The following is a 57,671-nucleotide window of genomic DNA, read 5'->3' as shown; positions in this document are numbered from 1 at the left end:
ACGGGTCCGCCCCTCCGGCGTGCCCGGCCCAACGAGGTGCCGCAGTCGTCCGTACAGCGGTCACCGGAACGCGAGCCCCCGGGGTTCGGGGATACTGGACGGGCAGACCCAGAGGAAAGGCCACCACACGTGACTGAGATCGAGATCGGGCGCGGCAAGCGCGGCCGCCGGGCGTACGCGTTCGATGACATCGCCATCGTCCCCAGCCGCCGGACCCGGGACCCGAAGGAGGTCTCGATCGCCTGGCAGATCGACGCCTACCGCTTCGAGCTCCCGTTCCTGGCCGCTCCCATGGACTCGGTCGTCTCCCCGCAGACCGCCATCCGCATCGGCGAGCTCGGCGGCCTCGGCGTGCTGAACCTCGAAGGCCTGTGGACCCGGTACGAGGACCCGCAGCCGCTGCTCGACGAGATCGCGGAGCTGGACGAGGCGTCCGCCACCCGCCGTCTCCAGGAGATCTACTCCGCTCCCATCCAGGCGGACCTGATCCGGCAGCGGATCAAGGAGGTGCGCGACTCGGGCGTCGTCACCGCCGCCGCGCTCTCCCCGCAGCGCACGGCCGAGTTCTCCAAGGCCGTCGTCGACGCGGGCGTGGACATCTTCGTGATCCGCGGCACCACCGTGTCGGCGGAGCACGTCTCCGGCGCCGCCGAGCCGCTGAACCTCAAGCAGTTCATCTACGAGCTCGACGTCCCGGTCATCGTGGGCGGCTGCGCCACCTACACCGCGGCCCTGCACCTGATGCGCACCGGCGCGGCCGGTGTCCTGGTCGGCTTCGGCGGCGGCGCCGCGCACACCACGCGCAACGTGCTCGGCATCCAGGTCCCGATGGCCACCGCCGTCGCGGACGTGGCCGCGGCCCGCCGCGACTACATGGACGAGTCCGGCGGCCGCTACGTGCACGTCATCGCCGACGGCGGCGTGGGCTGGTCCGGCGACATCCCGAAGGCCGTCGCCTGTGGCGCCGACGCCGTGATGATGGGCTCCCCGCTGGCCCGTGCCACCGACGCGCCCGGCAAGGGCAACCACTGGGGCATGGAGGCCGTCCACGAGGACGTGCCGCGCGGCAAGAAGGTCGACCTCGGTACGGTCGGCACCACCGAGGAGATCCTCACCGGCCCGTCGCACACCCCGGACGGCTCGATGAACCTCTTCGGCGCGCTGCGCCGCTCGATGGCCACCACCGGCTACAGCGAGCTCAAGGAGTTCCAGCGGGTCGAGGTCACGATCGCGGACTCGCAGCACAGCCGCTGACCGTTCTCACGCACGCACGCCGGAGGGGGGGGGGGGCCCCCCCGGGGGGGGGGCCCCCCCCGCCCCCGCGCGGGGGGGGGGGGGGGCGGGGGGGGGGGGGGGGGGGGGGGGGGGGGGGGCGCCGGCCGGGCCCCCCCGCGGCCCGCCCGCCGCCCGCCCCCCGCGGGCCCCCCGGCCGGCGGCCGCCCGCCGCCGCCGGCCCCCCCCCCCCCCCCCCGCCGCGTCGCGGTCAGTTCTTGCCCTTCAGGCGGCGGTTGAGGCAGATGGTCCAGGGGATCAGGGAGATGCCCGCGACGATCAGCCACTTGAAGAGGAACCGGGCGTTGTCCGGGGCGATCTTCGAGTGTGCGTCGCCCATGGTGATGGCGAGGAGGAGCACCGAGGCGCCGGTGACGATCCCGGGGACGCCGAGCACCCACAGGAGGACGGTGAACCACGTGTCGGGTCGGGGCGGGGGCTGCGGGGCGGGGGTCCGCGGGGCGCCGGGGCGCGGGGTGCGGGGCGGCATCGCGAGGACCGCGGAGGGCGGGACGGCCGCGTCGAGCGGGGCCAGGTCGGCCGGGGCGATCCCGAACCTGGACGGGTCGATAGTGAGGGTGAACCCGTCGTGGCCGACCAGGTGGCGGCCTCCGTCCGGGTAGACCTGCATCAGCGAGCACTCGGCGTAGCGGACGGTGATCCGGCTCCGCGCCGTGGTCAGCGTGACCCCGTCGTCGGCGACGGTGAGGGTCGCGCCGGTCTCCGCCACGGCCGGGTACGCCCGCCCGGAGACGGCCTCCTCGGATCCGGTGGGCGCGGACGCCAGCCCCGCCCCGTCGTCCAGGCTCCCGCGGGGCGCCCGGACCAGGGCGCCGGCCCACAGGGCCCGCGCGGCCTCGTGCAGGGCGGCTACGGTGACCGCCTCGATCTCGGCCCGCTCCTCGGCGAGGGTGCGGTGGCGGCGGCGCAGCAGCAGGTCCATGGCCCGAGCGGGGAGCCGGGCCGCGGCGAGCCCGGGGGTGTCGAGCCGCGCGAGCGCGGATGCCCGTACGGCCTCCAGGGCGGAGGGCTCGATCCTGGTGTCCCGCAGCTTCGCGAGGGCGTCCACGAAGGCGCCGGCCATCGCGTCCTGGTGCTGCGGGAGCCCTTCGGCACGGGCGACGACGGTCGCGGAGTCGGCGTCGCGCGGGGAGTAGCCGGCCGTCACGGCGTAGGCGTACCCGTTCTCCTGACGCAGTTCCCGCAGCAGCTCCCTGCCGAGGACCTCCGTGAACAGGCGCGCGGCGGTGGAGCGCGGCAGTACGGAGGTCAGCACCACGGAGCCGTCGTCGCCGCCGAAGCGGGCGGGCAGGGCGGGCAGGGCCGAGGCGGCGGCGGGCACGGGGCGGAGGTCACCGGCGGGGAGGGTGAGGTCGAGGCCTTCGAGGCCTTCGAGGCCTTCGAGGCCTTCAGGGCCTTCGGGGACGGAGCCGGCGGTGATCCACAGGACGGCGTTCCCGGCCGTGAACCGGGTACGGGCCCAGTCGCGCACCTGCTCGCCGGTGAGGTGCGGGAGCCCGGTCGCGGCGTAGCCGGTGAGGCCGAAGCCGCGGGAACCGTAGCGCCACTGGGCGGAGCGGCCGGCGGGGCCGGGGGCCCGCTCGGCCGCCTCGGCGCGCAGGATCTCCTTCACGGTCTCCAGCCGCTGCGTCCGCAGGTCGCGCAGAGAGGCGCAGATGCCGTTCAGGTGGGCCACGACTTCGGCGGGGGTGCCGGTGATCTGGAAGCGGGTGAAGGTGGAGGCGGGCACGGGGGCGCCGTCGTCGGGCGGGTCGCCCGGCCCGAGGCGGTCCAGGGCGAGGCGCTCGACGAGGCGGGTGATGCCGCTGGTGGCGAGGGTCTCGTCGGCGCGGCCGACACGGAAGATCAGCCCGGCGGTGAGGGGGCCGGGGCGGGGGGCGAGGACGGTGCGGATGCCGTTCACCGTGGTGGTGACGGTGCCGTGCGCGTCCGCGCTCGTATCGGTGGCGGACCCGGACCCGGACCCGGACTCGTACTCGGGGCGCGTTTCGGTGGTCATCGTGACGTCCCTCAGCCCTTGGCCAGGGCGATCTCGCGGTGGCGGGCCGGCCCGGTGTTACGGGCTCGGCCGCCGGGGCGGGGGAGCGGCGGACTGCCTCAGTCGTTGAGCTTCCTGACGAGGCTGAACGCGACGACGCCGCTGACGGCGAGGAAGGCGTAGTCGACGATTTCGGCGCCTTGCTGCCAGGCGTCGTTGATGCCGCTGACGCCCAGGGTGTCGATGACGTCGCCCAGGCCGGTGTGGGCCGACTTGGCGACGAAGAGCGCGACGAAGAACAGCTGGCCGAGGTAGACGGAGCCGAGCGAGAACACGGCGGCGACCACGGGCAGGACAGGGTTGCGGCCACCGACCTTGGCGGCGGCGAAGCCGACGATCAGGCCGACGCCGACCGCGGCGTAGCTGAACTGCCGTTCCAGGGCGTTCATGATGCCGCCGTACGCCGCGGCGGCGGCCAGGGCGGCGACGAGCGCGGCGACGATGCCGAGGGCCACGTTGCCGGTGCGGGCCGGGGCCGGGGCCGGGGCCGGGGCCGGGGCCAGGAACGAGGCGCCGCTCTGGGCCGGGAAGCCGGCCGCGACCGGGGGCGCCGGTACGGCGTCGGGCGCGGGTGCGGGCGCGGGCGTCGCGGCGTCGGGCGCGGGCGGCTGGATCTGGCTCATGGAGAAATCCCCCCCAGGGATTTTCGGGCGCACGGGAAAATCGCATGTCTGTGCACGGGACGTATGCGCGAGATAAGTCGCCGCAGGCTAGCAGCCGCCTGAGACGTCGAAGGAGGGGATTTCGGCCGTCGCGGGCCTTGGTGGCGGCCGTGGTGGCGGCCGTGCTGGCGGTGGGCTACAGCCGGTGTGCGGCGCCCGGCGGGCTGGCGCCGCGGGTGTCCAGCAGCAACTGCGCCTTCACCGCCAGCCCTTGAAGGTCGTACGTGCGGTGGTGCTGGAGCAGGATCGTCAGATCGGCGTTGGCCGCGGCCTCGTACAGCGATTCGGCGCGGGGGACGGGCTGGTCCCTGACGCGCCATCCGCCGATGTACGGATCGTGGTAGCTGATCAGCGCCCCGAGGTCGAGGAGGCGGCTGGCGATCTCGCGGGCCGGGGAGCCCTCCTGGTCGGCGAGGTCCGGCTTGTACGTGACGCCCAGCAGGAGGACCCGGGCCCCGCGGGCGGACTTCCCGTGCTCGTTCAGCAGGGTGGCGCTGCGCTGGATGACGTACTGCGGCATCCGGTTGTTGATCTCCTGCGCCAGGCCGACCATCCGCAGCGGGTGGCCCGGGGTGCGGGTGGTGTGGGGGAGGTAGTTGGGGTCGAGGGGGACGCCGTGGCCGCCGACCCCGGGGCCGGGGCGGAAGGCCTGGAACCCGTACGGCTTGGTCTCGGCGCACCGGATCACGTCCCACAGGTCCACGCCGAGGTCGTGGCAGAGGACCGCCATCTCGTTCATGAGGGCGATGTTGACGTGCCGGTAGTTGGTTTCGAGGAGCTGTACGGTCTCGGCCTCGCGCAGGCCGCGGGCGCGGACCACCTTGTCGGTGAGGCGGGCGTAGAAGGCGTGCGCCGACTCGGTGCAGGCGGGAGTGAGGCCGCCGATGACCTTGGGGGTGTTGGAGATGCCGTGCGTGCGGTTGCCCGGGTCGAGGCGGCTGGGGGAGTAGGCCAGGTGGAAGTCCCGGCCGGCGCGCAGCCGGGAGCCCGATTCGAGGATCGGGCGAAGGTACTCCTCGGTGACGCCCGGATGGGCGGCCGATTCGAGGATCACGGTGGTGTGGGGGCGCAGCCGGGCGGCGAGCGTACGGCCCGCCTCGCCGACCGCGGAGAGGTCGAGTGCCCGGTCCGCGCCGAGCTGGGTGGGGGCGCAGATGACGGCGGTGCGGACCCGGCCGAGCTCTACGGGGTTGGTGGTGACCCGGAAGCCGGCCGCCGACATGCGGCGGATCTCGGCGGCGGTGAGGGTGGAGTCCGTCGCCGGACCGCTGTCGTAGCCGACCGTCTCGATCCCGGCGGCCACGGCTGCCTGGGCGAGCGGGAGACCGAGATGGCCGAGTCCGATGACGGCGAGATCTGCGGGCATGGGGGTGCCGTCCCTTCCCTTCCCTGACATGCATGAGGGGGCGGAGCGCGCAAGTCCTGTGGAGGAGGAGAGCTGGCGCAATGTCAGACTAGGCGTATATATGACAGATATGTCGCATTCCAGGGTGGTGGTCGCCGTCGTGTTATCCACGGGCGGTGGCTGATGTGGATGCGGACGGTCAGAATCGTGAACGGGCGATGTGAGCGGGATCACCCACAACGGGTGGGATGACCCCATCGGGCGGGCAGGGCGGCCCGAGCAACGGGAGGCAGGCGGCTGTGAGCACGACAGGGACAGGGACAGGGACAGGCACTGGCGCAGGGGTGCTGGGGCCGGCCCAGCGCGCCGAGGCGCTCGCCGCGATGGCCGAGCGGGAGCTGGACGTACTGGTGGTCGGCGCGGGCGTGGTGGGGGCCGGTACCGCCCTCGACGCCGTGACCCGGGGGCTGGCGACCGGGCTGGTGGAGGCGCGGGACTGGGCCTCGGGCACGTCCAGCCGCTCCAGCAAGCTCATCCACGGTGGGCTCAGATACCTGGAGATGCTCGACTTCGGCCTCGTGCGGGAGGCACTGAAGGAGCGCGGCCTGCTGCTGGGGCGCCTCGCCCCGCACCTGGTGAAGCCGGTGCCGTTCCTCTACCCCTTGCAGCACAAGGGCTGGGAGCGGTTCTACGCCGGCTCCGGGGTCGCCCTGTACGACGCCATGTCGCTCTCCAGCGGCCACGGGCGCGGGCTGCCGACGCACCGCCACCTCTCGCGCAGGCGCGCCCTGCGGATCGCCCCGGCGCTGCGCAAGGACGCGCTGGTCGGAGCCCTGCAGTACTACGACGCCCAGATGGACGACGCGCGGTACGTGGCGACGCTGGTGCGGACGGCCGCCGTGTACGGGGCGCAGTGCGCCAACCGGGCGAGGGTCGTCGGCTTCCTGCGCGAGGGCGAGCGGGTCGTCGGCGCGCGGGTGCAGGACGTGGAGGGCGGCGGGGAGTACGAGATCCGCGCGAAGCAGATCGTCAATGCGACGGGGGTGTGGACGGACGACACCCAGGCGTTGATCGGGGAGCGCGGGCAGTTCCACGTACGGGCGTCGAAGGGCATCCACCTGGTCGTCCCGAAGGACCGGATCCACTCCTCGACCGGGTTGATCCTGCGGACGGAGAAGTCCGTGCTGTTCGTCATCCCGTGGGGCCGGCACTGGATCGTGGGCACCACGGACACCGACTGGGACCTGGACAAGGCGCACCCGGCGGCGTCGAGCGCCGACATCGACTACCTGCTGGAGCACGTGAACTCGGTGCTGGCGGTGCCGCTCACCCGGGACGACGTCCAGGGGGTCTACGCCGGCCTGCGGCCGCTGCTGGCCGGGGAGTCGGACGCGACGAGCAAGCTCTCGCGCGAGCACACGGTGGCACATCCGGTGCCGGGGCTGGTGGTGGTCGCGGGCGGCAAGTACACGACGTACCGGGTGATGGCCAAGGACGCGGTGGACGAGGCCGTGCACGGCCTGGACCAGCGGGTCGCGGAATGCGTGACGGAGGACGTGCCGCTGGTCGGCGCGGAGGGGTACCGGGCGCTCTGGAACGGGCGGGCGCGGATCGCGGCGCGGACGGGGCTCCACGTGGTGCGGGTGGAGCACCTGTTGAACCGGTACGGATCGCTGACGGAGGAACTGCTGTCGCTGATCGCGGCGGACGCGTCGCTGGGGGAGCCGCTGACGGGCGCCGACGACTACCTCCGTGCCGAAGTGGTCTACGCGGCCTCGCACGAGGGCGCGCGCCACCTCGACGACGTGCTGACGCGGCGGACGCGGATCTCGATCGAGACGTTCGACCGGGGGACGAGATCGGCGCGGGAGTGCGCGGAGTTGATGGCTCCCGTACTGGGGTGGGACAAGCAGCAGATCGAGAAGGAAGTGGAGCACTACGAAAAGCGGGTACAGGCGGAGCGGGAATCGCAGCGTCAGCCGGACGACCAGACGGCGGACGCGGCGAGGCTGGGGGCGCCGGACATCGTCCCGTTGTAACTCCGCAATGTGGAGGGGGGAACCACGGACCCGGGGCTCCCGTCCGTTGCGGAGTAAGGGACAATGAGGGTTCTGCCGGGGCGGGTTACCGGGGAACCCGGCCACTGCCGGGACAACCGGAGCAGACGGCACGATCGCAGAGGGGACGCATGTCGAAGCCGGAGCACACCGAGTCGCCGGAGCCGTCTGTCGGGACGGGATCGCCGGTGTCTCCGGCAGCCGATCACGCGGACGAGAAGCCTCTGGGCCCGAAGCCCCCCGCCGCGAGGCGCGGCGGCACGGCCCGGGCCGGGACCAAGGCCGCGCCGGCGGCCGTGGAGACGGAGCCGGCGGAGCCGGCTGACCGGGCGGAGCCGAGCGAGTCGGCGGAGCCGCAGGACGCGAAGCCCGCTGCGGCGAAGCCGGAGTTGCGGAAGGCCGCGGCCGCGAAGGCACCCGTCGCGGCGGAGCCCGCGGACGCGAAGCCCGTGGCGGCGGAGCCTGCCGACGCGAAGCCCGTGGACGCGAAGCCCGTGGACGCGAAGCCCGCGGACGCGAAGCCTGCTGGTGCTGAGGTGGCGGCCGCGAAGGCGGAGCCCGAGGATGCCAAGCCCGCTGGTGGGGCCGGCGTTCCGATGGCGAAGCCGGCCGCGCTGAGCAAGGCCGACGAGGTGGCCGCGGCCGTCAAGGCGGCCGCGGTCAAGGCGGGGCAGGGCGCTCAGGACGAGGGGCGGCTGCTCGCGGGCCGCTACCGGCTCAGTGACGTCCTCGGCAAGGGCGGCATGGGCACGGTCTGGCGCGCCAAGGACGAGACCCTCGGCCGCACGGTCGCCGTCAAGGAACTCCGCTTCGGCACCGGCGTGGACGAGGACGAGAAGCGCCGCCTCATCACCCGCACCCTGCGCGAGGCCAAGGCCATCGCGCGGATCCGCAGCGGTGGAGCAGTGACCGTCTACGACGTCGTCGACGAGGACGGCCGGCCGTGGATCGTCATGGAGCTCATCGAGGGTCCCTCCCTCGCCGAGTTCATCCGGGAGAACGGTCCCCTCACCCCCCGCCGCGCCGCCGAAGTCGGCCTCGCCGTCCTCGACGTACTGCGCGCCGCGCACCGCCAGGGCATCCTGCACCGGGACGTGAAGCCCTCCAACGTGCTCCTCGCCGACCACGGCAACGGCCGCGTCATCCTCACCGACTTCGGCATCGCCCAGGTCGAGGGCGACCCGTCCGTCACCTCCACCGGCATGCTCGTCGGCGCGCCCTCGTACATCTCCCCCGAGCGAGCCCGCGGCCAGCGCCCCGGTCCGCCGGCCGACATGTGGTCGCTCGGCGGTCTGCTGTACGCCTCGGTCGAGGGGACGCCCCCGTACGACAAGGGCTCGGCCCTCGCCACCCTCACCGCCGTCATGACCGAGCCGGTCGACCCGCCGAAGAACGCCGGTCCGCTGACCGAGGTCATCTACGGACTCCTCGTCAAGGACCCCGCCCACCGGCTCGACGACGCCCGCGCGCGGGCGATGCTCACCGCCGTGATCGAAGCGCCCGAGGCACCGGCCCCCGTAGCGGCGCCGAGCGCCGAGGAAACCCGTCAGATATCGCTCGCCGAGGCCCAGGAGGCCGCGGAGAGGGCGAATGCCGAGAAGGCGGCGAAGGCCGCCGAGAAGGCCGAGAAGAAGGAGCGCGAGCGCCGGGAGCGGGAGCAGCGCGAGCGCGCCCGCGCGGCGCTGAAGTCGGCCCGCAAGGCGGCCGCGGTCGTCACCGCCACCGCCGCGACGGCCGCCGAGCCCCCGGCCCCGCGCCCCGCGCCCGTCCCGGCGCCGCTCACCGACGTCATGCCGCGCCGCACCATCGCGCTCGCGATAGCCGGCGTGGTCGTCGTGCTCGCGGTCATCGGGTCGCTCATCGCGTACGCCTTCAGCGGTGACGAGAAGGGCGGTGCGAAGAACGAGGGCAAGGGCGGCAAGCAGCCGGCCGCCTCCAGCCCGGCGACCGGATCGTCACCGGCGCCCACCCCCTCGCCGAAGTCCGGGCAGCCGGGCACCAGCGCCAACGGCGGTGCGGGCTCGCCGAGCCCGGACGCGGGGACCGGCGCTGGTACGGGGACGGGTACGGGGTCCGGTACCGGTACGACCAGCAGTGGTCAGGGGCAGGGGACGACGCCCGGGGGTGCCGGGGGCTCACTCCCGTCCGGGTACGCCATGGTGACGGAGCCGGGACTGCACTTCGCGATGGCGATGCCCCAGGGCTTCAAGCAGACCGACACGATCGGCAACAACGACGGCGCGATATACAGCCGCGACGGCGGTTTCCCGCGCATCCAGGTCGACTTCACCGACAAGCCGGGACAGGACGCCCGCGCCGCGTGGCTGGAGCTGGCCCCGGCCGTGGCGAAGAGCAGCCCGAACTACAAGCTGCTGCGCGTCGACGTGGTGGACTACCGGGGCTACCCGACCGTCGCGGACTGGGAGTTCGAGCGGGACCAGAAGGGCACGAGGGTCCGCGTGCTCGACCGCGGGTTCAGGATGGACGCGAAGCACGGCTACGCGATCATGATCAGCTGCGCCGCCGATCAGTGGGACGCCGCGGAGTGCGCGCAGATGCGTAAGACGGCGTTCGAGACGTTCCAGCCGCTGGGCTGACACGGGCCTCCGGGGTGTCCCGGGGTCTCTCAGGTGGGCCGGGCTGTCTCGGGGCGAGCCTTGTCAGGGCCGGGACGCGAGCGGCCCGGGCGACGTATCGTGGCAGCCGGGCCACGGGGACGGGTCCACAGCTCTCGGGGGAGGCGAAGTGGAGGACTACGCGGGCCGGATCCTGGCCGACCGCTACCGCCTGCCGGTGCCGCCGTCCGACGAGTACGAACTGATAGAGACCCGGGCCTTCGACACGCGCAGCGGCCAGGAAGTCCTCGTACGACAGGTGCCGTTGCCGGAGGTCGTGGACGCGGAGCTGCTGGACGGCGCGCGGGGCGGTCCGGCCGACGCGGGCGCGGTGCGGCGGGCCCGGGCTTCGGGCGAACTGCCCGCCGTGCGCAGGGCCATCGCGGCGGCGCAGGCGGCGGCGTCCGTGCCGGACCATCCCCGGCTGGACCAGGTCTTCGACGTGTTCGCGGAGGGCGGGTCGCTGTGGATAGTGAGCGAACTCGTACCGGCCAGACCGCTGGCGGCGCTGATCGCCGACGAACCGCTGAGCCCGTACCGGGCGGCGGAGGTGGCGGCGGACGTGCTGACCGCGCTGCGGGTGCTGCACGCGCACGGGTGGACCCACCGGAACATCACCATGCGGACGGTCCTGATCTGCGAGGACGGCCGGGTCGTCCTGACCGGGCTGGCGGCGGGGGCCGCGGAGGACGCGCTGTGCGGGTACGAGCCGGTCCCGTCGCCGGATTCCGAGGGCTTCGCCGGCACGGGCTCCCTCGCGGGGCCGACGGCTGACCCGGGGGGCGGCGGGTACGGCTCCGTGCCGGACGCCGCCGGTTCCGGGACCGGGGGCGGAGCGGCGGTTCCGGAGAGCGGCGGGAGGGCCGAGTACGCGCCCATCGTGGCTCCCGGGTACGACACCGGGCCGCGGTACAACGACCACATCAGCCCCGGGGCCGCCGGGGAGCGGCCCGACCCGAAGGCCGCGGCCCGGGCCGGGGCCATCGCCGCGTACCGAGCCGGTGCGCAGGCCGCGGCGCGGATCACCGAGCAGCGCAGGGCCGGTGCGCAGCCCGCACTGGAGGCCGGTTCGGAGGTCGACGCGGCGGCCACGGCGGCCACGGCGGCCGCGGCGGCCGCGGCGGAGCCGAGGCCGGAGGGGTCGAAGCTGCCGCGGGGGTACTCGTACCCGTACGGGGGCCCCGAGAGCGGGGCGGCCTGGCACGGTGCCACCCCGCGCAACCGGGCCCTGCCCCCCGCGGAAGCGGAGCCGCCGACCCCGCCGACCCCGCCGGTCCGTCCCGCGCTTCCCGCGCAACTCGCGCTTCCCCGGGGCTACCGCCAGGCGGAGGCCCCGGAGGGTGCCACCGATCCCGCGCACCCCGGTCCGCCCCGGCCGTCCGACGAGGCCCACGGGTACGGCAGCGCCCCGGCCACGGCTCCGGTCAGCGCCCCGGCCGGCGGCCAGGTGAAAGCCCCGGCACCGCAGGCCGGGGGATGGGGCAGCGGGCCCAGGAGCGGGCTCGATGCCGAGCGGGCCCGGCAGACGCGGATGGCCGTGGTCGGGGCCGTCACCGAGCGGTGGTCGCCCGAGCAGGCGCAGGCCGTGCACGGGCCGTGGCAGCTGGCCGCACCCGTCGGGCCGGCCACTGACCTCTGGGGGCTGGGCGCGCTGCTGTACCGGGCGGTGCAGGGCCACGCCCCGTACCCCGAGGACAGCGTCGCCGAGCTCGTGGAGATGGTCTGCGCCGAGCCGCCCGCCTTCGCCGAGGAGTGCGGCCCGCTGCGGCCCGTCGTGGAGTCCCTGCTGCGTCAGGACCCGACCGAGCGGCCCGACTTCGAGGAGCTCCGCGGCTGGCTGCGCTCCCTCGTGCGCTCCGCGCCCGAGCCCGAGGCCGGCTTCGCCATGCTGCTCCCGATGCCGGAGCCGGATCCCGCGAGGCTGCCCGTCGTACGGCGGCGGGCCGAGCTGCACGGCCGCCACCGCAGCGCCGAACACCCCCACAAGCCGCGTGCGCTGGGGCGTTCCCTGCTGCTCGGGATCCTCGTCCTGCTCGCCGGGGCCGTGGCCTACGCCATGTTCTTCATGCCCCGCTCCGCCGATCCGCAGGCGGGGCAGAAGGCCGCCGGGGTCAAACCCCCCGCCACCTCGGGGCAGAGCCCGGGGCGGACGCCGGGCCAGGGCCAGGGCCAGGGCCAGGGCCCGAGCCCGGGGACCGGTGCGCCCCGGCCCTCCGCCAGCCCGCCCGAGTCCAAGCCCGCAGCCCAGACCAACGCTCCCGCCCCGGCCGGGTACACCACCCAGCAGGACGCCGAGCACTTCGAGATCACCGTCCCGAACGGCTGGGAGCGGCGCGGAATCAACGAGTCCGGACAGGTGCGCTACATCGACGGGGACTTCGCCCTCACCATCGTCCCCGGCCGGGACAAGGTCGAGGGCAACCCGGACCCGGCCACGTACCAGAAGGACAAGGAGTCCGAGCTGGCTCCGTACCGCTCCTCCACCTGGTCCAGCGTCAGCGACATCCGCTCCACGAAGGTCGGCAACCAGCTCCGCGTCACCGGCCGGTACACGTGGATCGACGGCAACGGCCGCTCCGTCGTGGCCCGCAACTTCGTCGTCGCGCTCGGAGGTTCGTACCACATCGTCCTGGTCACGGGCCCGCTCGATCAGGAGGGCAAGGTTACGGAGGCCTTCGAGCAGGCGACGGCCAGTTACAAATCCGGAGGCTGAGGGGCTCCTGACGAGCCATTAGTACGGCGATTGCGTCACAGTGCGGCCGCACCACGGCCGAGAGGTTCCGGCAGCGACCGCACGCTCCGTAGTCTGACCGGAAGTGCACAGAGCGGCGGCGGAGATTCGTGGAACAGCAGACAGGCGCGGGCGCGTTGCTCGCGGGCCGGTACCGGCTCGTGGAGCCCATCGGCAGGGGCGGCATGGGCAAGGTCTGGCGTGCGCACGACGAGCTGCTGCACAGGACCGTCGCCGTCAAGGAACTGACGGCGGGCCTGTACGTCGCCCAGGCCGACCGGGAAGTCATGCACGCCCGGACGCAGAAGGAGGCCCGGGCCGCGGCCCGGATCCAGCATCCGGCCGTGGTCACCGTCCACGACGTGCTGGAACACGACGACCGGCCGTGGATCGTCATGGAGTACATCGACGGCCCCTCCCTCGCGGACTCGGCGAAGACGGCCGGGCGGATCGAGCCCCGGGAGGCGGCCCGGATCGGGCTGCACGTGCTGCGCGCCCTGCGGGCCGCGCACGCGGTCGGCGTACTGCACCGGGACGTGAAGCCCGGCAACGTCATGCTCGCCAAGGACGGGCGGGTGATGCTCACGGACTTCGGGATCGCCGCGATCGAGGGCGACTCCTCCATCACGCGCACCGGTGAACTCGTCGGCTCCATCGACTACCTGGCCCCCGAGCGGGTCACGGGCGGGCCCCCGGACCCGGCCTCCGACCTGTGGGCGCTCGGCGCGACGCTGTACACGGCGGTCGAGGCCCGTTCGCCGTTCCGCCGTACGTCGCCCATCTCCAGCCTCCAGGCCGTGGTGAACGACGAGCTGCCGGCCCCGACCCACGCGGGCCCGCTCGCCGCGGTCATCACGGCGCTGCTGCGCAAGGACCCGGCGCACCGGCCGTCGGCCGCCGATGTGGAGCAGATGCTGCTGGAGGCGATGGAGGGCCGCGAGCCGAAGGCGGCGCAGGCGTACGTGCCCACGCGCGCGGTCGGCTTCGAGGAGCTGGCCTCCGTCCGCAACGAGCCCGCGGACACGGCCGCGCTGCCCTCCGAGGCGCACCCGCCGGGGACCGGGCCGGGAGCCCAGGGCCACGGCCAGGGGCAGGGCCACGGCCAGGGGCAGAGCCACGGCCCGGGCCACGGCCAGACCCAGGTCCAGGGCGGGCCCGGCCCCGCCGTCGGCCGCCTCCGGCGTGCGGCGGTCGTCGCCCTGGTGGCCGCGCTGCTCGGCGGCGCGGGGGTCTTCGGGGTGCTGAAGTACACCGGAGGCACGAGCGCCGACGGAGCCGGCCCGGGCCCGGCCAAGAGCGCGGGCGCGTCCGGCAAGTCGTCCGGGGCCGACGACGCCAAGGGCCAGAAGGTAGCGGTCCCGCCGGCGGGCTGGCACAAGGCGGAGGACCCGGAGGGCTTCTCGCTCTTCGTCCCGGACGGCTGGACGCGGCGGATGGACGGCGGTCAGATCGACTACACGCCGGACGGCGGAAAGCACTTCATCCGGCTCGCCGTGAACCCGAAGCCGGAGTTCGACAACCCGTACATGCACCTGCTGGACCTGGAGAAGCAGCTGGCCAAGCGCTCCGACTACGTGCGCGTGACCCTGCACCAGAACACGTTCCGGGGGCAGGTCAAGTCCGGCCTGTGGGAGTTCGGCTGGACGGAGAAGACCGGCGCGTTCACCGGTCCCCGGCACGCGATCGAGCAGATGTACTACGGGCCGGACGGCACCGAGTACGCGATGTACATGTCGAGTCCGGCCGCCGACTGGCAGACGACCCGGGCGCAGTTCGACACCGTGCTCGAAGGCTGGCAGCCGGCGTCCGCGGGCTGAGTCCGCGGGCTGAGTCCGCCCGGGGCCGCGCGGCCCCGCTCGGCCCCCGGCCCCGCGTTTCCGCCATCCTGCCAGCGATCACTGGCGGAAATGGCAAAATCCGGTTACCGGCGGGTACCCAAAGCACCCCCGGGCGCAATACGCTCACCCGCATGACGGACACGCAGGCCCCGGCCCTCCGCAGCGCCCCGCAGCCCACCAACCCGGTCGCCCCCGCCCCGGCCGGCGCCCGCGGCGCCGCCGACGTGGTGACCCCCGAACTGGTCGCCCGGCTGACCCGGGGAGTGGCCGGCTCCGGCCGCACCGCCAACCACAGCCCCTTCACGGGCGACAAGCTCGCGGACCTCCCCGAGGCCACCCCCGAGGAGGTGGCGGAGGCCTTCGCCCGGGCCCGCGCCGCGCAGCCCGCCTGGGCCGCCGTGCCGGTCCGCGCGCGCGCCGCCGTACTGCTGCGCTTCCACGACCTGGTCCTGTCGCGCCAGGCCGAGGTGCTCGACCTGATCCAGCTGGAGACCGGCAAGGCCCGGCTGCACGCCCACGAAGAGGTCCAGGCCGTCACGGTCGCCGCGCGCCACTACGGCCGCCGGGCCCCCTCGTACCTGCGCCCCAAGGGCCACACGGGCGCCATGCCCACCCTCACCAAGGTCACCGAGCTGCGCCAGCCGCGCGGGGTCATCGGCCAGATCGCCCCCTGGAACTACCCCTTCGAGCTGTCCATCGGCGACGCCCTGCCCGCGTTCGTCGCGGGCAACGCCGTCGTGATGAAGCCCGACACGGAGACCGCGCTCACGGCCCTGTGGGCCCGCGATCTGATGATCGAGGCGGGGCTCCCGGCGGAGGTGTTCCAGATCGTCCTCGGCGAGGGCCCGGTCGTCGGCCCCGAGGTGGTCCGCCACGCCGACTACGTTTCGTTCACCGGCTCCACGCGTACCGGCCGAGAGGTCGCCCAGGGCGCGGCCGCCCGCCTGGTCGGGGTCTCCCTCGAACTCGGCGGCAAGAACGCCATGCTCGTCCTGCGCGACGCCGACGTGGAGAAGGCCGCCGCCGGCGCCGTCCGCGCCTGCTTCTCCTCCGCGGGCCAGCTCTGCATCTCCATCGAGCGCCTGTACGTGCACGACTCGATCGCCGACGAGTTCATCGCCCGCTTCGCCGCCCGCACGAAGGCCATGCGCCTGGGCTCCTCCCTCGCCTACGGCGCGGAGATGGGCTCCCTGGCCGGCGAGCGCCAGATGGAAGCCGTACGGCGGCACGTGGACGAGGCCGTGGCCAAGGGCGCCACCCTCGTCGCGGGCGGCGTGGCCCGCCCCGACATCGGCCCGCTCTTCTACGAGCCGACCATCCTCGAAGGCGTCGAGGCCCCCATGGCGGTGTGCGGGGAGGAGACCTTCGGCCCGGTCGTCTCCGTCTACCGCTTCACCGACGAGGACGAGGTGATCGACCGGGCCAACGGGACGGCCTACGGCCTGAACTCCAGCGTCTGGACGAAGGACTCCCGCCGCGGCCACGCCGTCGCCGCCCGCCTGCGCACCGGCACCGTGAACATCAACGAGGGCTACGCCCCCGCCTACGGCAGCGCCGGCGCCCCCATGGGCGGCATGAAGGACTCCGGCCTCGGCCGCCGCCACGGCTCCGAGGGCATCCTCAAGTACACCGAGGCCCAGACCGTCGCCCAGCAGCGGCTGCTGCCGATGGGGCCCTCGCTGGGCATGGACGACGAGAAGTACGCGGAGTTCATGACCCGCAGCCTCAAGGTCCTGAAGGCCCTCCGACTCCGCTAAGGGGCAGCACCGTGTCTGAGTCCTACGACTACGACGTCATCGTCATCGGATCGGGCTTCGGAGGGGCCGTCTCGGCGCTGCGGCTCACCGAGAAGGGCTACCGGGTCGGCGTCCTGGAGGCGGGTCGCCGCTTCACCCGCGAGAGCCTGCCGAAGAACAGCTGGGACATCCGCAACTACCTGTGGGCCCCGGCCCTCGGCCTGTACGGGATCCAGCGCATCCACCTGCTCGGCAACGTGATGGTGCTCGCGGGCGCCGGGGTGGGTGGCGGCTCGCTCAACTACGCCAACACCCTGTACGTGCCGCCGACCCCTTTCTTCGAGGACCGGCAGTGGGCGTCCATCACGGACTGGCACGCGGAACTCGCCCCGTACTACGACCAGGCCAAGCGGATGCTGGGGGTGCGGCTCAACCCGACGATGACCCCCTCCGACGTGCACCTGAAGGCGGCCGCCGCCGCGATGGGCGTCGCCGACTCCTTCCACATGGCCCCGGTCGGCGTCTTCTTCGGGGACGGGGACGACGCCGAGGACCAGGCCGAGGTCCGACCCGGGGACGAGGTCGCCGACCCGTACTTCGGCGGCGCCGGCCCCGCCCGCAAGGCGTGCACCGAGTGCGGCGAGTGCATGACCGGCTGCCGGCACGGCGCGAAGAACACCCTGAACGAGAACTACCTGCACCTCGCCGAGCGGGCCGGCGCCGTCATCCACCCGATGACGACCGTCACCGCCCTCTCCGAGGACCCGGCCGGCGGCCACCGCGTCCGGACCGTCCCCACCGACGGCCGCCGCCGCGGCAGGGCCAAGGTGCTGCGCGCCCGCTACGTGGTCGTCGCGGCGGGCACGTACGGCACCCAGACCCTGCTGCACACGATGAAGGACCTCGGCGAGCTTCCCCGCCTGTCGGACCGGCTCGGGGACCTGACCCGGACCAACTCCGAAGGCCTCGTAGGCGCTCAGACCGATGACCGGCGCTACCGAAAGCGGCACGGCAAGGACCAGCGCGCGGACTTCACCCGGGGCGTGGCCATCACCTCCTCCGTGCACCCCAACGCCGACACGCACATCGAGCCGGTGCGCTACGGCAAGGGCTCCAACGCCATGGGGTTCATGACGATCCTCCAGGTGCCGTACTCCCCGCACCGGGTCCGGGCCTGGTTCGGGCGCACCGCCAAGCACCCGGTGCAGCTCCTGCGCTCGCTCTCCAACCGGCGCTGGTCGGAGCGGACCATCATCGGGCTGGTCATGCAGTCGCTCGACAACTCCCTGACCACCTACCGCAAGCCCGGCGGGCTCGGGAAGGGTCTGCTCACCGCCCGTCAGGGCCACGGAGCGCCCAATCCGGTACAGATCGTCGAGGCCACGCAGGCGGCGACGCTGCTCGCGGAGGAAATCAACGGATTTGCGGGCAGTAACGTCGGCGAGCTGATGGGTACCCCGCTGACGGCCCATTTCCTCGGCGGCTGCCCGATCGGCGCCTCGCCCGAGGAGGGCGTGGTCGACCCGTACCACCGGCTCTACGGGCACCCGGGCATCTCGGTGGTGGACGGCTCGGCGGTCTCCGCGAACCTCGGGGTCAACCCGTCGCTGACCATCACCGCGCAGGCGGAACGGGCCATGTCCTACTGGCCGAACAAGGGCGAGCACGACCCGCGCCCGGAGCAGGGCGCGGCCTACGCCCGCCTGTCGGCAGTGGAACCGGCCCGTCCGGCGGTCCCGAAGGAGGCCTTCGGGGCGCTGCGCCTGCCGTTCCTTGCGGTCCCGGAGATCCCGCCGCGCGCGAAGGCGGCGGAACCCGCGGAGTGAAGACGGCGGGAAATGCGCGGTGGGTACGGCGCTCCCCCTCCGAGCGCCGTACCCACCGAGTACATAAGTGACAGATGTTCAAGCTTGATGGTTGTACCGGAATCCGGGACTCTCGTCTGTGGTGTCCGTCACACGGGGGGTGTGCAACTGCTACCGGTGTTCGATGGTCAAGGGGGCATGAGAAAGTCGCCACCAGCGACTGCGAGGTGACCGACACCGCGGTCACGTGCACGGAGAACCACCTCTGGCCGCACGATTCGACGATCGCGGCGCTGGACGTGAGCGCGGCCAAGGGCGCCAAGCTCGGTACCACCGTCGACCTGACGATGACCGGCACGGCCAAGGGGGCCACCTTCCGGTCGGCCACCACCCGGGTCAAGGTGGGCGGTCCCGACCCCGAGCGCCTCCGCCACGGCCTCTCCCGGCGCGGGCGCGCTGTTCGTGGCGTTCCGCCGCAGGGGCTCCGCGCGGGCGTAGCTCCGAAGGCGCGCGGTTTCGTAGGCGCGCGGTCTCGTAGAACAGAAGAACGGCCGGTCCGGGGCGTCCCCCGGGCCGGCCGTCTTCCTATGGGGTGACCGGACCGCTGTCCCCTGCCGTCCGGTCACGCGAAGGAGCGAGGTCCCACGACGCACGCTCCACAGGGCGTGCGTCTCATCGCTCCAGCGGAGCCACGCGTGGTGTTGCGGTTCCGCGCCTGGCTGGCACGGACACCCGCATCAACGAAGGGCCCCGGGGGCGGTCACGGTCCGGACGGGTGACGAACACGCGTCACGGGAACCCATGGCCTCAGACGCGGCCGCGGCACAGCTCCAGCAGGGTCATGGCGAGCGAGGTGCCGGGCTTGCCGAGGGCGTCGCTCCAGTGGCCCAGCACCTCCATCTCCCGGGACAGGTGCACCCGGCGCCCGCCCGACTCGATCCGGGCCTCCTGGATGACGGTCGAGACGGCCATCCGCTCCTGGATCAGTCCGATGATCCGGTCGTCGAGGGCGTCGATCCGCTCGCGGGAGTCGGCGATCAGCTGCTCGGGGGTGGTGGTGACGCTCATGGTTCTTCTCCTGCTGGTCGTTGGTGATCTTGCCGGCCAGGAGCGGAACGCCAGAGCGCCCCGGTCCTGTCCGGACCGGGGCGCTCTTGGAAGTCAGTGGCTCAAGCGAGCATCACGATGACCCATGGCGACCGGACCGGCCGGTGCCATAGGTAAAGAGGAAGCTCAGCTGCTTGCGCATGGAACGGATTATGGCCCTCTGTGCCGCTCCGGACCAAGCAAGTTCGGATGGTGAGACGAAGAGGCCCATCCGTCCCCCGTTAGAATCGACAAAACAACCCCCTCTTCCGCCGGAAGGCCTGCCCCGTGCCTGAAGCCATCTCCGCCACCCACGACAGCGCTCCGGACACTGTTCTCGTCGTCGACTTCGGTGCCCAGTACGCCCAGCTCATCGCCCGCCGAGTCCGCGAGGCACGGGTCTACTCCGAGATCGTGCCCAGCTCGATGCCCGTGGCCGAGATGCTGGCCAAGGACCCGAAGGCGATCATCCTCTCCGGCGGCCCGTCCTCCGTGTACGAAGAGGGTGCCCCGCGCCTGGACGACGCCCTCGGCCTGTTCGAGTCCGGCGTCCCCGTCTTCGGCATGTGCTACGGCTTCCAGCTCATGGCGACGACCCTCGGCGGCACCGTCGACGCCACCGGCGCGCGCGAGTACGGCCGTACCCCGCTGGCCGTCTCCAAGACCGGCTCCACCCTCTTCGAGGGCACCCCCGAGAGCCAGTCGGTGTGGATGTCCCACGGCGATGCCTGCTCCGCCGCGCCCGAGGGCTTCACCGTCACCGCGTCGACCGACGTCGTGCCGGTCGCGGCCTTCGAGAACGACGAGAAGAAGCTGTACGGCGTGCAGTACCACCCCGAGGTGATGCACTCCACGCACGGCCAGCAGATCCTGGAGCACTTCCTCTACCGGGGCGCGGGCCTGGCCCCCACCTGGACCACCGGGAACATCGTCGAGGAGCAGGTCGCGCTCATCCGCGAGCAGGTCGGCGACAAGCGTGCCATCTGCGGCCTCTCCGGCGGCGTGGACTCGGCCGTGGCGGCGGCGCTCGTACAGAAGGCCATCGGCTCGCAGCTCACCTGCGTCTACGTCGACCACGGCCTGATGCGCAAGGGCGAGACCGAGCAGGTCGAGAAGGACTTCGTCGCCGCGACCGGCGTGCAGCTGAAGGTCGTCGACGCGCAGGAGCGCTTCCTGAACGCGCTGGCCGGGGTCTCCGACCCGGAGACCAAGCGCAAGATCATCGGCCGCGAGTTCATCCGCGTCTTCGAGCAGGCCCAGCTGGAGATCCTCCAGGAGGACGGCCCCGCCGTCGCCTTCCTCGTCCAGGGCACCCTGTACCCGGACGTGGTCGAGTCCGGCGGCGGCACCGGCACCGCGAACATCAAGTCCCACCACAACGTGGGCGGGCTCCCCGACGACATCGAGTTCGAGCTCGTCGAGCCGCTGCGCCAGCTGTTCAAGGACGAGGTCCGGATGGTCGGCCAGGAGCTCGGCCTGCCCGCCGAGATCGTCCAGCGCCAGCCCTTCCCGGGCCCCGGCCTGGGCATCCGCATCGTCGGCGAGGTCACCAAGGAGCGCCTGGACCTGCTGCGCGAGGCCGACGCCATCGCCCGCCACGAGCTCACCGCGGCCGGCCTGGACCGGGAGATCTGGCAGTGCCCGGTCGTCCTGCTCGCGGACGTCCGCAGCGTCGGCGTCCAGGGCGACGGCCGCACCTACGGCCACCCGATCGTGCTGCGCCCCGTCTCCTCCGAGGACGCGATGACCGCGGACTGGACGCGCATGCCGTACGAGGTCCTCGCGCGGATCTCCACCCGCATCACCAACGAGGTGCCGGACGTGAACCGCGTGGTCCTGGACTGCACGAGCAAGCCGCCGGGCACGATCGAGTGGGAGTAGTCCCACCCTTCCGCAGGCCGCGGTTCCAGAAGGACGTGACGAGGCCGCCGCTCCCGGGCAGGGAGCGGCGGCCTCGCCGCATGTATGGCCTCTTCGCCCGGCCGCCGGTACCTTGCGCCGCGACCTTGAAGGAGGGGCCATGGCCGAGCAGCCCGCACGCGAAGGCGCACCCGCATCCACATCCGCGCCCGCACCCGTGCCCGTCGAGCGGCTGGGCTTCGAGATGCCTCCCGCGTTCGCCACCGCCGCCGAGGAGCGCGCGCACCGCAAGGAGCGGCTCGCCGGGGTGCTGCGGCTGCTGGGGCGGCTCGGGTACGAGGACGGGGTGGGCGGGCACGTCACCGTCCGGGACCCGGAGTTCGACGACTGCTACTGGGTGAACCCCTTCGGCCGGCCCTTCGGCGCCCTCGGCGCCGAAGACCTGCTGCTGGTCGACGGGGAGGGCCGGGTCCGCCAGGGGGAGCGCCGGGTCAACCAGCTGGCCTTCGCCGTGCACGCCGCCGTCCACCGGGCCCGGCCCGCCGTGGTGGCCGTCGTACGCACGCAGTCCCCGTACGGCAGGGCGCTCGCCGCCCTCGGTGAACTGCTGGCCCCGATCACCCAGGAGGCCTGCGCCTTCTACGAGGACCACGCACTGCTCGACGAGTACACCGCCGCCGGGGACGCCGGCCGGATCGCGGGCGCCCTGGGCCCGTACAAGGCGCTGGTCCTGCGCAACCACGGGCTGCTCACGGTCGGGGACTCGGTGGAGGCCGCGGCCTGGTGGTTCATCGCGGCGGAGCGGGCCGCACAGGTGCAGCTGATCGCGCGGGCGGCCGGGAAGCCGGTGCTCATCGGCCACCACAGCGCGGTGGCCACACGGGAGCGGTTCGGGTCCGATCTGGCGGCCTGGGTGAGCTGCCAGCCGCTGCTGGAACAGGTGGCGTCAACATCATGAACGGTTAATCACCTGCTCTGACATCGTGCGCAATCCGGAACACTGCCGCAGTGGTGCACAATTCGCAGGCATTGCACCGTAGTTCAGAGAGGCGGCACGTTCGTGGCTGTCCAAGAGATGTCCAGAGGTACTCATACCGCCGCATGCGCCTGCGACGACTGCGCCCGCGAAGGGCACCGGCGCGCTGTCGCCGCGTTCCTGGAGAAGCGCGACGAGTTCGCCGCCGGGCAGGGGCTGCCGGCCGCCGTGGCCCACTCGCTCGGAGCCTCCCGCCAGTGGGTTTCCGACGAGCTGACCCTGTCCGCCCGGACGGTCGCCGACCGGGGGCGGGAAGCCGGGCACTCATGGCTGTACCTGCTCTCGCGGCGGGCCGTGCTCGCCGTGTGGATCGCCGCCGGGGTGCTGCTGCTGGTCCAGGTCGGCACCGCGCTCGGCAACGGCTGGTCCACCGCGCGCACCGCCGCCCTGCTGGCCGCGCTCGTGCTGGCCGCCCTGCTGACCGTGGCGGCCCGCGCGCAGACCCTCCGGGGCGGGCTGCTGGCCCCGCTGGTCGGCGAGGACAACCGGCTCTCCACCTCGAAGGCGGTGCCGAGCGCCTGGCTGGTTCTCACCGCCTTCGGGACGCTGCTCCCCGCACTGCGGCTCGCCGCCTCCGAGCCCGGACCGGAACGTCAGGCGCTGTACGCGGGCCTCGCGCTCGGGCGGGCCCTGCCGCTGCTGGCGGTGCTCGCTCTGACCTCGGCGGTGGCGGTGCTCGTGCGCCGCGTGGTCTCCGTACGGATCATGGGGCAGCGGCTGCAGAAGCTGCCGGCGGACCGTCCGACCGGGGCCGACCTGCTGACGGACGACGCGGGCCGGGGGTCCTTCCCGGACGCCCAGTACGTGCTCGTCTCCACGGTGGTACTGGCCTTCGCGGCGGTGTCCCTGGCCCGCTTCCCGGACCGGCTGCCGCAGCTGCCGTGGGCGTTCGCGCTGCTGGTGGCGCTGTCGGCGGCCGTGTACCTGGCGGCGAAGTACGCCGAGGGCAGCCGCCCGCTGGTGCTGTCGGTGGTGCGCAGGCGCGAGCCCGGGGATCTGGACGGGGCGATCCGTCCCGGGGACGACATCGAGATCCGGGGCGTGGGCTTCGTGCCGCCCGGGGCGCAGACTCCGGAGATGCTCGCCCGGCTGGTGGTACGGGTCGGGGCGGTCCACGTGCACGTGCCGCTGGTCCCGGTGGCGGGCGGATTCACCAACCCCTCCGACGCCGTGCTGACCGTGCCCGTGCCGGCGGAAGTGGAACCCGGCCGCATCGAGATCCAAGTGGTCACCGCCGCAGGAGTGGAATCCAACCGGTGCACGATCGACGTGGCCGAGTGAAGGGGGTACACATGTCGCGTGACCCGAACTGACGTCCCTTCCGCCTCCTCCGCCGACGCTTCCCCCGGGCCGGGCGGCCTGCGCGCACTCGCGGCCCGCCACGCGCTCCTGCCCCTGCGGATCTTCCTCGGCGTGACCTTCGTCTACGCGGGACTGGACAAGCTGACCGACCCCGCGTTCCTCTCCGCCACCGGCGACGGCTCCATCGGCGAGCTGATGCGCGGGGTGCGCGACACCTCCGCGATCCCGGCCCTGGTGGACCTGGCCCTGAAGGCGCCCGTCGGCTTCGCCGTCGCCCTGGCGATCGGGGAACTCCTGGTCGGCCTGGGTGTCCTGGCCGGCCTGCTGACCCGGATCGCGGCCGTCGGCGGGGCGCTGATCTCGCTCAGCCTGTGGCTCACGGTGTCCTGGGCGGTGACCCCGTACTACTACGGCAACGACCTGGTCTATCTGATGGCCTGGCTCCCGCTGATCCTCGCCGGGGCGCCCTACCTGTCGCTGGACTCGGTGATCCGGTCGCGCCTGTCCCTGCGCACGGCATAGGTCACCAGGCCGACCACGGCGGCGAAGGCGAGCCCGCCCAGGGTCATCAGCAGGACGAGGAACCACGGCGGGTCGGCCTCACCGGCTGCGCCGAGCAGATAGAGCACTCCGGCCGCCATCAGGACCAGGCCCGCGATCAGCCGTCCCGGCAGGAACTCATGACGCCGCACGGGCCACCTCCACCTGTCCCACACCCGCGCTCAGGTGCAGCTCGATCGTCCCGCCCGCTTCGGACCCCGGGGCGGGCGGCAGGGTCTCGCGGCGGGTCTCGCCGCCGGACTTGATGCGTATCGCTCCCGGCTTGTCGCCGGGCATCTGGAGGTCGCCCAGCTTGATCGTGGCCTCGGCCCGCGCGGTGACCTCCTTCGGGAGGATCACCTTGAGCCGGCCCGCCTCGATCCGCGCGTCGACGGTCAGTCGGGTGTCCTTGGGGACGTCCAGGTGGCTCAGGTCCAAGGTGGCGATCGCATTGTCCGCCGTGTACCGCGGCGCCACGTCGGCCACCGAGGCCGGCCGCCAGTTGATGTCCTTCCAGTCGGTGCCGATCTCCTTGGGCAGCGCGACCGCCCCGGCCAGCAGCCCGGCCGTGATCACCGAGAGCAGCACGGTGCCGAAGCCGGTACGGCCCTTGACCGAGCTGACCGCGAGACCGAGGCCGAAGACGGCGAGGGCCGAGGCGAAGCCGACCTGGAGCGCATGGCTCATGGTGCTGCCGTCCCAGACCGAGGCGGTGGAGACGCCCGCGGCCAGCACGGCCAGCACGAACACCCGGCCGCCCATGCCACCGCGCGGAGCCCTGCGGACGGGGGCCGCGCCCGGGGCCGCCGCCGGACCCTCCGGGGCTGCCGAGTCGGATTCGTCGGGGCCCCACAGATACCCGGTCGAGCCGACCGGCCCCGTGGTGCCGTCCTTGACCAGCGGGTCCCGCCACCAGGACGGGCCGCCGGGCGCGGGCGGCGCCTGGGTCTCGGGCGGCGCCGGGCTGTGCGCGGTCCGGTGCCCGGTGCGCGTCGCCGCCGGCCACACGAAGTCGGCGCCGGCGGCGGCCCTCTCCTCAGGGGCGGGCGCGAGGTTCTTGCGGTGGCGCTGCGACCAGTACGCCGCGCCGCCCAGCGCCAGGGCGGCCAGGACGGAGAAGACCGCCAGTCCGCCGTTGTCCAGCATCGACAGGAACAGGGCGCAGCCCACCAGTGCGGCGAACACCGCCGTCAGGGTCGAGCCCTCGACCCGGCCCGTCAGCAGCTTCTTCGCCTCGCTGTCCTCCTCGCCCTCCTGGGGCAGCAGCAGCCACGCGAATCCGTAGAAGATCAGACCGACGCCGCCGGTCACCCCGAGGACGCCGAGCACGATCCGGAAGATCACCGGGTCCAGGTCGAAGTACCGGCCCAGCCCTCCGCAGACGCCCGCGAGCACCTTGTCGCGCCTGCTGCGGCGCAGGGGAGGGTGCTCGGCAGGCGGCGGTGCGGCTGCGGCGCTCGCACCGGAACCGGAGCCTGCGTCCGGTGGCGGGGAATCGTGCACTTCGGTCATGCGTCCATGGTGACGGCCCGCCGTCGCCGTGGGCATCCGGATCCACCCTGGCGCAACCCTGATATCCCCCCGAGAGAACTGGGGGGCTGCCCTGATGTCCCGGGCTCCGCGCACGTGTGACCATCGGTGACATGCCCGTAGCAGCCGCCCCCCGCACGCCGTACGCACCCGACTCCGACGAGACGCCGCCGCGCAAGCTCTACCGCAGCGCCGACGGCCGCATGCTCGGTGGTGTCGCGCGCGGCCTCGCCGGGCACCTCGGGTTGCCCGTGATCTGGGTCCGGCTCGCCTTCTTCGGCCTGTTCATGTGGGGCGACGGCCTCGGCGTCCTGCTCTATGCCGCGTTCTGGGTCTTCGTACCGCTCGGAGTCGGCGGCCGCAGCGGCCACCGCTCCTTCTTCGACACCCTCCCCGACGGCACCCGGCGGCTGCGCAAGCCCGAGCGGGGCCAGATCACCGCGCTGATCGCGCTGTGCGTCGGCGCCGGCATCTTCATCTCCAAGGTCCAGGTCGGCGGCGCCTCCGGGCGGTACGTGTGGCCGCTCCTGCTGGTCGGCGCCGGGGTGGTCCTCGTCTGGCGCCAGGCCGACAACGCCCGCCGCGCCCACTGGAACGACGCCGTCGGCCGGCACGCCCGGCTGCTCCAGACCGCCCGTGCGCTCGCGGGAGTGGCCCTGGTCGGCGTCGGCCTGACGGTCTTCATCGTCGTGCGCGGCTCCGCCGCCCAGCTGGGCAACGTACTGACCGCCACCCTCGCCGTCCTCGTCGGCGTCGCCCTCCTCGCCGGTCCCTGGCTGATCCGGATGACCCAGGACCTCTCCGAGGAGCGCCTGATGCGCATCCGCGCCCAGGAGCGCGCCGAGGTCGCCGCACACGTCCACGACTCCGTGCTGCACACCCTCACCCTGATCCAGCGCAACGCCGAGGACGTCGGAGAGGTGCGCCGCCTCGCGCGGGCCCAGGAGCGGGAGCTGCGCAACTGGCTGTACAAGCCCGAGGGCACCGGCAAGGACGAGGCCGAGGAGCCGACGACACTGGCCGAAGCGGTGAAGAAGACCGCCGCCGACGTGGAGGACCACCACGGCGTCCCCATCGAGGTGGTCGTCGTCGGCGACTGCCCCCTCGACGAGAAGCTGGCGGCACAGATGCAGGCCGCGCGCGAGGCGATGGTCAACGCCGCCAAGTACGGTGGCGAGGGCGGCCCCGTCCAGGTGTACGCGGAGGTGGAGGGCCAGACGGTGTTCGTGTCCGTACGGGACCGCGGACCGGGCTTCGACATGGACGCGGTACCGGACGACCGGATGGGCGTACGAGAATCGATCATCGGCCGGATGCAGCGCAACGGCGGGACCGCGCGGCTGCGGTCCGCGCCCGACGGTGGCACGGAAGTCGAGCTGGAAATGGAGAGGGCGGCGAAGGCAGCATGACCGAGGACAACGCGAACGCGACCAACGGTGCGGTAGGCAGGCGGGTCCGGGTGGTGCTCGTCGACGACCACCGGATGTTCCGCACGGGGGTCCAGGCCGAGATCGGCGAGACCGAGCGGACCGGGGTCGAGGTCGTCGGCGAAGCAGCCGACGTGGACCAGGCCGTCACCGTCATCACCGCCACGCGCCCCGAGGTGGTGCTCCTCGACGTGCACCTGCCCGGTGGCGGCGGCGTCGAGGTGCTGCGCCGCTGCGCCCCGCTGATGACGGCCGCCGAGGACCCCGTACGGTTCCTGGCGCTGTCGGTGTCGGACGCCGCCGAGGACGTCATCGGAGTCATCCGGGGCGGCGCGCGCGGCTATGTCACCAAGACGATCACCGGCACCGACCTGGTGAACTCGGTCTTCCGGGTCCAGGACGGGGACGCGGTGTTCTCGCCGCGCCTGGCGGGCTTCGTGCTCGACGCCTTCGCCTCGACGGACGCCCCGCCGGTCGACGAGGACCTGGACCGCCTCACCCAGCGCGAGCGCGAGGTGCTGCGGCTGATCGCGCGCGGATACGCGTACAAGGAGATCGCCAAGCAGCTCTTCATCTCGGTCAAGACGGTCGAATCGCACGTCTCGGCGGTCCTGAGGAAGCTCCAGCTGTCCAACCGTCACGAGCTCACCCGCTGGGCGACGGCCCGACGTCTGGTCTGAGCACATCTGGTCGGAAAACACCTGGTCCGGGCCCATTCGGCCCGGGCGCATGTGATCCACGACGCATGGGCCGGGAGCAACCGGGCGGCCTCGCGCCGCCCTCTTGGGTGGCGTGATGAGTCTGACGGGGACCCCCCTCTTCGTGGCGGCGGTCGTCCTGACCGTGATCGCCGTCGCCCTGCCTCTGGCCGTATGGAGCAAGGTGCGCGGCCCCGCCGTCGTACGCGTCGGCTCGCGCGGCCTGATGGTGCTCTTCGCGCAGGTCACCGCCGTGGCCCTGGTGTTCATCGCGGTGAACCGCGACGCGAACTTCTACGCCTCCTGGGGCGACCTGATGGGCACCGGCAAGTACGTCACCGCCGCCCCCGACCTGGGCCCGGACGGACTCGGCGGGAAGAAGGCCGCCGAGGTCAAGGCGGAGCCGAAGGTGGTCCAGGCGTTCGAGCCGGTCGACGGCCTCGGGGGCCGGGTCAAGAAGACCGAGCTCAACGGCAAGATCTCCGGGGTCAAGGGCGACGTCATGGTGTGGCTCCCGCCGCAGTACGACGACCCCGCCTTCAAGGACAAGAAGTTCCCGGTGGTCGAGCTGATCCCGGGCATACCGGGGACGGGCAAGTCCTGGTTCCAGGGGCTCCACGCACACGAGGTGCTGGAGCCGCTGATGAAGAGCGGCAAGGTGCAGCCGTTCATCCTGGTCTCGCCGCGCGCCATGCTGCTGGGCAACGGCGACACCGGCTGCGCCAACATCCCCGGCAAGGTCAACGCCGACAGCTGGTTCAGCGTCGACGTCCGCAAGATGGTCGTCGACAACTTCCGGGTGTCGGACGAGGCCCGCACCTGGGGCGTGGCCGGATATTCGGCGGGCGCGTACTGCGCCGCCAAGCTGGCGATCCTGCATCCCGACCGCTACAGCGCGGCCGTCTCCCTGTCCGGCTACAACGACCCGGGCCAGGAGCCCACTTCGCTGGTGGCCCAGGACCCGGAGATGCGGCGCACCCACAACCTGAAGAACTTGCTCACGGCCGCGCACACACCGCCGGCGGTCGCGCTGTGGATGTCGGGGGCCGAGCAGGACGGCTACTCGTCGGGCACGGACCTCAAGGCCCTCGCGAAGAACCCGACGGAGGTGCACGCGGAGAAGGTCACCGGCGGGCACAACCTCGAAGCGTGGTCGAAGCAGCTGCCGCAGACCTTCGGCTGGCTGACCACGGTGGTCAAGGCGCCGTAGCGGCCCTCACACGGAGCGGCCATCACCTCGTAGCGGCCCTCACGCCGGGCGGGAGGCGCCGGCCCAGGGCATCGAGTCCACCGGGGCGAGGCGCACCGTGGAGCCGGGGCGCGGGGCGTGGATCATCTGGCCGTTGCCGATGTACATGCCGACGTGGGAGACCCCGGAGTAGAAGAACACCAGGTCGCCGGGGGCCAGCTGGTCGCGGGAGACCCGCTGCCCGGCGTTGATCTGGGTGTAGGTGGTGCGGGGGAGCGACACCCCGGCCGCGCCCCAGGCCGCCTGGGTCAGGCCCGAGCAGTCGTACGAGTCCGGTCCCGTCGCGCCCCATACGTACGGCTTGCCGATCGCCCCGTACGCGAACGCCACCGCGCGGGCCGCGCGGGAACCGTCGGCGGGCGGCGGGGCCGGTGCCGGGGTCCGCGCGCCGGCGGGGGCGGCGCCGGTGCCGGAACGGGCCTCGTAGGCCGCGCGCTCCTCGGCGGTGAGCTTGGCCAGAAGCTGCTGCGCGGCGGTCAGCTTCGCCTCGATCTCGGCCTTGTGGCCGGCGAGTTCGCCCTGTCGGGCGCGCAGATCGGCGAGGCGTCCGGCGGCCTGCTCCTTGAGGTGCCCGACCTCGTCGAGTTTGCGGCGCACCACGGCGATCTCGACGGCCTGGCGGGAGCCGGTGTGCGCGAGGAGGGTGGCCCCGTCCAGGTACTCCTGCGGGCTGGCGGACATCGCCAGCTGGACGGCGGCGCCCAGGGTCCCGCTGCGGTACTGGGTCGCGGCCAGCGAACCGAGCGCGCTGCGGGCGGTGTTGAGCTGATCGGTCTTGCGGGCGGTCTCGTCCTGCAGTCCGGAGAGCGCGCGCTCCGCGTCGTCGGCCTTCTCCTTCGCCCCGTTGTACTGGTCGGTCGCGGCCTCGGCCTCCTCGTAGAGCCGGTCCACCTCGGCCTTGACCTGCGAGGGCGTCGGCTGGGGGTCGGCCTGGGAAGTGCCTTCGAACGCGGTGGCGGTGGCAGCGCCCGCGAGGGCGAGGGTGGCGGCGGTGGTGCGTACGGTGGTCCGTGCGGTGCTGCCGGAAAGCGGGCGCTGCCTGGGCTTTCGATGACTGGCCACGAGGGCCTCACGTCCTTCCTCTCTCGGTGCTTGGAGGAGGACGCTAGACCCGGAGGTAACGGTCGGATGACGAGATGATCGTAAGTGCCCGCATCCGACCGGATCTTGTCGGCCGATGGCCTTCCGTGGTCAGTGCCAGAGGACGGCGATGAAGATATTGACCATGGTCAGTCCGCCGACCGCGCCGAACAGCGCCTTCTCCACCTGCTCCTCGTCACGCTTGACGTAGACGAGCGCCAGGATCACGAAGAGGATCGCGAGCTTCACGCCGATCTTTATGTTGTTGACGGTCCCGCCGTCCATCTCGCGGAAGCCGACGAGCAGCACGCCGGTGACGAGCATGGTCAGCGCGCCGTGCAGCATCGCGGGCACGAAGCGGGCGGTCCCGGCGCTCATCACCTTCATCTGGGTGAGGAAGCCGCCGAGGAGCGAGGCGATCCCGATGATGTGCAGGCCGAGGAAGACATTGATCAGAACGGTCATGCGAAGAGCCTAGGCGGTGGCTATGAGCGGATCGCGGTCAGGCGGGCGAAGACGACGACGTTGCCGTCGTACCCCGTCTTCTTCGAGAAGCCGCCGCCGCAAGTGATCACGCGGAGCTCCGGGGCGCCCTTGGAGCCGTAGACGCGCCGGGCCGGGAACGCGTTCTTGCCGACGACCTCGATGCCGTACACCGTGAACACGGCGGTGCCGCCGTCCTGCCGGTCCACCTCGATGTGCTGGCCCTCCTTGAGCGAGCCGAGGTTGTAGAAGACCGCCGGGCCCTGCTTGTTGTCCACGTGGCCGTCGATCACCGTCGTGCCCTGCGCACCGGGGGCGGGGGAGCCCTCGTACCAGCCGGCCAGGTTCTTGTCCTGCGGCGGCGGGGCCTCCACCCAGCCCTCGGAGTCGAGGCCGACGCGGGTGACGGGGGCGTCTACCTGTACGGAGGGCACCCGGATCCGGGTCGGCGGGGAGGGCTTCAGCGGTGCGGGGGCCGGGGGGAGGCGGCGGGCCGCCTCGTCGTGGACCGGGTCGGTGACCAGCGTGGCGGCGTTCGCGGGCTGGGGCGGTCCGCCGTTCGGGTCGAGGCCGTTGGTGAGGAGGAAGGTGCCGCTGAGGGCGACCACGGCGACGACGCCCCAGCCGCCGCGAGGCTTCGTACGCTCCTGCTGGCGGGGCATGTGATGCGGTCTCCTTCCGGGGGCGGGACGTCTTGGGCCGGGCCCGTCCGGTCGTCAGGTGCGAGTCGGACGGGCCCGGCGGTCAGGAGGCCGTGGGCCGGGGACCTACGGTCAGGCGTTGCCGCCGGCGCGGCGGCGCATGAGGAACACGCCACCGCCGAGCGCACCGGCCAGCAGCGCGGAACCGGCCGCGATCTCGGTGCCGTTCAGGCCGCCGGCGCCGCCGCCGAGGCCGGCCTTGACGCCCTTGGCAGGAGTGGTGGTGCCCGTGCCGGTCGAGTGGCCCGCGACCGTGAGGGTGGTCGTGCCCTTCTCGCCCTTGCAGTCGAAGGTGACCTCGTACTGGGCGCCCGGCTTGGCGTCCGCGTCGACCTTGGCGGTGGCCGGCTTCCCCTCGTTGAGCTCGACCGCGTCGAAGATGCCGGAGGAGACCTTGACCAGGGGCTCCTGGCAGCCGGTGGCGTTCAGGGTGACGGTGCCACCGGGGGCGACGGTGGCGGGGGAGACGGTGAAGCCGAACGACGTGACGTTGGGCGTGGTCCCGCCGTCATTGGCCGAGGCCATCGGCGCGGCGAGCGCGAGAGCGGCGGTGGACAGCAGGGCGACGGATGCGACACGTATCGCACGCATGGTGAATCCTCCGGGTCCCCGAGGTGCAGCCGCGAACTATTTGTCCGCGATAGGCAGGAAATGCCCCTCGATGGCTTGACGCTAGGTCCGGATGGTGGAATCGGCGACTCGAACACTCTTGGCGGAGCAGGCCGAAGGGCGAGCCGACGACGGTCCGTCAACTCGCCCTGATACGGAGGGTGAGCGCCACGCCGGGCGCCCCGCGCGCGGGCTGGCGCTGCGTGACCGACACACCGATGCGTGCCGGTCGTCGCCCAGTTGGTCCTAATTGGGCTCAGTTGGGCTCAGTTGGGGCAGGAGGGTACGGCCGGGGAGCTCGTGGTGCAGTTGTTCGGGTGGTTGAGCGCGATGGTGCTCGCGCTCGAAGCGACCGACCCGGTGTTGTTGTAGACCCCGCCGGCGGCCACCGTGGCCCGGTTGCCGGTCACGAGGGCACTGGTGAGCGTGGTGGACGCCCCGGGGCCGCCGAAGTTGGCGATCCCGCCGCCGAGTCCGGCCGGGCCGCTCGCGGAGTTGTTCGTCAGCGCCGACCGGTCGATCTTCAGGACCGCGTCGTTGGCCACCCCGCCGCCCTTCTCCAGCGCCGTGTTGTCGCTGACGGTGGATCGAGAGATCGTCATGTTCCCGTCGTTGGCGAAGCCGCCGCCGTTGTGCACCGCCGTGTTCTTGTTGATGAAGCTGCTGGTGACCGTCGTGGTCGAGCCGGTGAGGCCGCCGATCCCGCCCGAATAGCCGGCCTTGTTGTTGCTGATGATCGACCCGGACACCGAGAGGATCCCGTCGTTGCGGATGCCGCCGCCGAAGGTCGCGGTCGCGTCCCCGCCGGTGATGATCACGTGGCTGAGGGTGAGGTTGCCGCTCGGCGCGACGACGAGGATCCCGAACGCGGGCGCCGCGGGCGCGCGGGTGATCGTGGCGACGTGGCCCTCGATGGTCACCGCCGCGCTGATCGCCGGCAGCGGCGCGGTCAGCGCGTACGTACAGCCCCCGGCCAGCTCCAGCGAGCCGCCCGAGACGTTGGCGGCGGTGATGGCGCCGGCGAGGGCGCTGGCACTGCAGGCCACGGGCGTGGGGGCCGCGGCCGCGGGCGCGACCGCCGTCGCGACCAGTGCGGCGGCTCCGCACGCGGGCAGCAGGACGCGGGAGAGACGGGCGGCCGGACGGCGGCGGCTCGGGGGCGGGGTCGGGGTCGAGGTCGCGGTCGGGGTCGCGGTCGGGATCAAGGCGGGGCTCCTTCGGGGGAGGGACACGGGAGGGCTCGGGAGAGCTCGCAAGAGCTCTGGAGAGCTCGGGAAAGCTGTCGGGGACTCTGCAGTGGTCCCCGGCAACGACTCCGCAGTGGTCCCCGGCCACGCGCGCCGGAATAACGGCCCCGGTCGCATCCCGCCCGGACGGCGCACCCGCCACGCCGCGCGCGGAGTAGTTAATACGACCGGGTGGCGGGGGGTCTCAGCCCGGCCGGACGGCGCTGTGGACCGGCTGGTAGAAGACCGAGTCCTCGCGGACGTACGCACCCGGGCGCGGGGCGTGGATCATGCGGCCGCCGCCCACGTAGATCCCGACGTGGCTGATGTCCCCGTAGAAGAAGACCAGGTCACCGGGGCGCAGGTCCTTCATCGCGATCCGCGGCGCCGCCTCCGCCTGGTCCCAGGTGGTACGGGGCAGTGTGACGCCCGCCGCGCGCCAGGCGGCCTGGGTCAGCCCGGAGCAGTCGTACGAGTTCGGCCCGGTCGCGCCCCAGACGTACGGCTTCCCGAGCTGGGACCGGGCGAAGGCCACCGCCTCGGCGCCGGCCGCCGACGCGGGGGTGTCGGCGGGCAGGTCCCCCGAGCCCGCTGGGGCCCGTACGCCCTCCACCTGCGCCCGTTCCGGCCGGGTGAGCTTCGCCAGCAGGGTGTTCGCCTCGGCGAGCCGGTCCTGCACCTCCTGCTTGCGCGCCCGTAACTCCTCCTGCGCGCTCTCCAGGTCCGCGACGACCTTGCCCGCCTCCCGGTGCTGCCGGGCCGTCTCCGCCCTGCTCTGCGTGTACTGCGCGAGCAGCGCGTTCTCGCGGTCGCCGAGCCGGTTCAGCAGGTGGGACCGGGTGAAGAAGGCCTGCGGGTCGTCGGCGAGCAGCAGGGCCGTGGTCCCGCCGAGGGAACCGGAGCCGCGGTACCGGTCGGCGGCGTAGCCGCCGAGCAGCCGCCGGGTCTCGTTCAGTTTCTGGGTGGTGCGGGCCACCTGGTCCATCAGCGAGGAGAGCAGGGCCCGCTGCCGTTCGGTCCGCTCGGCCGCCGCGTCGTAGGCCTGGGTGGCGGTGCCCGCCTGCCGGTGCAGCTCGTCCACGCGGGCCCGTACCTCCTCCACCGTGGGGCGGGGCGCGGGGGCCGCCGAGGCGGGGTGGGGGAGGAGCAGGCCCAAGGAGGACAGGGCCGCGGTCGTGACGGCGGCGGCCGGGGCGTTCGGATGTCTTCGGGTGCGCGGCTTGCGGTGGTGGGGGGAGGGGTGGAGCGAGGGGAATCCGTACGAGTGCACGGGCCGGCACCTCCTTCCGGTTGGCGGGGCACGCTAGTCGCGGAGGGGGCGCCTCGGAAGGGTCCGCGCAGGATTCGCGGGGCATATGCCGCCGAATTTCCCGGGCCGGGACCGGCTGTCGGTCCGGCCCTCTAAACTCGGAAGGCGATGAGCAGCCTCTTTGACGACAGCTTCCTGGCCGACCTCTCCCCCTCCGACGAGGTCCCGCCGCCGCCCGAGGAACACGCCGCCCCCGAGCCGGGTGCGGACGATCTCTTCGGGGGCCGGTTCGACATGCCCATGAGCGGGGACGCGTACTACCGGGACGGCGCCCCCAGGCCCGTCATCGACCCGGCGGCGCTCCTCGACGGGCTGAACGCGGAGCAGCGTGCCGCCGTGGTGCACGCGGGTTCCCCGCTGCTCATCGTGGCCGGCGCCGGCTCCGGCAAGACGCGCGTGCTGACGCACCGCATCGGCCACCTGCTGGGCGCGCGCGGGGTCCACCCGGGCCAGATCCTGGCGATCACCTTCACCAACAAGGCCGCCGGCGAGATGAAGGAGCGCGTCGAGGGCCTGGTCGGCCCGCGCGCCAACGCCATGTGGGTCTCCACCTTCCACAGCGCGTGCGTCCGCATCCTGCGCCGCGAGTCCAAGCGGCTCGGTTTCACCTCGTCGTTCTCGATCTACGACGCGGCCGACTCGAAGCGCCTGATGGCGCTCGTCTGCCGCGATCTGGACCTGGACCCGAAGAAGTTCCCGCCGAAGGCCTTCAACGCCAAGATCTCGAACCTGAAGAACGAGCTCATCGACGAGGACGCCTTCGCCGCCCAGGCCGTGGACGGTTTCGAGAAGACCCTTGCCCAGGCGTACGCCATGTACCAGGGGCGGCTGCGCGAGGCGAACGCCCTCGACTTCGACGACATCATCATGACCACGGTCCACCTGCTCCAGGCGTTCCCCGAGGTCGCCGAGCACTATCGGCGCCGCTTCCGGCACGTGCTGGTCGACGAGTACCAGGACACCAACCACGCCCAGTACACGCTCGTGCGCGAACTGGTCGGCACCGGGTACCCGGACCTGCCGCCGGCCGAGCTGTGCGTCGTGGGTGACGCCGACCAGTCGATCTACGCCTTCCGCGGCGCGACCATCCGCAACATCCTCCAGTTCGAAGAGGACTACGCGGACGCCACGACGATCCTGCTGGAGCAGAACTACCGCTCCACGCAGACGATCCTGTCCGCCGCCAACGCGGTCATCGAGCGCAACGAGAACCGCCGCGCGAAGAACCTGTGGACCGAGGCCGGCACGGGCGCGGTGATCACCGGCTACGTCGCGGACACCGAGCACGACGAGGCCCAGTTCATCGCCGACGAGATCGACCGGCTGACGGACGCGGGCGACGCCAAGGCCGGCGACGTCGCGATCTTCTACCGGACGAACGCGCAGTCGCGCGTGTTCGAGGAGATCTTCATCCGCGTCGGACTGCCCTACAAGGTCGTCGGCGGCGTGCGCTTCTACGAGCGCAAGGAGGTCCGGGACGTCCTCGCGTACCTGCGCGTCCTGTCGAACCCCGAGGACAACGTCCCGCTCCGCCGGATCCTGAACGTGCCCAAGCGCGGCATCGGCGAGCGCGCGGAAGCGATGATCGACGCCCTCGCGATGCGCGAGAAGATCACCTTCCCGCAGGCGCTGCGCCGCGTGGACGAGGCCTTCGGCATGGCCGCCCGCTCGACCAATGCCGTCAAGCGCTTCAACGTGCTGATGGAGGAGCTCCGCACGATCGTCGACTCGGGCGCGGGCCCGGCGGTGGTCCTGGAAGCGGTCCTGGAGCGTACGGGCTACCTCGCCGAGCTCCAGTCCTCCACCGACCCGCAGGACGAGACGCGCATCGAGAACCTCCAGGAACTGGCCGCCGTGGCCCTTGAGTTCGAGCAGGCGCGGGAGGCCGCCGCGGCGGAGGCCGCCGAGAACGGCGGACCGCCCGTGGGCCCCGGCACGCTGTCGGAGTTCCTGGAACAGGTAGCGCTGGTCGCCGACTCCGACCAGATCCCGGACGAGGACACCGACGGCAACGGCGTCATCACCCTCATGACCCTGCACACCGCCAAGGGCCTCGAATTCCCGGTGGTCTTCCTGACCGGCATGGAGGACGGGGTCTTCCCGCACATGCGGGCACTGGGCCAGGCCAAGGAGCTGGAGGAGGAGCGCCGCCTCGCGTACGTGGGCATCACGCGGGCGCGCGAGCGGCTGTACCTGACGCGCTCCTCGATGCGCAGCGCGTGGGGCACCCCCTCGTACAACCCGCCGTCGCGGTTCCTCGAAGAGATCCCGGCCGAGTACCTCCAGTGGAAGCGGACCGGCGCGGCGCAGAAGCCGGCGGGCCCGATGCGGAGCTCGGGGTACGGGTCTTCGGGCTCGGGCGGTGGCGGTTCGAGGAGCTCGTTCGGGACCTCGCCGGAGTCGTTCCTGTCCTCGTCGCGTGCGAAGTCGGGCCCGTCCGGGTTCGCGACGCGCAGGGCCTCCGACAAGCCGGTCGTCGCGCTGGTGGTCGGGGACCGGGTCACGCACGACCAGTTCGGGCTGGGCACGGTCATGGAGGTCAAGGGCGCGGGCGCCGACGCGCAGGCCACCATCGACTTCGGTGACGAGAAGCCGAAGCGGCTGCTGCTGCGGTACGCGCCGGTGCAGAAGCTCTAGGGGCCGGAGAGATGGCGGGCCGGTCGGCTGTGACCGGCCGGCCGGAGGGCCGGGGGGCCGGTGCTTAGTTCGGGTCCAGGTCGTGGCTGCGCAGCCAGGCCTGGGGATCGATCGGGGTGCCGCCGCCCGGACGTACCTCGAAGTGGAGGTGCGGGCCGGTGGAGTTGCCGGAGTTGCCGGAGTACGCGATCACGTCGCCGGCCTTGACCTTGCCGGAGCGGATCTTGGCGCTGCTGAGGTGGCAGTACCAGGTCTCGGTGCCGTCGGGGGCGGTGAGTATCACCATGTTGCCGTAGGCGCTGTTCCACTGGCTGCGCACGGTGCCGTCGGTGGCGGCCATGACCGAAGTCCCGTAGGACACCGGGAAGTCGATGCCCGTGTGCACGGACATCCAGTTGACCCCGGCCTGGCCGAAGCCCGCGCTCAGGCCGTGCTGCTCGACGGGGAGGACGAACTTGGGGCGCGCCGCTTCCTTGGCCGCCTCCTCCTCCGCCTTCTTCTTCTTTTCCTCGTCCTGGCGCAGGCGCAGGTCGATGCGCTCCTGGGTGCGGCTCGCACGGTTCGCGAAATCGCCCGCGTCGGCGCTCAGCGCGGTGAGCTGGGTATCGAGCTTGCTGTTCGCCGCGACCGGCTTGATGGACGCCGGGTCGGGCGCGGCCATCGTGGTCGTTTCCTCGGACGGCTTCGGCGGACCGGTCAGCCCGCCCACGGATGCGGCGGCGACACCCGCGACGCCCATCACACAGGCGGAAGGAACGGCCACGGTCAGCAGGGCGGAACGCTTCGCGGGCGTGCGGCGGCGGGTGTTGCCACCACTGCCGCTGCTGCCACCACTGCCGCCGCTACCGGACTTGCCGGCGCGGCGCGAGGGGCGCGGCACGGACGGCGCCGCGAGCGTGACGGGCATGGCCTGGGTGGGGAGGTCGTGCACCCGGAGCTCGGCGGCGGCCGCGTCACCATCGGAGTCGGCGTCGGAGTAGGGGGCGGCGTCGGCGGCGGAATCGCCTTCGTCGTTGACTTCGTCGGTGACGACCCCGAAGACGGAAGTCTCGGTGTAGGCCGCGGGTGCGGTCTCCTCGTACGCGGAGTACGTCTCGTACGAGTACTGCTGTTCCTGGGGCTGCTCGTAGCCGTACGAGTAGTCGTAGGTGCTGGTTTCGGCGGCGTAGCCCGGGACCGACCAGTGGCCGGTCTGCTCTGCGGACGTGTCGTAGCCGAAGGCGGTGGACTGGTAGTCCGTGGAGACGGCCTGGGCGGGGACGGTCGAGAGGTATCCGTCGTAGCCGTCGGCGGTGTCGTAACCGGCTTGCGGCTGCTGGGGATAGCTGCTCTGCGGGGTGGTCCAGGCGGTCGTGTCGTACCCGCCGGTGTCGTACGCGCCGGTGTCATAGGAACCGGTGTCGTAGGAACCGTAGGCGGCGTAGTTATAGCCCTGACCCTGGGATTCATGGGGCGCGTACCCAGAATCGCCAGCGAAAGTGGTGGTGGAAAGGCCGTCGTACCCGTGATTGGGGTACTGGCCCGACGAGGGGCGGTCGTTCACCAACTTCTCTTTCGCCTCGGCAGCGGGGGGCCTGGGTGGCCGAGGAATGTGAGGTTCCTCGGAGGAGAGCAGTGGCGTGACTGTACCCGGCGGTTACTCGCAACGACAATCTTCGGCGGGTTTTAGTCGCGGGGGAACCGGGCATTCGGCTGCCTTTCGGTCGCCCAAAGAAGCACCCTTGGCCTTGAGTTCGAAATGCGTTCGAGTGATGTTGGCCTGGCGGTGCGGTTTCGGGCGATCCCGCGGTCAGGCCACGGAGGCCGCGCCGGGGTGGGAGAGGGCGGCCGGGCCGGGCCCGTCGAGTGCGCGCCGGACCGCCGCGATGACCGTGGGGTGCGCGGGCAGGGCGAGGTGTCCGATGCCTGTGACCTGCACGTTCTCCGTCACCAGGTCCGGATGTTCGATGCGGGCCGTCTCGGTCGGGTCCATCAGCTCGTCGAACTCGCTCCAGAACGCCACGCACCGCGTCCGGCAGCCGGGCGCAGGTGCGCGCAGCTCGGCCATCACCTCGGAGTCCGGGCGCATCTGCCGGACCAGCGGATGTGCGTCCATGAAGGGCGCGACGCGGGTACCGGAATGCGGGGTTCCGAGCGTGACGAGCGTACGGACGCGGGCGTCGCCGCCGAGCCGCTGGACGTAGTACCGCCCCACCAGCCCGCCGAGGCTGTGCCCCACCAGGTCCACCCGCTCCTGCCCGGTGCGCTCGCACAGCTCCTCGACGCGGAGTGCCAGGTGGCGGGCGGTGACGCGCAGGTCGAGGGTGAAGGGCGAGTAGTTGTACGCCTCCACCTGCCGCCGGCCGCCCGCCCCGAGGGCGCGGCGCAGCAGGACGAAGACAGAGCGGTTGTCGGTGAACCCGTGCAGGAGCAGGACGGGCGGACGCTCGCCGGTGGTGGCGGGGCACCGCTCCTGGCGCATCCCCGTCGGATACACCAGGATGTGCCCGCCGAGCACGATCGCTTCCAGTAGGCCGGCTCGCAGCGCGGCCCCGGACATGGACAGCCCCATGGACGGCCTCCCCCCAACTGCCTTGGGACCGGGACGGAGTGCCCGGCGCCCGCGACGGCCGGCCACGCCGTGCCGTGCGGCTGTCGGCACGGGGTGGCGGCACGGGAGCGGCGGCACGCCATCCCACGTGTGATTTCCCCCTCGTGGTTGACCGCGAAACGGGGGTGTGCGCGATGCTGTACTTAACGTTCGTTCACTCGGGAGGCAGTGCGATGGGTGTGACCGGTCCGATCCGTGTGGTGGTGGCCAAGCCGGGTCTCGACGGCCACGACCGAGGTGCCAAGGTGATCGCGCGGGCCCTGCGGGACGCGGGCATGGAGGTCATCTACACCGGCCTCCACCAGACCCCCGAACAGATCGTGGACACCGCGATCCAGGAAGACGCCGACGCGATCGGCCTGTCGATCCTCTCGGGGGCGCACAACACGCTGTTCGCGCGCGTGCTGGAACTCCTCGCCGAGCGCGACGCGGAGGACATCAAGGTGTTCGGCGGCGGGATCATCCCGGAGGCGGACATCGCTCCGCTGAAGGCGAAGGGCGTGGCGGAGATCTTCACGCCGGGCGCGACGACCACGGAGATCGTGGCCTGGGTGCACGAACACGTCCGCCAGCCGGCCTAGGCCGGCTCTTTCGGATCTTGCCTGGCCCGCGCCGCGTCGGGCGACTTCCGCCCGTCGCGGCGTCCGGCCCCGCCGGGTCATGGGCTCGGCGGGGTGAGTTCGGCGTGCATCGCCGCGCGGAGGCGGAGCGTGGCGACCAGGCGCTGGAAGGCCTCCGACCAGTACGCCGCCGCGCCCCCCGGCTCGGCCGGCGCCGCCGCCACCGCGTCGAGCCGGTCCGCCTCCGCGGGGTCGAGGCAGCGTTCCGCCAGGCCCATCACCCCGCTGAAGCTCCACGGGTAGCCGCCCGCCTCCCGCGCGGAGTCCAGCGCCTCCACCACGGCCCGCCCCAGCGCCCCCGCCCACGGCACCACGCAGACTCCGAGCAGCTGGAACGCCTCCGACAGCCCGTGGGCCCGTATGAACTCCGCGACCCACGCCGCCCGTTCCTCCTCGCCGAGGATCGACAGCAGCTTCGCCCGCTCGGCGAGCGAAGCCGTCGCCGGGCCCGTCGCGGGCGGGGCCGAGGCCGAGCCCAGCAGGGCCTGGGACCAGGCGGGGTCACGCTGGCGGACGGCCGCCCGGCACCAGGCCGCGTGGAGTTCCTCCGCCCAGCCCTCGGCCACCGGCAGCGCCACGATCTCCGCCGGGCCGAGCCCCGCGAACCGCTCCCGCCAGCAGGACAGCGGTGCGGACTCCACCAGCTGTGCCAGCCACCAGGCCCGCTCCCCGCGCCCGGCGGGCGGCTGCTTGACCACCCCGTCGCGCAGCATGCCCGCGTCGCACTCGGCCGGCGGCGTCACCCCTTCCGGGCCGACGCAGGCCAGTGCCCGCTCCGCCATCCGCCCGGCCAGTGCCGATTCCGGCAGCGCGGAGAGCAGTTCGGCGGCGGTCGCCCGGACATTGCGGCTGCGGTCGCCCAGCGCGGACTCCAGGAACGGCTCGTCACCCGGCGAGAGCCCCACCCGCAGGGAATCGAGGAACATCAGCCGGTCCTCGGCCCGCTCGGTGGCCCATGTGGTGCTCAGCAGCCGGAGCGCGGCCGCCGCTTCGTGCGCCCGTACGGTGCCGAGCAGCGCCACCCGTTCAGCGAACAGCCCCTCCTGCCACAGGCGTTCCACCCCCGCCGTGTCCGTGGGCGCGGGCAGTTCCCCGGCGCCGCCGGAGCCGCCGCGCAGTGCGAACCGCCAGTCCGGATTCAGCCGGGCCAGCCACAGCCCGCGCGTCCCTGCCAGGGCCAGCGCCTGCGGACGCAGGTCGGTGCGGGCCCGCGCCGCGTCCAGGAGTGCGGGGACCAGCGCGGCCGGCGCCCGGTAGCCGTGCCGTCCGGCGGCGGCCAGCCACTGCGGCAGCAGCTCCGTCAGATCCGGGGCGGCCCCCCGCCGCCCGCCGCCGCTGCCCGCACCGGTCCGGCCCGCCAGCAGCTGCGCGAGCCGCCGCCGGGCCGCCTCGGGCGGTACGGGCCGCGGATCGTGCGGCGCGGGCTCGACCCGCGGGCCGGCCTCGGCGGGCCGCAGCCCTGCCCGGCGCCGGACCGTCTGCACGGCCGCGGCCCCGAGCAGGGCCTCGGGACTGCCCTGGCGGCGCTCGGTCCCCAGCAGCGCCGTACTGACCAGCTCGTCCCAGTCGGGGATGGTGGCCGTGGCCGTGACTGCGTCTGCGTCGGTGTTCGTGCCCGTGCCCGTGTGCGTCGTGGTCGTGGTCGTCGTCGTGGTCATCGGGTCCCTCCCTCGTTCGTGTGGCGTGCTCCGGTCCCGCCCCCTCCGCGGGACCGGAGCAGCTCGCGTTCCCCCGTGGTCATCGCCACGACAGCGGTCTCAAGTGGCGTGGTTGTCGTCCACGAAAGCCCCCCGGCTCAGTCGTTCGTGCAGGACGGCGCCCCTGCGCCGCCGTTTCATCCCTCTTGCGCCCCGCTCATGCCGACGCCAGCACCACCGGCTCCGAGGAGCCCGACTGCCAGACCGTCAGCGGGGTGAATCCGCGGTGTCCGCACTCGCCGAACACCGTCACCGGCCCGCCTCCCGACAGCGCGGCCAGCTGCCACAGCCCCGCGCGGGGACGGCTCCCGGCCCCGGTCAAGGGCACGGGCAGGGCGGACGTCCCTTCAGCGTCCGCCAATTGCCATGGCGTTTCCCCCGGTTGGTCTCCCCGCGGTCCTCCCGGTATCGGTACCACCGGGCCGAGCACCACCGGCCAGGACTCCAGCCAGGGGTCCTCGCGCAGTGCCGCTCCGTACGCCTCCAGTGCCGCGCCGGTGCTCACGCCCGTCGGCGCGTCCCCGCACGGCTCGGCCGCCGCGAACCGGTCGCCGAGGTCCGCGCGGAGCCCCGCCGAGCCGGGCCGGAAGCGGGCTTCCGCATCCAGCACCAGCCCGACGGGCAGGGCCAGCCCGGGTGGTCGCCCGGGCGGGCCGAAGTCCAGGACCAGGGCCGGCCGACCGCTCGCCAGCCCGCGCAGCCATATCCGGCGGGTGGTGAGGCGGCCGTCGGGCGAAGCCGTGTCGTACTGGGCCAGCACGAGCCAGCGGTCCCGTACGACCTCGCCCTCCGCCCCGGACTGCAATCCCACCCGGCCGCGGACCGTCGAGGCCAGTGGCTCGGGCAACCCGGATATCCCCAGCCACGCCCGGTCCAGCAGGTGCAGCAGCGCGGCCTCCTCCAGCATCCGGGCGGGCCAGCCGACGCCGCAACTGGGTATCGTCCCCAACTCCCGGACCCGGGCCGCCAGTCCCGGCGCCTGGGCGTCGACCATCCTGGCGGCGGTCTCCTCCCAGGCGGTGTACCCGGCCTGTTCCTGCCCGGCCAGGCCGCCGCGGACCAGGTCCGCGAGCCGTTGCTCCAGCTCGGCGACCCCCGCCCCGATCCGGGCCGCCCGCCGCTCGGCCCGCTTCCGGGCCCCCTCCGCGTCCGCCGGCCCGGCCTGGGCGGAGCGGTCGGCGGCGGTCCGCGCGGCCTTCGCCGCCCGCTCCGCCAGCCACTCGCCGGCCCAGTCCGGAACCTCCGCCGGAGCGGCCGCCGTATCTCCGAGCCCCTCCGTAGCCCAGAGCAGCAGCAGTCCCAGCGCGTGCTTGCAGGGGAACTTCCGGCTCGGGCAGGAGCACTTGTACGCCGGGCCGGAAAGGTCGACGACCGTCCGGTACGGCTTGCTGCCGCTGCCCTTGCACAAACCCCACACCGAACCGGAAGCGGAACCTCCGGTCTGCGACCACGGCCCCGCCCCGCCAAGTCTGGCCCCCGCCTTGCGTGATGCGTCGTCAGGAGCCAGAGCCAGTACCTGTTCCGCTGTCCAGCGGACCCCCTGCTCAGTCATGTGTTCCACCGTAGGGACCCCCACTGACAATCGCTCTGACCTGCAACAATGCATCGTGCGGGGGTCGTTGTCAGTGGTCGGGTGCATCGTGGAGTCAGCAGTCGGAAGCGGCTGCCGAGCATTGGAGGGGGACCATGACCACGACCGAGAACGAGACCGCCGCCGAGGCGCTGCGACCGCATGCCGAAGACGCCTTCGCGCACGAACTGAAAGCCCTGGCGGACGCCGACGACCGGCCCCGTCCGGCCCGCTGGAAGCTCTCCCCGTGGGCCGTGGCCACGTACCTGCTCGGCGGCACGCTCGAAGACGGCACCGTCATCACGCCCAAGTACGTCGGCCCGCGCCGCATCGTCGAAGTCGCCGTCACCACCCTCGCCACCGACCGTGCCCTGCTGCTCCTCGGAGTCCCCGGCACCGCCAAGACCTGGGTGTCCGAGCACCTCGCCGCCGCCGTCAGCGGAGACTCCACCCTGCTCGTCCAGGGCACCGCCGGCACCCCGGAGGAGGCCATCCGGTACGGCTGGAACTACGCCCGCCTCCTCGCCCACGGGCCCAGCCGCGAAGCCCTCGTACCCAGCCCCGTCATGCGGGCCATGGCCGACGGAATGACCGCCCGCGTCGAGGAGCTCACCCGCATCCCGGCCGACGTCCAGGACACGCTCATCACCGTTCTGTCCGAGAAGACCCTCCCGATACCGGAGCTCGGCCAGGAGGTGCAGGCCGTGCGCGGCTTCAACCTCATCGCCACCGCCAACGACCGCGACCGCGGGGTCAACGAGCTCTCCAGCGCACTGCGCCGCCGCTTCAACACCGTCGTCCTGCCGCTGCCCGCCACCGCCGACGCCGAGGTCGACATCGTCGCCCGCCGCGTGGACCAGATGGGCCGCGCCCTCGACCTGCCCGCCGCACCGGAGGGACTGGAGGAGATCCGCCGGGTCGTCACCGTCTTCCGCGAGCTGCGCGGCGGAATCACCGACGACGGGCGCACGAAGGTGAAGTCGCCCAGCGGCACCCTGTCCACCGCCGAGGCCATCTCGGTGGTCACCGGCGGCCTCGCCCTGGCCGCCCACTTCGGGGACGGCGTACTGCGCCCCTCCGACGTGGCCGCCGGGATCCTCGGGGCCGTCGTGCGGGACCCGGCCGCCGACCGGGTGGTCTGGCAGGAGTACCTGGAGGCCGTGGTGCGCGAGCGCGACGGCTGGAAGGACTTCTACCGCGCCTGCCGGGAGGTGACGGCATGAGCCCGCAGAGCGCGCGGCGGGGGCCGCTGCTGCTGGGCGTACGGCACCACGGGCCCGGCTCGGCCCGCGCCGTGCGGGCCGCGCTCGACGCGGCGCAGCCCTCGGCGGTGCTGATCGAGGGGCCGCCCGAGGGCGATGCCCTGCTGCCGCTCGCCGCCGACCCAGGGATGCGGCCGCCCGTCGCACTGCTCGCGCACGCGGCCGACGACCCCGGGCGGGCCGCGTTCTGGCCGCTGGCCGGCTTCTCCCCGGAGTGGGCCGCCATCCGGTGGGCGCAGGCCCGGGACGTGCCGGTCCGGTTCATCGACCTGCCCGCCGCCCATTCCCTGGCGGGGGTGGGGGACGGGGACGGGGCCGGGGAGGGGGACGCCGAGGAAGACGACGGGCCGTCCGGTCGTTCCGTGCGGCTGGACCCCCTCGCCGTACTCGCCGAGACCGCCGGGTACGACGATCCCGAGCGCTGGTGGGAGGACGTGGTCGAGCACCGGGGCGCGGCGGGCGGTGGGGACCCGCTGGGCGTGTTCGAGGCGCTGGGCGAGGCCATGGGCGCCCTGCGCGAGGAGTACGGGGCCGGCGGCCACCACCGGGACCTGGTGCGCGAGGCCCACATGCGGCAGCGGATGCGGGCCGCGCGCCGCGAGTTCGGCGACGGGTACGCCGTCGTCTGCGGAGCCTGGCACGTGCCGGCCCTGCGGGCGAAGACCACCGCGGCCGCCGACAAGGCGCTGCTCACCGGACTGCCCAAGGTCAAGGTGGAGACCACCTGGGTCCCCTGGACCCACCGGCGCCTCGCCCGAGCGGGCGGGTACGGGGCGGGCATCACCTCGCCCGGCTGGTACGCACACCTCTTCGCGGCCCGGGACCGGCCCGTCGAGCGGTGGCTGACCAAGGTCGCGGGCCTGCTGCGCGAGGAGGACCGGCAGGTCTCCCCGGCGCACGTCATCGAGGCGGTCCGGCTCGCCGACAGCCTCGCCGCGATGCGGGGCCGGCCGGTGCCGGGGCTGACGGAGACCCTGGAGGCGGTCCGGGCGGTGATGTGCGAGGGCTCCGACATACCGCTCGCGCTGATCGAGGACCGGCTCGTCGTGGGGGACGTGCTCGGCGAGGTCCCGGAAGCGGCGCCCGTCGTACCGCTCCAGCGGGACCTCACCCGGCAGCAGCGCTCGCTGCGCCTCAAGGCCGAGGCGCAGGACCGGGAGCTGGAGCTGGATCTGCGCAAGGAATCCGACGCCGCCAAGTCCCTGCTGCTGCACCGGCTGCGGCTGCTCGGCATCGACTGGGGCGTCCCGGCGGCCTCGCGGGGGAGTACGGGCACCTTCCGGGAGACCTGGCGGCTCCGCTGGGAACCGGAGCTCGCGGTGCGGATCGCCGAAGCCGGCATATGGGGGACCACCGTCCTCGGGGCGGCCACCGCCCGGGCCGAGGCCGACGCGGCGGGCGCCGGGGAGCTGGGGGAGGTCACCGCCCTGGCCGAGCGGTGCCTGCTGGCGGGGCTCTCGGAGGCGCTGCCCGCCGTGCTGCGGGCACTCGCCGACCTGGCCGCGCTGGACACCGATGTGGCGGGGCTGGCCAAGGCGCTGCCCGCGCTGGCCCGTTCACTGCGGTACGGGGACGTGCGCGGCACCGACGCGGCGGCGCTGGGCACGGTCGCGGCCGGGCTCGCCGAGCGGATATGCGTGGCGTTGCCGCCCGCCTGCGCGGCCGGGCTGGACGCCGACGCGGCGGCGGAGCTGCGGGGGCACGTGGACTCCGTACACGGGGCGATCGGGCTGCTGGGTGGTGGCGGGGCCGGTGGGGCGGATGGGTCCGGTGCGGTCGACGGGGCTGATGGAGCCGACGGGTTGAGGGAGCGGTGGTCGGCGGTGCTGCGGAGCCTGGCCGGGCGGGACCGCGTTCCCGGGCTGATACGCGGCCGGGCCGCGCGGCTGCTGCTCGACGACGGGCGGCTGCCGCCGGGGGAGACGGCCCGGCTGATGGGGCTCTCGCTGTCCCCGGCGTCCGCGCCGGCCGACGCGGCGGGCTGGATCGAGGGCTTCGCGGGCGGGGGCTCGGGCGGAGGCACGCTGCTGGTCCACGACGACCGGCTGCTCGGTCTGATCGACGCGTGGCTGATGTCCGTGCCGGAGCGGGCGTTCGTCGACGTACTGCCGCTGCTGCGGCGGACGTTCGGGGCGTACGAGCCGGGTGTGAAGCGGACTCTGGGCGAGTTGGCCCGCCGGGGGCCGGCCGGGGCGCGGGGCGCGGCGTCGGGAGCCGGCCTGGGCCCTGCCGGCTTCGGTCCGGAGCTGGATCCGGTCCGGGCGGATGCGGTGGTGGAGCTGGTCCACCGGTTGCTGGCCGGAGCGGGGGCCTGACCGGCCGGGGTTCGGGGGCTGGGTCGGGCTCCACCGGCCCGGGGCGGTGGTGGGGCTGCCGCTGCGCGGGGCCGTCCCCTACCCGCCCTTCCACCGTTCCCCGGGCGCTGCCCGGACCCGGTCCTCAAGCGCCGGACGGGCTGAAGGCGGGCCCCGGGCTGCGCCAGGACCCCTGGGGCTCCGCCCCAGACCCCGCGCCTCAAACGCCGGCGGGGCTGAGAGTGCGGCGGGTCTGAGGGTGCGGCGGGGGTGAGGGGGCGGCGGGGCTGAGAGTGCGGCGGGATTGAGAGTTCGGCGGGGCTGAGAGTGCGGCGGGGGTGAGCGTGACTAGTGCTGCGAGTGAGGGAGAGGGACGGATGACGCTGACGGGGATCGACGCGGAGCGGGTGCGGCGGTGGCGGATGGTGCTGGGCGGGGAGGTTGATGGGACCGGGTGTGTGCTGGGTGGGGCGGATGTCGGGATGGATGCCGCGCTCGGGGCGCTTTACGGGGGGAGCGGCAGTGGGGGGCGGAAAGGGGAGCGGACGGGCGGGCTCGGCGGGTCGGCGCCGAGGGTGGCCCGGTGGCTCGGGGACATCCGGACGTACTTCCCCGCCTCCGTGGTGCAGGTCATGCAGCGGGACGCGATCCAGCGCCTCGGGCTGGCCGCGCTCCTGCTGGAGCCCGAAATGCTGGAGGCCGTGGAGCCGGACGTGCACCTCGTCGGCACCCTGCTCTCGCTCAACAAGGCGATGCCCGAGACGACCAGGGAGACGGCCCGCGCCGTGGTCCGCAAGGTGGTCGAGCAGTTGGAGAAGCGGCTCGCTTCGCGGACGCGGGCCACCCTCACCGGCGCCCTCGACCGGTCGGCCCGGATCAGCCGTCCCCGCCACGCGGACATCGACTGGAACCGGACCATCCGGGCGAACTTGAAGAACTATCTTCCCGAGTACCGCACCGTCGTCCCCGAGCGGCTCGTCGGCTACGGGCGGGCGGCGCGGTCGGTGAAGAAGGAGGTCGTGCTGTGCATCGACCAGTCGGGTTCGATGGCGGCCTCCGTCGTCTACGCCTCCGTCTTCGGCGCGGTGCTGGCCTCGATGCGTTCGATTTCCACCCGGCTCGTCGTCTTCGATACGGCTGTGGTGGATCTGACCGACCAGCTCGACGACCCCGTCGACGTGCTCTTCGGCACCCAGCTCGGCGGCGGCACCGACATCAACCGCGCGCTCGCCTACTGCCAGTCGAAGATCACCCGGCCCGCCGACACGGTCGTCGTCCTCATCAGTGATCTTTACGAGGGCGGCATACGCGACGAGATGCTCAAGCGGGTCGCGGCGATGAAGGGCGCGGGAGTGGAGTTCGTGACGCTGCTCGCGCTGTCCGACGAGGGAGCCCCCGCCTACGACCGCGAACACGCCGCCGCCCTCGCCGAGCTGGGCGCCCCGGCCTTCGCCTGCACCCCCGACCTGTTCCCGGACGTGATGGCCGCCGCGCTGGAGAAGCGGCCCCTCCCGCTGCCGTGATCGTGCCGCCCGCGCGAAGCCCCGTAGCGCTGCGGAGGCGCTGCGGAGGGCTGTGGAAGGTGGCCGCTCATCGGCAGATCGCACGAAGATGCAGTTCAACCGTGAGGCGATCTGTGACAGGTATCACCGCTCAGGTGTGATCTGCGATTTAGGGACCTACGGCCCACGGGGATAACCTGCGGGACGGACATGCCGCGTCCACGGTCACCGTGTGCGCCTTCCTTGTGACAGCGCCGTCACGTTGCCCTCCGCGGCACGCCCACGCAGATAGCAGACAACCGCGAATCACTGCGAATCTTTAAAAAAGACAAGGGACGGACGCGCGTGGACCTGTTCGAGTACCAGGCGAGGGACCTCTTCGCCAAGCACGGTGTACCGGTGCTGGCCGGTGAAGTCATCGACACGCCTGAGGCAGCCCGCGAGGCCACCGAGCGCATGGGTGGCAAGTCGGTCGTCAAGGCACAGGTGAAGGTCGGCGGCCGAGGCAAGGCCGGCGGCGTCAAGCTCGCCGCCACCCCGGACGAGGCCGTCGCCCGTGCGACGGACATCCTCGGGATGGACATCAAGGGCCACACGGTCCACAAGGTGATGATCGCCGAGACCGCTCCGGAGATTCTGGAGGAGTACTACGTCTCGTACCTCCTCGACCGCACCAACCGCACCTTCCTGGCCATGGCCTCGGTCGCGGGCGGCATGGACATCGAGCAGGTCGCCGAGGAGACCCCGGAGAAGCTCGCCAAGGTCCCGGTGAACGCCAACGAGGGCGTGACCATCGAGAAGGCCCGCGAGATCGTCGCGCTGGCGAAGTTCCCGGCCGAGGTCGCCGAGAAGGTCGCCGAGGTCCTCGTGACCCTGTGGGCCACCTTCATCGCCGAGGACGCGCTCCTCGTCGAGGTCAACCCGCTCGCGAAGGTCGCCAGCGGCGACGTCATCGCGCTCGACGGCAAGGTCTCGCTCGACGAGAACGCCGAGTTCCGCCAGCCGGGCCACGAGGAGTTCGTGGACCACGCGGCCGCGAACCCGCTCGAGGCCGCCGCCAAGGCGAAGAACCTCAACTACGTGAAGCTCGACGGCGAGGTCGGCATCATCGGCAACGGCGCGGGTCTCGTCATGAGCACCCTCGACGTCGTCGCGTACGCCGGCGAGAACCACGGCGGCGTCAAGCCCGCCAACTTCCTGGACATCGGCGGTGGCGCTTCCGCCGCCGTCATGGCCAACGGTCTCGAGATCATCCTCGGCGACCCGGACGTCAAGTCCGTCTTCGTCAACGTCTTCGGTGGCATCACCGCGTGTGACGAGGTCGCCAACGGCATCGTCCAGGCGCTGCAGCTGCTTGAGGACAAGGGCGAGGCGGTCACCAAGCCGCTGGTCGTCCGTCTCGACGGCAACAACGCCGAGCTGGGTCGCAAGATCCTCTCGGACGCCAACCACCCGCTGGTACAGCGCGTGGACACCATGGACGGCGCGGCCGACAAGGCCGCCGAGCTCGCGGCTGCGAAGTAAGGGCAGAGGTCACAGACTCACATGGCTATCTTCCTCAACAAGGACAGCAAGGTCATCGTCCAGGGCATGACCGGTGCCACGGGCATGAAGCACACCAAGCTGATGCTGGCTGACGGCACCGACATCGTCGGTGGCGTGAACCCGCGCAAGGCCGGCACCACCGTCGACTTCGACGGCACGGAGATCCCGGTCTTCGGTTCCGTCGCCGAGGCGATGGAGAAGACGGGCGCCAACGTCTCCGTCCTCTTCGTCCCGCCGGCCTTCGCCAAGGCCGCCGTGGTCGAGGCGATCGACGCCGAGATCCCGCTGGCCGTCGTCATCACCGAGGGCATCGCGGTGCACGACTCCGCCGCCTTCTGGTCGTACGCGACCGCCAAGGGCAACAAGACGCGGATCATCGGCCCGAACTGCCCGGGTCTGATCACCCCCGGCCAGTCCAACGCCGGCATCATCCCGGGCGACATCACCAAGCCCGGCCGCATCGGTCTCGTGTCCAAGTCGGGCACGCTGACCTACCAGATGATGTACGAGCTCCGTGACATCGGCTTCTCCTCCGCCGTCGGCATCGGTGGCGACCCGGTCATCGGCACCACGCACATCGACGCCCTCGCGGCGTTCGAGGCGGACCCCGACACCGACCTGATCGTCATGATCGGCGAGATCGGCGGCGACGCCGAGGAGCGTGCGGCGGACTTCATCGCGAAGAACGTCACCAAGCCGGTCGTCGGCTACGTCGCGGGCTTCACCGCCCCCGAGGGCAAGACCATGGGCCACGCCCGTTCTCGTTGGGTTCTACTCGGGCTTCGGCGAGATCCTCGCCGGGCCGGCCGCCGGGTCGGACAGCAGCTTGTCGTGGAGCTGGCGCCCCTCGTCCGTGAGTTGCTGCGGGCCGCTGTGCGGGGGTACGCCCGACACGTTCGCGCCGGGGGCGAGCGGGGGCTCGTACGAGGTCGGTGCGGTCACCGCCGTGTAGGCCGTCGCGGCGGCGATCACCGCCGTCAGCCCGAGGGCCGCGCGGGTCCACCGCCGGATCCGGCTCTCGCCGGCCGCCCGTACGACGGCTGCCGACCGCGGCTCCAGCCGGACGGCCGGTCTCAGCGTGCCGAGCCGCTCGCGCAGCAGCGCGGACTGCTTCCCGGGCGCCACGTCGGCCAGCTCGGGGAGCCGGTCGGCGAGCTCGGCGTGGGCGTTGACGAGGCGGTTGCCGGCGGTCGGCGTGGAGGCCTCGGTCTCGGCGGCGGTGTCGGGGAGGTCCAGCCCGACGCCGTCGTAGAGCAGCACGGTCCGGCGGTGGGCGGGGGGCAGCGCGAGCATCGCGTCCATGAGGATGCGGTCGCCGGGATCCGCCGGGGGCTTGTCGGGATGCTTGTGGGCCCGCCGGAACTGGTGCCAGGGCGAGAGCGCGTACTCGTACGCCGCCGCGCGCACCCATCCGACCGGATCCGGGTCGGTGGCGACCTCGGGCCAGCGGCCCCACGCCTGCTGGAAGGCGCGCTCCACGGCCTCGTGCGCGAGGCCGCGGCGGCCGGTGAGGAGGTAGGCCTGGCGGGTGAGGGCGGGGGCGGTGCGGTTGTAGAGCGCGTCGAAGGCGGACTCTGGCGTGGGGAGCTTCGGGGCCGGGCTCTCGTCCGTCCCGTCGTCGTCCGCGGCGCCTTCGGGGGCTGCCCCGGTGGCGCCCTCGGGGGCGGTACGGGCACTCGTGCCCGGGTTCGCGGCGCCCGGCCCGTCGTTGCCCGGGCCGTCGTCGCCCGGCCCGTCGTCGCCCGGACCGGTGCCGGTGCCGGTGCCGGTGGCGTTGCCGGTGGCGCCCTGTCCCGTGCCCGGACCCGGAGGAATCGTTCCTCCTGGCCGGAGGGTGGCGAGGCCGCCGCCACCGCCGACCGCGGCCTTGACCGTGGCCTTGGCCTCGTGCCGGGGCACTCCGACGGGGGGCTTCGCGGCGCGCTTGACGGCGGCCTTGGGGCGGGTCTGCGCGCCGACGGGCCGCGCGAGGGCGCGGGGGTGGGCGTGGAGCCCGAAGTGCCCTTCCTCGGCGGAGTTGACGGCTGACGCCTCGTCTGTGCCGGTGTCGACGGCTTCGGTTACCGCTCCGGGCTCCTCCGACGCGTCGGCCACGGCGGCGGCCTCGGGCTCCACCACCGGTGCCGTCGCCGCTTCCGCTGCCGGCGTGGCGGTGCCGTTGGCCCAGGCGGGCCGGGTGGGCGTGCCCGGGACGGCGGGGGGCTCCGGTGGGGCGGCGGCGCCCGCGCGAGGCTCCGTACCGGCGGCCGGGGCCCCGCCGGACTCCGCGCCGCCGCTCGCCGCCGGGGCCGCCCCGGCAGCGGCTTCGTCGGCCTCGTCGGCCGCGTCGGCCACATCGCCGACGTCCGCCGATGCCTGTTCCACCTGGTCAGAGCCCGTGCCCCCAGTCGCGGCGAGGCGGGTCAGGAACTTCGCGTAGGCCTCGCGCTTGCGGCCCCGCGGGTCGGTGCGGCCGGTCTCCCAGGAGCGGACCGTGGTGGCGGTGACCCCCACCGCCGCAGCGACCTCCTCGTGCGTCAGCTCGGCCGCTTCGCGCAGGCGCCTGCGTTCCTTCGGGGTGGGGAGGCTCAGCTCCGTGACGCTTTGTGTCATGCCACACTCCCCGCGACCCGGACGCCCTGAGCGATAAAGTACATAAACGTATATTGAGCGACACCACGGTCATTCGCCTGTTACCCGCCCATAGCGCGTGTCGTTGGCACCATGGCGGGGTGACCCAAGTGACCGAACGCGGGACCTCGTTGCCCACGCCCCCAAGGGCCCCCGCCCGGCGCCGTTCACCGGCGGCCGCCGCGTGTGTCGTGGGCGGAGCCGTCGCCGCGGGACTGGGGCTCGGCTTCCTCGCCGTGCTCGTCATCGTCCTGTGGATCAGCTCCCCCTACCCCGACAGCGGCCCCGGCGGCGCCCTGCACCTCGCCGCGGGCCTCTGGCTGCTCGCCCACGGGACCGAACTGGTCCGCTACGAGACCCTCTCCGGGGTGCCCGCCCCCGTCGGCCTGACCCCGCTGCTGCTCATCGCGCTGCCCGCGCTGCTCATCCGGCGCGCCGCCCGGCTCGGCAGCGCCGCCGAGGAGGAGCGGGGCGCGGAACCGCTGCCCGCCGGGGTGGTGTTCTCCGCCGTGCTCTGCGGGTACCTCGGCGTCGGCGCCCTGGCCACCGTGTACGCCGCCTCCGGCCCCATGCCCGCCGACCCGCTCAGCGCGGCCTGGCACCTCCCGCTGGTCGCCGCCCTCGCCGCCGCCGGCGGGGTCTGGGAGGCCCGGGGGAGGCCGCTCGGGCCGCTTGCCGGGCGGTTCACGCGTCCCCGCTACGCACTCGCGCTGCGGGCCGGCGCGGGCGGGGTCCTGATCCTGCTCGGCGGCGGAGCGCTGTTGGTCGGAGCCTCGCTGGCCTGGCACGGGGCGGAGGTGCAGGGGTCCTTCGTGGCGCTGACCGGGTTCTGGTCGGGCCGGTTCGCCGTGCTCCTGCTGGCCCTCACCCTGATTCCGAACGCCGTGGTCTGGGGAGCCGCCTACGCCCTCGGTCCCGGCTTCGTGATGGGCACCTCGGCCACCGCGACCCCGCTCGGCTTCGGCGGCTCGCACGCGCTGCCCCGGTTCCCGCTGCTCGCGGCGCTTCCCGCGGAGGGCCCCGGCACGCCGCTGACCTGGGCCGCCGCCGGGGTGCCGGTGGTGGCCGGGCTGGCGGTGGGCTGGTTCGCGGTACGCCGGGCGCGCGAGGTCTCGTACGGGGAGACCGCGCTCACCGCGGCCCTGGGCGCGCTGGTGTGCGCCCTGGCGACGGCCGGGCTCGCCGCGGCTTCGGCCGGGCCGCTCGGCTCCCGGGAACTGGCCGCCTTCGGGCCCGTCTGGTGGCAGGCGGGCGGCGCGGCCCTGGCCTGGACCCTGGCGCTCGCGGTCCCGGTGGCCGTCACGGTGCACGCGTGGCGCAACCGGCCCGCGAAGTGGCTGTCCGACGGCCCCGACGGGGCGGAGGGCTGGCACGACAGCGGGGTGCGGGAGGTCCGCTGGGCGGCCCTGCGCCGGGCGGCGGGCACCCTGATCCCGGACTTCTCGTCGGCGTCGAACCCGCCGGAGCCCACGAACGAAGACCCCGGTCCCGCGTCCGCGCCGGGGGCGGCGCCCGGGCCCGTACCGGCGCCGCCGAAGCGGCCCGTACTGGTCATGCCCGGCCTCAAGCTGGACCTGACTCCGATCCCGATCCGCGCGACTCCCGCGACTCCTCTGGCTCCCGCGACCCCGGAGCCCCCGGCGCCGCTCGTCCCGGCGCCGCTCGTCCCGTCCGTGACCGGCGCGCGGGTACTGACCCGCCGCAAGCCGGTGCCCGAAGCGCAAGCCGGCCCGCTCGCCGAGGCGCAAGCCTTGCCGGACCCCGGGCCGGACCCCCGGCCGGACCCAGGTCAGGACCCCGAGTAGGCGGCCCGCCTACCGCTGGACCTGGATCATCCTGCCGATGAAGTTGTCCGGCAGCAGGTCGTTGCACTGCATCTCCGCCGACTTCGTGAGGGCGTCCTGGGTGCAGACGTAGAAGTCCTTGTACGCGAGGTGCACCGCGTACGAGGACAGGGCCAGCACCACCGCCAGCGACGCGGTGACCAGACCGCTCACCGCCGCCGTCCGCTGGGGCCGGGCGGCGTCCCCGAGGGCCGCCAGGCCGCCCTGCGCCGCGGCCGGCGCCGCGGCCTCGCTCCGCACCCCGGTCACGTCGGCGACCGTCGCGGTGGCCGCGCCGTCCTGCGCGACGGGCTTCGCCGGTACGCCCCGCAGCGCGCTGATCCCCCAGTACAGGGCCAGCGCGCCGAGCAGCAGCGCCACCGACGGGTACCCGAAGACCACGAAGAAGAAGCCCCACATCCCGGCCAGCAGCGCGTACCGCGCCCGCCGCTGGATCGGGTCCCTCGGGTCCCACCGGGCCGGTCCCTGTCCGGGGGCCTCGCCCGGTCCCTGTCCGGGGCCGCCGTCACCGCCGGTGCGCGGCTCCCAGAGCTGGTCGGGCCGGTCCTCCGGGGGCGCCGCGAAGGGGTTGTCGTCGGTGGGGCGGTCGGGCTGGGGGCGATCCGGCATCGGGTGTGTTTCATCCCCTGTGTCATGGACGTCGCTGGGACGTCGGAGGCCTGTTTGCGGCTTGCACGCCAGACGCTACCGCCCGGCCGTGCCCCCGTCCCTCGGGGGCCGTCCCGTGTGCCGGTATCGTTGCAGGCGGTCGGTGGCTTCGTAGGGTCCGCCCATCTCGGCGACCCGAAGTTTCGTACGACCGCACAAGATGAACCACGTGCCCCCAGCTCGCGCCGGGGGTGCCCCCGCCCGAGAAAGGGCCTCCCATGGCCGTCTCCCGCCTGGTCGTGCTGGTCTCCGGCTCCGGCACCAACCTCCAGGCCCTGCTCGACGCCATCGAAGCCCACCCCGGCGGAGCCGAGGGTTTCGGTGCCGAAGTCGTCGCCGTGGGAGCCGACCGCGAGAACATCGCCGGCCTGGAGCGCGCCGAGAAGGCCGGGATCCCCACCTTCGTCTGCCCGGTCAAGGCGTACGCGGACCGCGCGCAGTGGGATGCCGCCCTGACCGAGGCCACCGACGCCCACGCGCCGGACCTCGTGGTCTCGGCGGGGTTCATGAAGATCGTGGGTGCGAAGTTCATCGACCGCTTCGGCGGCCGGTTCATCAACACCCACCCCGCCCTCCTCCCGGCCTTCCCGGGCGCCCACGGCGTGCGGGACGCACTCGCCTACGGGGCGAAGGTCACCGGCTGCACCGTCCACTTCGTGGACGGGGGCGTGGACACCGGTCCGATCATCGCCCAGGGTGTGATCGAGATCCGGGACGAAGAGGACGAAGCCGCTCTCCACGAGCGGATCAAGGAAGTCGAGCGCGAGCTGCTCGTCGAGGTCGTGGGGCGCCTGGCCCGGCACGGCTACAGCATCGAGGGACGAAAGGTAACAATCCAGTGACCGCCGCAGAGGCCGCAGGGACCGCAGGGACCGCAGAGACCGTGACCGCAGAGAGCGAAGACCTCGCCACGTCGAAGCGCCCGATCCGGCGCGCCCTCGTCAGCGTCTACGACAAGACGGGGCTGGAAGAGCTGGCCCGCGGCCTGCACGAGGCGGGCGTCGCGCTCGTCTCGACCGGCTCCACCGCCGCGAAGATCGCCGCCGCCGGGGTGCCCGTCACCAAGGTCGAGGAGCTGACCGGCTTCCCCGAGTGCCTGGACGGCCGGGTCAAGACCCTGCACCCGCGCGTGCACGCCGGCATCCTCGCCGACCTGCGCCTGGAGGACCACCGCAACCAGCTCGCCGAGCTGGGCGTCGAGCCCTTCGACCTGGTGGTCGTCAACCTCTACCCCTTCCTCGCCACCGTCCAGTCGGGCGCGACCCCGGACGAGTGCGTGGAGCAGATCGACATCGGCGGCCCGTCGATGGTCCGCGCCGCCGCCAAGAACCACCCCTCGGTGGCCGTGGTCACCAGCCCGGCGCGCTACGCCGACGTGCTCACCGCCGCCCGGGGCGGCGGCTTCGACCTCACCGCCCGCAAGCGGCTCGCGGCCGAGGCCTTCCAGCACACCGCCGCGTACGACGTGGCCGTGGCCTCCTGGTTCACGAACGCGTACGCCCCGGAGCCGGAGGCCGTGCTGCCCGAGTTCCTGGCCGGCGCGTGGGAGCGCAAGTCCACCCTCCGCTACGGCGAGAACCCGCACCAGGCCGCCGCCCTCTACACGGACGGCCAGCCGGGCGGGATCGCCAATGCCGAGCAGCTGCACGGCAAGGAGATGTCCTTCAACAACTACGTGGACACCGAGGCCGCCCGCCGCGCCGCCTACGACCACGAAGAGCCCTGCGTCGCGATCATCAAGCACGCCAACCCGTGCGGCATCGCCGTGGACAAGAAGGATGTGGCCGCGGCCCACCGCAAGGCGCACGCCTGCGACCCGGTGTCGGCCTACGGCGGCGTCATCGCCGTCAACCGCCCGGTGACCGTCGAGATGGCGGAGCAGGTCGCGGAGATCTTCACCGAGGTCATCGCCGCCCCGGACTACGAGGCCGGCGCCGTCGAGATCCTGGCCAAGAAGAAGAACATCCGCGTCCTGAAGGTGGCCGGCACCCCGCACCAGCCGGGCGACCTCAAGCCCGTCTCGGGCGGCGCGCTGCTCCAGCAGAGCGACCTCTTCCAGGCCGAGGGCGACGACCCGGCCAACTGGACGCTGGCCACCGGCGAGGCCCTGTCCGCCGACGAGCTCGCCGACCTCGCCTTCGCGTGGAAGGCCTGCCGCGCCGTCAAGTCCAACGCGATCCTGCTCGCCAAGGACGGCGCCTCGGTCGGCGTCGGCATGGGCCAGGTCAACCGCGTCGACTCCGCGAAGCTCGCGGTCGAGCGAGCGGGCGCCGAGCGCGCGCAGGGCTCGTACGCCGCGTCCGACGCCTTCTTCCCCTTCCCGGACGGGCTGGAGATCCTGACGGCCGCGGGCATCAAGGCCGTGGTCCAGCCGGGCGGTTCGGTCCGTGACGAGCTGGTGATCGAGGCCGCGAAGGCGGCGGGCGTGACGATGTACTTCACCGGGACCCGGCACTTCTTCCACTGAGTCCCCCGGGGCCGCTGAGTCCCCCGTACACGGGGGATGGCCCCGCCCCGCCCTTATTCGGCGGGCGGGCGGAGCCGGTGAGGCGCCCCGCGTACGGGCTACTAGCGCGCGGGGGGGGGAGGTATATAT

41 protein-coding genes and 1 pseudogene are annotated in these 57,671 nt (G+C 73.1%); 24 read left to right on the top strand and 18 right to left on the bottom strand.

What is annotated here, in order from left to right; translation table 11 throughout:
• Positions 1 to 129: 129 nt before the first annotated feature.
• Positions 130 to 1,254: a GuaB3 family IMP dehydrogenase-related protein gene (locus ACFXDJ_RS22575; RefSeq protein WP_384660347.1), complete on the top strand. Its 1,125-nt coding sequence runs from the start codon at positions 130 to 132 to the stop codon at positions 1,252 to 1,254.
• Positions 1,255 to 1,483: 229 nt separating this feature from the next.
• On the opposite strand, the gene ACFXDJ_RS22570 is transcribed toward ACFXDJ_RS22575, so the two are convergent.
• The 3 genes from ACFXDJ_RS22570 to ACFXDJ_RS22560 all read right to left on the bottom strand — a co-directional run bounded on the left by ACFXDJ_RS22570 (position 1,484) and on the right by ACFXDJ_RS22560 (position 5,359).
• Positions 1,484 to 3,292 carry an insulinase family protein gene (locus tag ACFXDJ_RS22570; RefSeq protein WP_384850079.1) on the bottom strand — a complete coding sequence of 603 codons (1,809 nt, stop codon included), beginning with the start codon at positions 3,290 to 3,292 and terminating at the stop codon, positions 1,484 to 1,486.
• 98 nt (positions 3,293 to 3,390) lie between these two features.
• A complete protein-coding gene (locus tag ACFXDJ_RS22565) occupies positions 3,391 to 3,954 on the bottom strand; it encodes a hypothetical protein (protein WP_384850076.1) in 564 nt (187 codons plus the stop codon).
• A gap of 175 nt (positions 3,955 to 4,129) precedes the next feature.
• Positions 4,130 to 5,359 carry a nucleotide sugar dehydrogenase gene (locus ACFXDJ_RS22560; protein ID WP_384653170.1) on the bottom strand — a complete coding sequence of 410 codons (1,230 nt, stop codon included), beginning with the start codon at positions 5,357 to 5,359 and terminating at the stop codon, positions 4,130 to 4,132.
• Between the two features lie 362 nt (positions 5,360 to 5,721).
• Here ACFXDJ_RS22560 and ACFXDJ_RS22555 point away from each other — a divergent pair, with 362 nt between their 5' ends.
• The 6 genes from ACFXDJ_RS22555 to ACFXDJ_RS22530 all read left to right on the top strand — a co-directional run bounded on the left by ACFXDJ_RS22555 (position 5,722) and on the right by ACFXDJ_RS22530 (position 18,141).
• Positions 5,722 to 7,377, top strand: coding sequence for a glycerol-3-phosphate dehydrogenase/oxidase (locus ACFXDJ_RS22555; RefSeq protein WP_384653201.1), 1,656 nt, complete (start codon positions 5,722 to 5,724; stop codon positions 7,375 to 7,377).
• Between the two features lie 206 nt (positions 7,378 to 7,583).
• Positions 7,584 to 9,992: a protein kinase gene (locus tag ACFXDJ_RS22550; RefSeq protein WP_384850073.1), complete on the top strand. Its 2,409-nt coding sequence runs from the start codon at positions 7,584 to 7,586 to the stop codon at positions 9,990 to 9,992.
• 148 nt (positions 9,993 to 10,140) lie between these two features.
• On the top strand, positions 10,141 to 12,723 hold the full coding sequence (locus ACFXDJ_RS22545) for a protein kinase (RefSeq protein WP_384850070.1): 2,583 nt from the start codon (positions 10,141 to 10,143) through the stop codon (positions 12,721 to 12,723).
• Positions 12,724 to 12,851: 128 nt separating this feature from the next.
• The gene (locus ACFXDJ_RS22540) at positions 12,852 to 14,558 is read left to right on the top strand and encodes a serine/threonine-protein kinase (protein WP_384653175.1); all 1,707 of its coding nucleotides are present in this window, start codon (positions 12,852 to 12,854) and stop codon (positions 14,556 to 14,558) included.
• Between the two features lie 152 nt (positions 14,559 to 14,710).
• Positions 14,711 to 16,336: a succinic semialdehyde dehydrogenase gene (locus tag ACFXDJ_RS22535; RefSeq protein WP_384653177.1), complete on the top strand. Its 1,626-nt coding sequence runs from the start codon at positions 14,711 to 14,713 to the stop codon at positions 16,334 to 16,336.
• Positions 16,337 to 16,347: 11 nt separating this feature from the next.
• Positions 16,348 to 18,141 carry a GMC oxidoreductase gene (locus ACFXDJ_RS22530; RefSeq protein WP_384653179.1) on the top strand — a complete coding sequence of 598 codons (1,794 nt, stop codon included), beginning with the start codon at positions 16,348 to 16,350 and terminating at the stop codon, positions 18,139 to 18,141.
• Positions 18,142 to 18,927: 786 nt separating this feature from the next.
• Here ACFXDJ_RS22530 and ACFXDJ_RS22525 read toward each other — a convergent pair.
• Positions 18,928 to 19,242, bottom strand: a complete 315-nt coding sequence (locus ACFXDJ_RS22525; protein ID WP_384653202.1) for a chorismate mutase — start codon at positions 19,240 to 19,242, stop codon at positions 18,928 to 18,930.
• A gap of 252 nt (positions 19,243 to 19,494) precedes the next feature.
• Between ACFXDJ_RS22525 and guaA the strand changes: the two genes are divergently transcribed.
• The 4 genes from guaA (at position 19,495) to ACFXDJ_RS22505 (ending at position 23,926) form a co-directional block, all read left to right on the top strand.
• Positions 19,495 to 21,087, top strand: coding sequence for a glutamine-hydrolyzing GMP synthase (guaA, locus tag ACFXDJ_RS22520; RefSeq protein ID WP_384653183.1), 1,593 nt, complete (start codon positions 19,495 to 19,497; stop codon positions 21,085 to 21,087).
• Between the two features lie 139 nt (positions 21,088 to 21,226).
• Positions 21,227 to 22,024 carry a class II aldolase/adducin family protein gene (locus ACFXDJ_RS22515; RefSeq protein ID WP_384653185.1) on the top strand — a complete coding sequence of 266 codons (798 nt, stop codon included), beginning with the start codon at positions 21,227 to 21,229 and terminating at the stop codon, positions 22,022 to 22,024.
• A 117-nt stretch (positions 22,025 to 22,141) separates the two neighbouring features.
• Positions 22,142 to 23,383, top strand: coding sequence for a hypothetical protein (locus ACFXDJ_RS22510; RefSeq protein ID WP_384653204.1), 1,242 nt, complete (start codon positions 22,142 to 22,144; stop codon positions 23,381 to 23,383).
• 18 nt (positions 23,384 to 23,401) lie between these two features.
• A complete protein-coding gene (locus tag ACFXDJ_RS22505; RefSeq protein WP_384653186.1) occupies positions 23,402 to 23,926 on the top strand; it encodes a DoxX family protein in 525 nt (174 codons plus the stop codon).
• Here the strand turns inward: ACFXDJ_RS22505 and ACFXDJ_RS22500 are convergent.
• Together ACFXDJ_RS22500 and ACFXDJ_RS22495 are read right to left on the bottom strand one after the other, a co-directional pair.
• Positions 23,872 to 24,096 (bottom strand): hypothetical protein, encoded by a 225-nt coding sequence (locus ACFXDJ_RS22500; protein ID WP_384653188.1) that lies wholly within the window; start codon positions 24,094 to 24,096, stop codon positions 23,872 to 23,874. The genes ACFXDJ_RS22505 and ACFXDJ_RS22500 overlap by 55 nt on opposite strands.
• A complete protein-coding gene (locus ACFXDJ_RS22495) occupies positions 24,083 to 25,456 on the bottom strand; it encodes a PspC domain-containing protein (protein ID WP_384653190.1) in 1,374 nt (457 codons plus the stop codon). The genes ACFXDJ_RS22500 and ACFXDJ_RS22495 overlap by 14 nt, the downstream gene beginning before the upstream one ends.
• Positions 25,457 to 25,587: 131 nt before the next feature.
• Between ACFXDJ_RS22495 and ACFXDJ_RS22490 the strand changes: the two genes are divergently transcribed.
• The 3 genes from ACFXDJ_RS22490 (at position 25,588) to ACFXDJ_RS22480 (ending at position 28,809) form a co-directional block, all read left to right on the top strand.
• A complete protein-coding gene (locus ACFXDJ_RS22490) occupies positions 25,588 to 26,883 on the top strand; it encodes a PspC domain-containing protein (protein WP_384653192.1) in 1,296 nt (431 codons plus the stop codon).
• Positions 26,880 to 27,581 (top strand): LuxR C-terminal-related transcriptional regulator, encoded by a 702-nt coding sequence (locus tag ACFXDJ_RS22485; RefSeq protein ID WP_384653194.1) that lies wholly within the window; start codon positions 26,880 to 26,882, stop codon positions 27,579 to 27,581. Before ACFXDJ_RS22490 ends, ACFXDJ_RS22485 begins: the two co-directional genes overlap by 4 nt.
• Before the next feature lie 115 nt (positions 27,582 to 27,696).
• Positions 27,697 to 28,809, top strand: a complete 1,113-nt coding sequence (locus ACFXDJ_RS22480; protein ID WP_384653196.1) for an alpha/beta hydrolase — start codon at positions 27,697 to 27,699, stop codon at positions 28,807 to 28,809.
• A 39-nt stretch (positions 28,810 to 28,848) separates the two neighbouring features.
• On the opposite strand, the gene ACFXDJ_RS22475 is transcribed toward ACFXDJ_RS22480, so the two are convergent.
• The 6 genes from ACFXDJ_RS22475 to ACFXDJ_RS22450 all read right to left on the bottom strand — a co-directional run bounded on the left by ACFXDJ_RS22475 (position 28,849) and on the right by ACFXDJ_RS22450 (position 34,217).
• A complete protein-coding gene (locus ACFXDJ_RS22475) occupies positions 28,849 to 29,910 on the bottom strand; it encodes an NlpC/P60 family protein (protein WP_384653198.1) in 1,062 nt (353 codons plus the stop codon).
• Positions 29,911 to 30,039: 129 nt separating this feature from the next.
• Positions 30,040 to 30,393: a hypothetical protein gene (locus ACFXDJ_RS22470; protein ID WP_384653199.1), complete on the bottom strand. Its 354-nt coding sequence runs from the start codon at positions 30,391 to 30,393 to the stop codon at positions 30,040 to 30,042.
• Positions 30,394 to 30,413: 20 nt separating this feature from the next.
• Complete coding sequence (locus tag ACFXDJ_RS22465) at positions 30,414 to 31,073, bottom strand: class F sortase (RefSeq protein ID WP_384850067.1); 660 nt, start codon at positions 31,071 to 31,073, stop codon at positions 30,414 to 30,416.
• 111 nt (positions 31,074 to 31,184) lie between these two features.
• Positions 31,185 to 31,703, bottom strand: a complete 519-nt coding sequence (locus tag ACFXDJ_RS22460) for a hypothetical protein (protein WP_384661931.1) — start codon at positions 31,701 to 31,703, stop codon at positions 31,185 to 31,187.
• A gap of 284 nt (positions 31,704 to 31,987) precedes the next feature.
• Complete coding sequence (locus ACFXDJ_RS22455; protein ID WP_384661929.1) at positions 31,988 to 32,926, bottom strand: hypothetical protein; 939 nt, start codon at positions 32,924 to 32,926, stop codon at positions 31,988 to 31,990.
• Between the two features lie 226 nt (positions 32,927 to 33,152).
• A complete protein-coding gene (locus tag ACFXDJ_RS22450; protein ID WP_384661926.1) occupies positions 33,153 to 34,217 on the bottom strand; it encodes an NlpC/P60 family protein in 1,065 nt (354 codons plus the stop codon).
• A 147-nt stretch (positions 34,218 to 34,364) separates the two neighbouring features.
• Between ACFXDJ_RS22450 and pcrA the strand changes: the two genes are divergently transcribed.
• Entirely contained in the window at positions 34,365 to 36,893 is a 2,529-nt protein-coding gene (pcrA, locus tag ACFXDJ_RS22445; protein ID WP_384661923.1) for a DNA helicase PcrA, read from the top strand.
• 64 nt (positions 36,894 to 36,957) lie between these two features.
• Here the strand turns inward: pcrA and ACFXDJ_RS22440 are convergent, their stop codons facing one another.
• Both ACFXDJ_RS22440 and ACFXDJ_RS22435 read right to left on the bottom strand, forming a co-directional pair.
• On the bottom strand, positions 36,958 to 38,436 hold the full coding sequence (locus tag ACFXDJ_RS22440) for a M23 family metallopeptidase (RefSeq protein WP_384661920.1): 1,479 nt from the start codon (positions 38,434 to 38,436) through the stop codon (positions 36,958 to 36,960).
• Between the two features lie 246 nt (positions 38,437 to 38,682).
• Positions 38,683 to 39,444, bottom strand: a complete 762-nt coding sequence (locus ACFXDJ_RS22435) for an esterase/lipase family protein (RefSeq protein ID WP_384661918.1) — start codon at positions 39,442 to 39,444, stop codon at positions 38,683 to 38,685.
• Positions 39,445 to 39,656: 212 nt separating this feature from the next.
• On the opposite strand from ACFXDJ_RS22435, the gene ACFXDJ_RS22430 reads away from it, so the two are divergent.
• Positions 39,657 to 40,064 (top strand): cobalamin B12-binding domain-containing protein, encoded by a 408-nt coding sequence (locus tag ACFXDJ_RS22430; protein WP_384661915.1) that lies wholly within the window; start codon positions 39,657 to 39,659, stop codon positions 40,062 to 40,064.
• 77 nt (positions 40,065 to 40,141) lie between these two features.
• On the opposite strand, the gene ACFXDJ_RS22425 is transcribed toward ACFXDJ_RS22430, so the two are convergent.
• Positions 40,142 to 41,761, bottom strand: a complete 1,620-nt coding sequence (locus ACFXDJ_RS22425) for a DUF5691 domain-containing protein (RefSeq protein ID WP_384660734.1) — start codon at positions 41,759 to 41,761, stop codon at positions 40,142 to 40,144.
• A gap of 196 nt (positions 41,762 to 41,957) precedes the next feature.
• Entirely contained in the window at positions 41,958 to 43,352 is a 1,395-nt protein-coding gene (locus tag ACFXDJ_RS22420; protein WP_384660737.1) for an SWIM zinc finger family protein, read from the bottom strand.
• A gap of 134 nt (positions 43,353 to 43,486) precedes the next feature.
• Here ACFXDJ_RS22420 and ACFXDJ_RS22415 point away from each other — a divergent pair, with 134 nt between their 5' ends.
• The 5 genes and pseudogenes from ACFXDJ_RS22415 to sucD all read left to right on the top strand — a co-directional run.
• Positions 43,487 to 44,593, top strand: a complete 1,107-nt coding sequence (locus ACFXDJ_RS22415) for an AAA family ATPase (protein WP_384660739.1) — start codon at positions 43,487 to 43,489, stop codon at positions 44,591 to 44,593.
• Positions 44,590 to 46,947, top strand: coding sequence for a DUF5682 family protein (locus tag ACFXDJ_RS22410; protein WP_384660742.1), 2,358 nt, complete (start codon positions 44,590 to 44,592; stop codon positions 46,945 to 46,947). The genes ACFXDJ_RS22415 and ACFXDJ_RS22410 overlap by 4 nt, the downstream gene beginning before the upstream one ends.
• A 356-nt stretch (positions 46,948 to 47,303) precedes the next feature.
• On the top strand, positions 47,304 to 48,449 hold the full coding sequence (locus tag ACFXDJ_RS22405; RefSeq protein WP_384660744.1) for a vWA domain-containing protein: 1,146 nt from the start codon (positions 47,304 to 47,306) through the stop codon (positions 48,447 to 48,449).
• A 324-nt stretch (positions 48,450 to 48,773) separates the two neighbouring features.
• Positions 48,774 to 49,952 (top strand): ADP-forming succinate--CoA ligase subunit beta, encoded by a 1,179-nt coding sequence (gene sucC, locus ACFXDJ_RS22400; protein WP_384660747.1) that lies wholly within the window; start codon positions 48,774 to 48,776, stop codon positions 49,950 to 49,952.
• Positions 49,953 to 49,973: 21 nt separating this feature from the next.
• A pseudogene (sucD, locus tag ACFXDJ_RS22395) lies at positions 49,974 to 50,729 on the top strand (succinate--CoA ligase subunit alpha); the annotation flags it as partial.
• A gap of 15 nt (positions 50,730 to 50,744) precedes the next feature.
• Here sucD and ACFXDJ_RS22390 read toward each other — a convergent pair.
• A complete protein-coding gene (locus tag ACFXDJ_RS22390) occupies positions 50,745 to 52,565 on the bottom strand; it encodes a helix-turn-helix domain-containing protein (protein ID WP_384850064.1) in 1,821 nt (606 codons plus the stop codon).
• Positions 52,566 to 52,684: 119 nt separating this feature from the next.
• On the opposite strand from ACFXDJ_RS22390, the gene ACFXDJ_RS22385 reads away from it, so the two are divergent.
• Positions 52,685 to 54,388 (top strand): DUF6350 family protein, encoded by a 1,704-nt coding sequence (locus ACFXDJ_RS22385; RefSeq protein WP_384663011.1) that lies wholly within the window; start codon positions 52,685 to 52,687, stop codon positions 54,386 to 54,388.
• A gap of 9 nt (positions 54,389 to 54,397) precedes the next feature.
• On the opposite strand, the gene ACFXDJ_RS22380 is transcribed toward ACFXDJ_RS22385, so the two are convergent.
• The gene (locus ACFXDJ_RS22380; RefSeq protein WP_384663009.1) at positions 54,398 to 55,036 is read right to left on the bottom strand and encodes a hypothetical protein; all 639 of its coding nucleotides are present in this window, start codon (positions 55,034 to 55,036) and stop codon (positions 54,398 to 54,400) included.
• A gap of 257 nt (positions 55,037 to 55,293) precedes the next feature.
• Between ACFXDJ_RS22380 and purN the strand changes: the two genes are divergently transcribed.
• Both purN and purH read left to right on the top strand, forming a co-directional pair.
• A complete protein-coding gene (gene purN / locus ACFXDJ_RS22375) occupies positions 55,294 to 55,917 on the top strand; it encodes a phosphoribosylglycinamide formyltransferase (RefSeq protein WP_384663008.1) in 624 nt (207 codons plus the stop codon).
• A 41-nt stretch (positions 55,918 to 55,958) separates the two neighbouring features.
• On the top strand, positions 55,959 to 57,542 hold the full coding sequence (purH, locus tag ACFXDJ_RS22370; protein WP_384663006.1) for a bifunctional phosphoribosylaminoimidazolecarboxamide formyltransferase/IMP cyclohydrolase: 1,584 nt from the start codon (positions 55,959 to 55,961) through the stop codon (positions 57,540 to 57,542).
• Positions 57,543 to 57,671: the final 129 nt, after the last annotated feature.

The organism is Streptomyces sp. NPDC059443 (genome assembly GCF_042750105.1).
GTDB lineage: Bacteria > Actinomycetota > Actinomycetes > Streptomycetales > Streptomycetaceae > Streptomyces.
The sequence above is the reverse complement of the archived record's forward strand: the minus strand, read 5'-3'. Positions and strand labels throughout refer to the sequence as shown.

Coding starts and splice junctions, on each gene's coding strand:
- ACFXDJ_RS22570 (WP_384850079.1), bottom strand. CDS start 3,292: ATGACCACCGAAACGCGCCCCGAGTACGAGTCCGGGTCCGGGTCCGGG.
- ACFXDJ_RS22565 (WP_384850076.1), bottom strand. CDS start 3,954: ATGAGCCAGATCCAGCCGCCCGCGCCCGACGCCGCGACGCCCGCGCCC.
- ACFXDJ_RS22560 (WP_384653170.1), bottom strand. CDS start 5,359: ATGCCCGCAGATCTCGCCGTCATCGGACTCGGCCATCTCGGTCTCCCG.
- ACFXDJ_RS22555 (WP_384653201.1), top strand. CDS start 5,722: ATGGCCGAGCGGGAGCTGGACGTACTGGTGGTCGGCGCGGGCGTGGTG.
- ACFXDJ_RS22535 (WP_384653177.1), top strand. CDS start 14,711: ATGACGGACACGCAGGCCCCGGCCCTCCGCAGCGCCCCGCAGCCCACC.
- ACFXDJ_RS22515 (WP_384653185.1), top strand. CDS start 21,227: ATGGCCGAGCAGCCCGCACGCGAAGGCGCACCCGCATCCACATCCGCG.
- ACFXDJ_RS22510 (WP_384653204.1), top strand. CDS start 22,142: ATGTCCAGAGGTACTCATACCGCCGCATGCGCCTGCGACGACTGCGCC.
- ACFXDJ_RS22495 (WP_384653190.1), bottom strand. CDS start 25,456: ATGACCGAAGTGCACGATTCCCCGCCACCGGACGCAGGCTCCGGTTCC.
- ACFXDJ_RS22490 (WP_384653192.1), top strand. CDS start 25,588: ATGCCCGTAGCAGCCGCCCCCCGCACGCCGTACGCACCCGACTCCGAC.
- ACFXDJ_RS22485 (WP_384653194.1), top strand. CDS start 26,880: ATGACCGAGGACAACGCGAACGCGACCAACGGTGCGGTAGGCAGGCGG.
- ACFXDJ_RS22480 (WP_384653196.1), top strand. CDS start 27,697: ATGAGTCTGACGGGGACCCCCCTCTTCGTGGCGGCGGTCGTCCTGACC.
- ACFXDJ_RS22470 (WP_384653199.1), bottom strand. CDS start 30,393: ATGACCGTTCTGATCAATGTCTTCCTCGGCCTGCACATCATCGGGATC.
- ACFXDJ_RS22465 (WP_384850067.1), bottom strand. CDS start 31,073: ATGCCCCGCCAGCAGGAGCGTACGAAGCCTCGCGGCGGCTGGGGCGTC.
- ACFXDJ_RS22460 (WP_384661931.1), bottom strand. CDS start 31,703: ATGCGTGCGATACGTGTCGCATCCGTCGCCCTGCTGTCCACCGCCGCT.
- pcrA (WP_384661923.1), top strand. CDS start 34,365: ATGAGCAGCCTCTTTGACGACAGCTTCCTGGCCGACCTCTCCCCCTCC.
- ACFXDJ_RS22435 (WP_384661918.1), bottom strand. CDS start 39,444: ATGGGGCTGTCCATGTCCGGGGCCGCGCTGCGAGCCGGCCTACTGGAA.
- ACFXDJ_RS22430 (WP_384661915.1), top strand. CDS start 39,657: ATGGGTGTGACCGGTCCGATCCGTGTGGTGGTGGCCAAGCCGGGTCTC.
- ACFXDJ_RS22425 (WP_384660734.1), bottom strand. CDS start 41,761: ATGACCACGACGACGACCACGACCACGACGCACACGGGCACGGGCACG.
- ACFXDJ_RS22420 (WP_384660737.1), bottom strand. CDS start 43,352: ATGACTGAGCAGGGGGTCCGCTGGACAGCGGAACAGGTACTGGCTCTG.
- ACFXDJ_RS22415 (WP_384660739.1), top strand. CDS start 43,487: ATGACCACGACCGAGAACGAGACCGCCGCCGAGGCGCTGCGACCGCAT.
- ACFXDJ_RS22410 (WP_384660742.1), top strand. CDS start 44,590: ATGAGCCCGCAGAGCGCGCGGCGGGGGCCGCTGCTGCTGGGCGTACGG.
- ACFXDJ_RS22405 (WP_384660744.1), top strand. CDS start 47,304: ATGACGCTGACGGGGATCGACGCGGAGCGGGTGCGGCGGTGGCGGATG.
- ACFXDJ_RS22390 (WP_384850064.1), bottom strand. CDS start 52,565: ATGACACAAAGCGTCACGGAGCTGAGCCTCCCCACCCCGAAGGAACGC.
- ACFXDJ_RS22380 (WP_384663009.1), bottom strand. CDS start 55,036: ATGCCGGATCGCCCCCAGCCCGACCGCCCCACCGACGACAACCCCTTC.
- purN (WP_384663008.1), top strand. CDS start 55,294: ATGGCCGTCTCCCGCCTGGTCGTGCTGGTCTCCGGCTCCGGCACCAAC.